We start from the raw sequence: 57,241 nt of genomic DNA, 5'->3' as shown, positions 1-57,241 counted from the left end.
GCCGGCCTGTCCGCCACCTACGGCTACAACGAGCTGTCCCAGCCGACGTCGATCGCCTACGCCGGCGGCAACACCCGGACCTTCGAGTACGACGAGTTCCGGCGGCCGTCACGCGACCAGCTGCACACGCGCACCGGCGCCGAGGTGGCCGCGATCGACTACCAGTACGACGTCAAGGGCAACCTGACCGACAAGACCACCACCGGCTTCGGCGGCACGACCGAGAACACCTACACGTACGACCTCGCCGACCAGCTCACCTCCTGGAACAACGGGGTCACCACGGTCGGCTACGAGTACGACCCGGCCGGCAACCGGACGAAGGTCGGGGCCAAGACCCTCACCTACGACGCCCGTGACCAGCTGATGTCGGCGAGCGACGGGACCCAGTACGCGTACACCGCCCGTGGCACCCTGGCCCAGGCGGTGGTCAACGGCACCACCACGCTGACCCGCAGCGACGCGTTCGGGCAGACGATCAGCCAGCAGGCGCCCAACGGCGGGGCGACGCAGACGTACGCGTACGACGGTCTCGGCCGTGTCCTGCGCGCCGGCTTCAGCTACACCGGGCTCGGCAACAACCTGGCCTCGGACGGCACCACCGGGTACGTCCGCGACATCGCCGACGACCTGTTCGGCACCCTGAACGGCAGCACCGGCCTCTACTCGTGGGCCGACGAGCACAGCGACCACGTCGGGCAGTTCACCGGCGCCGGGACCACACTGACCGGCTCGAACACCTTCGACCCGCTGGGCAAGCCGCTGCGCTCCGCCGGGATGGCCGGTTCGCTGGGCTTCCAGCAGGAGTGGACGGACACCGCCACCGGCCGGGTCAACATGCACGCCCGCTGGTACAACCCGGACACCGGCCAGTTCGACTCACGCGACTCGGTGTCCAACAACCCGGTCCCCGACCCGGTCAGCGCCAACCGCTTCGCCTACGCCGACAACTCGCCGCTGATGGGCACCGACACCACCGGGCACTTCCTGGACGGCATCCGGAAGAAGGCCTCGGGCGCCTTCCGGAGCACGGTCAACGCGGTCAAGCAGATCCCGGTCGTGAAGCTCACCATCCAGGCGAGCAAGCCGCTCGTCGAGCGCACCAAGAAGATCGACCTGGCCAAGACCTACCAGGACGCGAAGAACAACCTCAAGAAGAGCTACGAGGACGGCAAGAAATGGGTCGGCGAGAAGGCGGCCCAGTCCAAGAAGGCGTACGACCAGGGCGTCAACTACGTCAAACAGAAGGGCAAGGCCGTCGCCAAGGCCGCCACGAAGGCGGTGACCAATCCGGCCGGGGCGATCCGCGACGCCAAGGCGTTCATCAAGAAACACAAGGACGCCCTGATCGAGATCGCGGCCTTCGGCGGCGCGATCCTGGCCGGCCTGGCCTGCACGGCGGCGACCCTCGGGGCGGCCGCGGTGGCCTGCCTGGTCGGCACGGCGGCGATCATCAACCTGGCCAAGGACGCGGCCCAGGGCGACATCAAGAACTTCGGCGACGCGGCCCAATCCCTCGGCTCGGGCGCGCTGACCGGCCTGCTCGGCGGTCCGGTGGCCGGCAAGATCGTCGGCAAGCTGACCGCGCCCCTGGTCAGCCGGACCAGCTCGGCCTTCACCCGCACCGTATTCGACAAGGCCGGCGACGCCGTCTCCTCCGGCGTCGAGGACGCGGTCAACCAGTACCTGACCACCGGCGAGGTCAACTGGACCCAGACCTTGGTCTCCGCGGCCACCGACAGCCTGATCCCGATGCCCACCCGCATCGGCAAGGGCGGCAAGTCGAGCAAGGGCCCGACCCCCGACAAGACCTCGGCGGCCGGCCCCAGCAGCCCGGCGCCGCCCAAGGCCGCCGACGCCTCGGCGCCTCGGACGGCCCCGGACAAGGTGAGCAAGCCGTCCACCGGCAAGGGCGTTCCCGCCCCAAGGGCCCCGGCCGGCAAGAAACTCGAACCGGAGTCATCCGCCCCTGGCGCTGACGACACGCTCCTCAAGAAGGATCCGTCCGGCTCCGGCAAGAAGTTGCCGATGACGATGGAATGTGTGTGCAAGATCGCCGAGAAGTACGACATCGACCTCTCGGGCGTCAAGATCAAGATCGACAAATCCAGGGACGGATACGGCGGCTCGACGGCTCCCAACCAGCGAGTCACCCTGACGCGCGCCGCATTCCGGAACGAGGAACAGCTCGCCCGTACACTCAAGCACGAACGGTTCCACGTCGATCAGCTTCGATCGGGAATGGGTTATCCGGAAAAATACGATACCTACAATGCTTGGGAGACTGCGGCTCAAAGTCACGAGGACGAGTGGTGGGACACGACGGGGAGGCACATGCAGTGAGTGATCCACATACCGCGTACGAGGCGTGGATCAACCGCTACGAAGAAGCCTGGCATAGCCCGTCCTCAGTCCCGACAATGTCTTGCCCGTCCTGCGGAGAGAAATCGCTGCGCCTGATCTTCCGGATCGAGACAGCGGACGCGGAATGGGGCACCGCAATCTTCTGGTGTGAGTCATGCCTGCACGGTCTCCCGCCGCTCCGGGCGCCCCTGCCGGACGGGGGCGAACGGGTCCTCCGCGGATTCGAGGTCGTGCCCAATTACCGACTGGTCATCGATGACTCCGCCTCTTGACAGCCGCCAGCAAGCCGCCCCGGTCCGCTCCTGCGGCTGAAGCCGGCAGGACCGGTGGCCGGGTCCGGCTAAGATCACGTCGCCGATGGCCGATTACCTGGACCGTGGTGGCTGTGGTCGAGGTTGGCGTGAGTGATGCGCTGGACTACGCCCAGGAGCGGCTGGACTGGTTCGACACCACGGCCGCCCTGGCTGTGGCCGAGCGGATCGTGGCCGAGGCGCGGACGGGACGGCATCCCGAGGCGGTGCTGGCTCGCGCGCTCACCGTGGTGGCCGGCGCGCGCCGGGGGCAGGACGAATACCCGGAGAGTATGAAGGCCGCCCTGGAGGCGCTGGAGATCTGGCAGCGGATCGGTGACCTGGCCGGCGAGGCGTTCGTGCGGTGTGTCGCGGCGCGGGTGCTGGTGGCGGTGGGCCAGGGTGATGAGGCGATCGCGGAGGCCGACCGGGCCCTGGTGACCGCCGACCAGGCCGGCGACCGGGCCGCCCGGATCCGGGCGCGGACCACCCTGGGCGCGGTGTGTGTCGGGATCCAGCAGTTCGAGCTGAGCGTCGAACACTGCCTGCGCGGGCTCGACCTGGCCCGCGGCTTCTCCGACGACATCGCCGTCGGGGCGCTGCTGGACACCATGGCCTGCGGGCACATCGGGCTGGCCGAGCACGCTCGGGCGGCCAAGGACGAGGGGACGGCCCAGGCCGAGCTGCGGCGGGCCGGTGAGCTGTCGTCCGAGGCGATGCGGATGGCCCGGAAGAACGGGCATCGGCGCCACGAGGCCGTCGCGGTCGCCAACCTGGCCGAAGGCGTGGCCCTGGCCGGGCGGCCGGAGGAAGCGCTGGAGCTGCTGGAGGGGTTCTTCCTCGACCCCGGGCAGGACGCCCGCGCCGTGGTGACCCACCACCTGGACAGCCGGGGCTGGATCTACCTGACGCTGGGCCGCTACGACGAGGCCATCGCCCTGTTCGCCGAGGCGGTTGCCCTGGCCGAGGGCGACACGGCCGCCATGATCTCGCACGACCACCTCGCCCAGGCGTACGAGAAGGCGGGTGACCTGCGTAAGGCCCTGGACCACTTCAGGGAGTGGCGGGCGCTGTTCGAGCGGATCGCCTCGGACGCCGCCCAGCGCAACGCGAACGTGGCCGCCGTCCGCTTCGAGACCGCCCAGCTGCGCCGGGAGAGCCGGCACGACTCGCTGACCGGGCTGGCCAACCGCCGCTCGCTGGACGAGGTCCTCGCCGCGTGGACCACCGAGCGGGCCGTGCTGCTGGTCGACGTCGACCGGTTCAAGCAGGTCAACGACACGTTCTCGCACATGATGGGCGACGAGGTGCTGCGCCGCCTCGGGATGCTGCTGGGCATCGCCTGCCGGGCGTCGGACACCCCGGCGCGGTTCGGCGGCGAAGAGTTTGCGGTGGTGCTGGAGCAGATGGACCGGGAGGCGGCCCGGGACACGGCCGAGCGGTTGCGCTCGGCGGTGGAGACCTACGACTGGGGTACGGTCGCCGACGGGCTCGCGATCACGATCAGCGTCGGGGTCGCTCACGCCGGCGACGTGCCCGACGTACCCGCGCTGCTCACCCTGGCCGACCGCAACCTCTACTGCGCCAAGCACGGCGGCCGCAACCGGGTCTGCGCGTAGAAAGAGCAGGTTCGTCCTTGGGGATGGAAAGGACGAACCCGCCGTACTCAGCCCCCGCCCCCGCCCATATCCGACTGAAGGCTGAGCTGAAGCCGTTCAGCCGTTCAGCCGTTCAGCATCGTCAGGAGCTGCTTGACCTGATCGGTGCGCGACTCCCGGACCCGTTCGGCGAACGCCTTGGTCTCGTCGTTGGCGCCGCCGGCGCGTTCCATGTTCGCCATCTCGACCGCGTTGTGCTGGTGGGCGACGAACAGGTTGATGAACGTGCTTTCGAACGCGCTGCCCTTGGCCTCGCGCAGCGCCTTCATCTCCTCGGGACCGGTCGCCGGCAGGCCGCCGTGGTCGGCGTGCGCGCTGGGCGCGTGGTCGACGGTGACCGGCTTGGCCCAGCCGTCGAGCCAGCCCTTCATCAGGGTGACCTCGTCGGCCTGGGTGACGTCGACCGCCTTGACCAGGGTGACCAGCTCGGGCTTGGTGGCCTGGCCCTCGGCGATGCGGACCATCTCCAGGCCCTGCTCGTGATGGGCGACCATCATCTGCAGGTACATGACATCCGTGTCGTTGAACGTCGCCCCGGCCTGGACGGCGGCGGTCACCTTGGTGTCGTCGTCCGCACCGGCGTCGGTGCCGCAGCCGCCGAGGGCGAGCGCCGCCACCACGATCAGAACCCGGAACTTCACAGCGGCAGCCACAGCGCGAGGGTGAAGATCGACGGCTCCCAGCTGCTCAGCGAGGTGTGGCCCTGCCGGCACTCGTACGTCTTCCCCTTGAACTTGACCTTGTCACCGGTCTTGTAGGTGACGTCGGCGGCCCAGTCACCCTTGGCCGGCTTCGGCGGCTCGGCGGGCTCGGCCGGCTTCGTCGGCTCCTGGGCGGGCGGCGTCGCGGGCGGCTTGGTCGGGGTGTCCGTCGCAGGCGGCGGGGAGGACGGGGTGGAAGGAACCGTCCCCCCGCCGCCTCCGACGTTCAGGTCGACACAGCTGTAGAACGCCATAGGTGTGTCGCCGATGTTCCACACGGCCAGCAACTTCTGGCGCCCGGGGAAGGCGCTGACGTCGACCGTGTGGTTGACCACCGCGTCCGGCTGCGCATTCCCGCCGTCCACAGTGGCGATCTTCTTGCCCCCGATGAAGTATTCCCAGTTGCTGGTGCGGTGCCGCGCGGTCATCACCCAGGTGAAGGTGACCTGGCCGGCCACCGACTTGGCGGGCCAGGTGCGGCTGTCGTCGTTCAGCACCGAGAACTGGCCGAGCCCGCCGTTGCAGCTCTTCTGGCCCTTGGCGCCCTCGACGCTCTGCGGTTCGAACTGGATCGGTCCACAGTCCTTGACCTGGCCGGTGGCGCACAGGGACTGCCGGCTGGGCGGGGACGACACGTAGCCGTGCGCGAGAGCGGGCGACGCGACCACGATGGTCGAGGCGGCGGCGGCCCCGAGTGCCACCAACGGATAGGTGATCGCTCTGCGCATTGCTGGGTTCTCCTGACGTTCGTCCCGTGCTGACGAAACAGAACGTAGGGGACCTTCCCATAACGCAGCCTTAAAGGCTCATGAACTACCCAACAGCATCGCGACGCGGGCGCCGCCCAGGGGGCTGCGGCCGATCGCCAGCCGGCCGCCGGTCTGCTCGGCCACCCGCCGCACGATGTCCAGGCCCAGGCCGCTCGACCCGGCGCCGCTGACCCCACGTTGCGCGGACCGGCCCGGGTCGGCGATGCCCGGCCCGGCGTCGTCGAGGTAGACGCCGCCCGGTGACACGCTGAGCCGGAACGCGGTGCCCTCCGGCGTGTGCGCGAACACGTTGCCCAGCATGGCGTCCACGGCCAGGATGAGCTCGCTGCGGGCCACCGGCACCCACACCGGACGCTCGCCGCCGCGCACGTCGTACCGCCGGCCCTGGTCCTCGGCCAGCGCCGACCAGAACGCCAGCCGGTCGGCCAGCACCTCGACCAGGTCGGTGTGCTCGGCCCTGGTGGTCCGTGCCGCGGTCCCCGCCCGGGCCGTCGAGATGATCTGCTCCAGCTCGTCGTCGAGCATGTCGCAGGCCTGACGCATCCGGTCGGCCACCGGCCCCGGCGGCATCGAGTCGGCGTCCAGGCGCAGTGCGGTCAGCGGCGTACGCAACCGGTGTGACAGGTCGGCGGCCAGCTCGCGCTCGTTGTCGAGCAGGCGCTTCAGGTCGCCGGCCATCGAGTTGAAGGCCAGCGCCGCGTCCTGGAACTCCGGCGGCCCGGACGGCTCCACGCGCACCGACAGGTCACCGGCGCCCAGCTTGCGGCTCGACTCGGACAGCTCACGGGTGGCGCGCACCAGCCGCCCGCCCATCCGGTCGAACAGCAGCAGCGACCCGGCCACCAGCACGAGGGCGAGCCCGGTCAGCGCCAGCCAGGCCGGCCACACGCCGCGGGTCATCTCGCCGTCCGGCACGTACACCTCGATCACCACCGCGCTGCCGTCGCTGAGCACGCTGGGCTGCAGGTAGGCGACGCCGCCCAGGGCCGTGGCGGTGATCGGCCGGCGCGCGCGGTCGGCCAGCGAGACGTCGGCCGCGGCCACGTGGGTGGTCCCGATGGGTGACTGACCAGGCAGGTGTACGGCCAGCCGGCCGGCGCTGCCCGCGGGGGTGCTGGCGACGGCCACCGTGAGCAGACCCGGGTCGGACTGCACGGCCAGCGCGGCGACCATGGCCGAGGCCTGCTGGCGGGCCTCGCCGATGGCCCGGTCGTGGGCGATCTGCCGGGTCACCACGGTCAGCGGCACCAGGAAGGCCAGCGCCACCATCGCCGTGATGGCCAGGGCCAGCCAGTTCAGCGTGCGCCTCACCTCGGTGCCGCCCTCACCGCTTGGTTGTCCTCCGCCTGGCCGTCCTGGCCGGCCTCGTGGCCCGTACGCCTCACTTCGGGGCCTGCATCATCACGCCGACCCCGCGCACCGTGTGCAGGTAGCGCGGCGCCGCCGCCGTCTCGCCCAGCTTGCGCCTCAGCCAGGAGATGTGGACGTCGATCGTCTGCTCCTCGCCGACCCGGGCCTGGTCCCACACCTCGGCCAGCAGTTCCCGGCGGCTGACCACCACGCCGACCCGCTCGGCCAGATAGGTGAGCACGTCGAACTCGCGCCGGGTGAGATGGAGCGGGTTGCCGTCGAGGACGACCTGACGCTGCCGCGGGCTGATCTCCAGACCGCCGACCGAGATCACGTTCGGTGTCGACTCGGGCGCGGTGCGTGCTCGGCGGAGGACCGCGGAGATGCGGGCCAGGATGTGGCCGGCCGAGAACGGCTTGGTCACGTAGTCGTCGGCGCCGGCCTCCAGCAGGGTGATGATGTTCTGCTCGGAGCGCCGCGCGGTGGCGATGATGACGGGTACGGAGGACACCTGCCGCATCATCCGCAGCGCGTCGGCGCCGTCGATGTCCGGCAGCCCCAGGTCGAGGATGACCAGATCGGGCTGGTCCTCGGTGAGGATCTTCAACGCCGCGCCGGCCTGGGCGACCGGGCGCACGACATGGCCGGCGTCGCCCAGCGCCCGGACGAGCGCGGCCGTGATGTACCGGTCGTCCTCGACCAACAGGATCAGCGCCATGGCTACACACCCTAGATCGACGCCCGGCGGGAGTCGCCGGCCGTCGTGCGATCATTGCGCGGTGCGTAGTCCCCGGAGCTGGTTCCCGCTGCTCGGCTGGCTGGCCGCGACGCTGAGCAGCATCGTGCTGGCGTCGGTGGCCATGCTGCCGGTGCTGCGGACCGCGACCGGCGACGACGGCGGCCTGATCTCGGCCGACCAGTTGCGCCGCTCGGGCGACCGCGCCCCGCTGCCGCTCCCCTCCGTACCCTCAGCCTCGCCGTCTTCTCCCGCACCCGCCGCGACCACGCCCTCGCCGCGCGCGACGCCGGACGACCCGGCCGACGACGAGGAGGAGCCGGAGTCGCCGCCGACGACCACCCCGCCGGCCTCGAAACCGTCCTCGAAGCCGCCGGCCACCAAGCCCACCACTCCCTCGCGGGTGGTGGACGGCTGGACGGTGACCACCGACAGCGGTGGCGTCGACACGTACGTGCAGGCGTTCCGGGTCGACGGCGGGCAGGCCGTGGTCCGCATCCGCGGCGGCAGGGTCCAGCTGGTCAGCGCCACCCCGAACAACGGCTTCGAGGTGGCGGTCGTCCAGAACCGGCCGGAGGATCTGGCGGTCTACTTCAACGAGACCAACCACAGCTTCATCATTCACGCGGTCTGGAACGTCGACCGGCCGAACGTGCAGATCGACGAGATCGGCGGCTAAGACTTCAGCCCGAACTTCGCCCTCGCCGCCTCGGTGACGGGGGTGAAGAAGTTGACCAGGTTGCCGTCCGGGTCGCGGAACAGCAGCGAGCGGTTGCCCCACGGCATCGTGACGGGCTCCTCGGCCAGCCCCAGGTCGCGGTGGACGGCGTCGACGTCGTCGACCAGGAACTCGATGATCACGCTGCGGTTCGACGCCGGCTCGATGCCGGAATCCTGGAACAGCCCGAGCGTCCGGGTGCTGCCGATGGCCAGGGTGCCGTTCGGCGTACCCAGCTCGGCGAAGTCGTCGGTGAACCAAACGGCTGCCACCCCGGTGACCTTCTCGTAGAAGCCGACCAGCCGGGCGATGTCGTCGGTGATGACGCGGATCGAAACAAGATTCATACCCGCAGGCTAGAAGCAATACTGGACAGTTACGGTCCAGTATTCCGGGTAGGTTCGGAAGCATGTCGCGACCGACCGCACAGGTGCTCACGCTGCTGGAACTCCTCCAGTCCGGTGGCCTCCGGACGATGACCGAGCTGGCCGACCGCCTCGGCGTCGACCCGCGTACCGTGCGGCGCTACATCGACCACCTGATCGACCTCGACGTGCCGGTCGAGTCGGTGCGCGGCCGGCACGGGGGCTACCGGCTGGCCGGCGGTCACCGGCTGCCGCCGCTCATGCTCGGCGACGACGAGGCGGTCGCCGTGCTGCTCGGCCTGATCGCCGGGCGCGGTCTGTTCGCCGCTGGGGCCGCCGCCGAGACGGCCACCGCGAAGATCCGGCGCGTCCTGCCGCAACGGCTCGCCTCGCGGCTCGACGCCCTGCTCGAATCCCTCGCCTTCACCGCCGCCCCCGCCGAGATCCCGGCACCGTCGTCCGGGGTTCTGCTCACCATCTCCGACGCCGTCCGCCACCACCGCCCGGTGACGATCCGCTACCAGGGCCGCCACCGCACGGTGCACCCGTACGGCCTGGTCGCACACGCCGGCAAGTGGTACGTGATCGCCCTCGACACCGGCATCGGCGAGGAGCGCACGTTCCGCCTCGACCGCATGGCCGACGCCCGCACGCTGCCCGGCACCTTCGAGCCCCCGCCCGACCTGGATCCGGCCCAGCGCGTGCTCGACTCCCTGGCCTCGGCGCCGTACCGCCACGAGGTGACCCTGCACATCCGGGGCAGCGTCCCGGAGATCCGAACCCGCCTCCCGGCCAGCGTGGCCATCATCGCGGAGGGAGACCCGTGGCACCGCGTCGACATCCGGGCCGAGAGCCTCGACTGGATCCCGCGGGTGCTCGCCTCGCTCGACCTGCCGTTCACCATCGAGCGTCCCGCCGAGCTCCGCGACCTGGTTCGCGCCCTGGCCGACCGCCTCACCACCTCGGCCGACCGCCTCACCACCTCGGCCGCCGACCCGTTCTCCACCTCGGCCGCCGACCCCGCTCTTCGCCTCGGCTGACCGCGACCCGGCGGTTATCGACGATGCTGATCCGGCGATGGGTCGGCTGCCGTCATGATCCAAGGGGATGCGGCCGTCGGCAGTGATAGACCGTGGCCGGCGGCAGGTTCGCCCAGATCGCGCGCTCGCGCACCACCTCGTCGAAGCGGGCGTGCAGCGCGGCACGGAGGCGGCGGGCCGGCGGGCTCCACAACGCGTGCAGGTAGGCGAACGTCGTGAACACGCCGTTCGTGGTGAGCCCGGCGGCGACCGCGTCGAGGATGCGACCCTGACGATCCGGTGTGAACAGTGCCCACGGCAGCCCGCTGATGATCACGTCGGCCGCGGGCAGGTCACGTTCGCGGAGGATCTCACGAATGCCCGAGGCATCGCCGATGACCACGTCGACGGCGTGGTGGCGCTGCGCGATCTGTCGCGCGAACCGGTCGTTGAGCTCGACCGCAAGATGTCGGCCGCGGCCGTTCAGCCGGTGCTGGATGTGCGCGGTGAACGCGCCGGTGCCCGGACCGAGTTCGAGGACGGTGGGTTCACCGGTACGCGGAACCGGCGCGATGATGCTGCGGCTCAGCGCGTTCCCGCTGGGCGCGACCGCCCCGACCGTCTGCGGGTGACGGGCGAACTCGACGAGGAACCGGGTGCTGTCGTTGATCATGCCGTCGACGCTAGGGACGCGGAACAGCGCCGGGATCCTGCCATGGGCCGCGTCGGGCGGCCACAAGAAGGAGCCGCCCCGCGCGACCTCGCACTACGGTGTGGAAATGCCGCGCAGACATCTCTGGGACGCGGCCGCGGTGGTGGCGGCCGGCCTGTTCGCGTTCGCCGACACCGTCCTCGGCATCGACCTGCCCCGACCGGCCTGGTCCTGGATCCTCCTCGTCGCCGCCGTCCTGACGGTGGGCGTCGTCCGCCACGTTCCGTTGCCGGCGCTGGTCGTCGAGGCCACGATGTTCACGATCAGCTACGTCTGGGTGCCGACCGCGACCGCGTCGCCGGCGCTGTTCGGCCTGGTCGCGCTGACCCTGGTCGCGTATCGGCACCGATGGCAGGTGGCGGCCGGGGCGGCGGCGGCGGTCCTCGCGCTGCAGCTGGTCGTGTTGTCCCACTCCAGCAACGCGCTGCTCGACGGCCCCGGCGGCGGGCTGCGCACGATCGTCCTGGCGATGACCGCGGCCACGCCGGTGATCCTCGGCTGCTACCTGCGCGGGCTCCGGGAGGCGGCGCGCCTGGCCACCGAACGCGCCGACGACGCCGAACACCGCCGCCGCGCCGAGGCGGGCCACGCCCGCCTGGCCGAACGCGCCCGCATCGCCGGCGACCTGCACGACATCGTCGCCCACCACGTCTCGGCCATCGCGTTGCAGGCGGGCAGCGGACATTACGCGGCCACCCAGGCGGCCGATCGCGATCAGCGGCTCGACGAGGCGGTGCTGGCGCTGAGCACGATCCGCGACGATGCGATACAGACACTGAGCGAGCTTCGTGCGCTGCTGCGGGTCCTTCGCGACCCGCTCGACAATGATGCCGCCGACCCCGAGACCATGATCGTCGAGGCCGTCCGCCGCACCCGCTCGGCGGGCCTCCATGTCGAGGCCAAGATCGACGAGGGTACGGCCGGAACGACGCCGGTGGTCCGCATGGCCGCCGCGCGGGCGGTGCAGGAGGCGCTGACGAACGCCCTGAAACACGCGGGTCCCGGCGCCGACGTGCTCGCGGTGGTCCGGGTCGACGACGCCTGCGTTCGGGTGGACGTCACCGACTCGGGCGCGGTCGGCAACCGGCCGTCGTTGCCGTCTTCCGGGCACGGCCTGGCCGGCATGCGCGAGCGCGTGGACGAATTGGGCGGCACCCTGGCCGCGGGCCCGACCCCGTACGGCGGCTGGCGCCTGGCCGTCTCCCTCCCTTTGGGAGTTCCCACGTGACCCGCTTCCCTCTACCGGCGAACCCCCTCGTCACCCGCCCCTCTCCCCGCGCGGATCCCGGCCCGGCCCATCCCCGTACCGGTGCCCGCGCGAACCACCCCTCTCCCCCTCCGAGCCTTGGGTTCGCCGACAACCGTTCCGATGGGTGTCCCGGCGTGGCTGGCGCTGGTTCGGTCGGGAGCGTGGCGTGATCAGGGTGCTGGTGGTTGATGACCAGGTTCTGGTCCGGGCCGGGGTCGCGCAGTTGTTGCGGACCGCCGGTCACGAGGTCGTGGGTGAGGCCGCGGACGGCCGGGACGCGACGCGGCTGGCCCTGGAGGTGCGACCGGATGTGGTGCTGATGGACATCCGGATGCCCCGGATGGACGGCATCGAGGCGACGCGGCGGATCCTGCGTGACGTGCCGGCGACCCGGATCGTCATGCTGACCACGTTCGCGGACGACGCCGAGGTCTACGGCGCTCTGCAGGCCGGCGCGGTGGGATACCTGGTGAAGGACAGCGAGCCGGCGGCGCTGATCGACGCCGTGCGGCGGGCCGCCCGGGGCGAGCCGATGCTCGACCCGCGGATCCTGAGCCGGGTGGTCGCGGACGCGGTCGAGGCACGCACCTCGGCCGTCGAGCCGGCGGATCCGCCGGCGCCCGAGCTGACCGCCCGCGAGCGCGAGGTGCTGAGCCTGCTGGGCGCGGGCCTCCCCAACGCCGAGATCGCGGAACGCCTGCATCTCGGCATCACCACCGTGAAGACCCACGTCTCGGCGGTCATGGACAAGCTGAATCTCCGCAACCGGGTTCAGGCGGCGGTGGTCGCCCATCGGCTCGGACTGGTCGACGACGACTTCCGGCCGACGCCCGGTGCAGGGAATCCTTGACCAGGCGACCTGGCCGACCACTCAGGCGTGACGAGGCAGACCGTGAACGCAATCAAGGCTCCAAGGCCGGGGGCGGCCAGGATGGAGCCGCGCGCCCTTCATTTTGCGTGGGTGGTCGCTCTTCGGGCCCGTGCTCAGTTCACCCCGGTGTAGGGCGCACGAGGTCGCTTCTCCTGATCGCCCGCATTGTCGGCCTGCCGTGAGGAGATCTTCCCGTTCCCCGCGCTGCCCGTGGCCGCACGCATCAGGATGGACCGATGAACCTGGCACCGACACCGCCGATGGGCTGGAACAGCTGGGACTGCTACGGCACCTCGGTCACCGAGGCCGAGGTGCTGGCCAACGCCGACTTCATGGCCCGCCACCTGCTGCCGCACGGCTGGAACACCATCGTCGTCGACATCCAGTGGCACGACCCCACGGCCCGCGCCGGCGGCTACAACCCCGCCGCCCCTCTACACCTCGACGACCGCGGCCGCCCCTACCCCGCGGTGAACCGCTTCCCGTCCGCCGCCAACGGGGAGGGTTTCCGCCCCTTGGCCGACCGCATCCACGCCCTGGGCCTGAAATTCGGCCTGCACATCATGCGCGGCGTTCCTCGGCTGGCAGCAGACGCTCCCACCACGACCACCGGGGGGCGGCGATCGGGCGGCGGCTTGGCCGGGCTTGGTGACATCGCGGATCGGGACGCGGTGTGCCCGTGGAACACGGACAACTACGGCCTGGACCATGACCGTGCCGGGGCGCAGGAGTACTACGACTCGCTGGGCACGCTGTTCGCCGGCTGGGGTGTCGACTTCGTCAAGGCGGACGACATGCTGTGGCCGTACCACGAGCGTGAGACCGAGTCGTTCGCGACGGCGTTGCGCCGCTCAGGCCGGGACATCGCGCTCAGCCTCTCGCCCGGCAAGGCCATGTCGCTGGAACGTCTGGATCACTTGCGGGCCAACGCCTCCGTGTGGCGCATCTCCGACGATCTCTGGGATCGCTGGGAGGACGTCGAGGCGCAATTCGCCCGGCTCGCCACCTGGGCGCCGCACGCCCGCCCCGGCGCATGGCCGGACGCCGACATGCTGCCCCTGGGCCACATCGGCATCCGGGCCGAACGTGGCACCGACCGCATGTCCCTCCTCACCCCAGACGAGCAACGCACCCTGATGTCCCTGTGGTGCCTGGCGCGCTCCCCGCTGATGATGGGCGGCGACCTGCCGACCTCACCCGCCGACACGATCTCCCTTCTCACCAACGACCCCGTCCTGACCCTTCTCAGCAACAGCCACCGCAACCGCCAGGTGATCCGCGACGGCGCCCTGATCGCCTGGACCGCCGAGGCCACCGACCGCGACGCCCGCTACGCCGGCCTCTTCAACCTCGCCTCCCACCCCACGACCGTCCGGGTACGAACCGCCGACCTCGGCTTCCGCCAGGCCGAGTCGATCACCGACCTCTGGACCAACGAGTCACTGCCCCTCACCCCACCCGACCTCACCACCGACATCCCCGCCCACGGCTGCCGCCTCCTCCGCATCAACCAACCGGCGACCTAGCCTCCAGCAGCCAAACACCGCCGCTCGGAGACCGCCGCCACCATCACCACCGCCGAGGCCCGTCGCAGTGTTCGCGCACGTCGCAGGTCGCACGTCGCACGTCGCACGCCGGGCGTCGCAGGTCGCACGCCGCACCTCGCACGCCGCACCTCGCACGCCGCACCTCGCACGCCGCACCTCGCACGCCGCACCTCGCACGCCGCAGCTCGCACGCCGCAGCTCGCACGTCGGGCGTCAGCATGAATCGCGAAGCGGCGCTGAGGTTCCCGATATCCGCGCTCCATGGCCTAGCGAGCGTGGGGGCGGCTTCAAACCGGGTCGATCTGGGGCTATGGGACGAGGACGGTTCGGGTGCCGGGCTTTTCGGGAGTTGACCAGAGCTTCTCGATGTCGGCCAGCCGGCTCTCGGCTGCGGTGACCTCGATGGCGCCGGTGTTGATCTCTTGGATCAGGGCGGGGAGTTCCTCAAGGTAGGCGCGGGTTGAGACGGCGCCCTGGCCGTTGCCCTGGAGGCGGAAGTTGGCTGAGCGCAGGGCCACGGAGGGCAGGGTGATGGTGGGACCGGCCACGGAGCCGATCTGGATCCAGTTCATGGCTCGGCTGCGGTCGGGGCGGGCTCGCAGGACGGCCATGATCGCGTCGGTCGCCGGCTGGCCCCAGAGGTAGTCGAGGACGATGTCGACCTCGGCGGCGGCCTCGGCCAAGGCGTAGGGAGACCCGTCCAGCGGCACGGTGGTGTCGGCGCCCAAGGCGGGCAAGGTGGCCAGGCGGGCGCTGTTGCGGCCGGCGGCGACCACCCGGGCCGCACCCAGCCGCTTGGCGACCTGGATGGCCAGCTGGCCGGCATTGCCCGTCGCACCCAGGACCAGCACGGACTGGCCGGGCTCGAGGGGCACGCGGCGGCGCAGCGCGACCCAGGAGGACATGGCGGGGTTCAGGCCGGCGGCGATCTTGGCGAGATCGACGTCGGGCGGGATCGGGACCGTGCGGCGGGGATCGAGGACCGTGTGGCTGGCCAGCGAGCCGGGCAGGTGGTCGTCGGCCACGAAGTAGACAATGTGACCGTCGGCCAGGCGCGCGACGCCGTCGATGCCGGGGATCATGGGCAGGACACCCGTGCTCGTGTAGTGGTTTCCGGCGGCGGCGCTGCGCACTCGCGGATGGAGACCGGCCACCAGCACCTCGGCCGCGACCTGGTCGTCGCCGGCCGGATCGGGGATGTCGAACGCCTCGTAGCGGGGCGCCTCGCTGAACGAATGAACCACGGCCGCGTCGACTCGCATGGATCCTCCTCGGTTGGTTGGTGACACGTACTAATTTAGTTTGTGGCACGTACCACTGCAAGATGGTTTGCGTCACGTACTAAACTGGCCGCATGCCCCTGAACACCGTGGATGCCTTGGTTCAGCTGTCGTTCGTCGTGCAGCGTGCGCTGGCCACCGTGGGCGCCGAGCATGATCTGTCGGTCGTCCAGATCCGCATGCTCGGCGTCCTGCGCGACCGCGAGCCGGGCATGCTGGAGCTCGGGGCCTACCTGGGCCTCGACAAGTCGTCGATCACGGGGCTGGTGAGCCGGGCCGAGAGGCGCGGGCTGGTGCGGCGCTCGGCCTCGCCACACGACGGCCGCGTGGTGCTGGTGTCGCTCACGCCCGCCGGCCGCGAGCTGACCGCGGCCGGCGAGGTGGCGATCCGCGACCGCGTCCTGGCCCTGACCGAACACCTGACAAGCCGGCAGCGGGCCGAGCTCACCATGCTCGCCGGCACGATCGTCGGGGAGGATTAGGTGGTCCCTCGTGGATGAGCCAGGTGCGGGGCGCGGCCTATGCCGCGAAGACGCGCTCGAAGATCTGGTCGATGACGGTGTTCTTGGCGAGGTTGTAGTCGCCGGGGTTGTCGCGGGTCGATCGGGCCAGGTCGAGTTTGGTACGGGCGTAGAGCGCCCGGTCGTCCGGATGGGTGCGCAGCCAGTCGCGGAACAGGCGGTGCCGGATCGGCTCCGGGGCGTTGCGGGGCCAGACGTGCAGGTGCAGCTCCTCGACGTCGTCGATGAGCATGCGGTGTCCATGCCACCAGGGCTCGCGCAGGATCAGGCGATAGCCCAGCGCCTCGAGCGGCGGCAGGTAACGCGACTCGTCCTCGGTGTCGTCGAGGAGCACGTCGATGTCGATGATCGGCTTGGCCGGCAGGCCGGGCACCGATGTGGAGCCGACGTGCTCGATCCCGACGATCCGCGACCCCAGCGCCCCCGCGATCCGGGCGCGGAAGTCCTCGTATCGGCCGGGCCACGCCGGGTCGTACTCCTGGACGACGATCGGCCGGTCGCCGCGGGGCCACTCCCCCACCAGCCCGGCGGCCATCTGTTCGGGCGTGGCGTGCGAACGTTCCAGCACCTCACGCGGATACTCGGCCAAGGTCAACCTCCTAGAAGAAGCAAAGTCTTCCAGCGTACGAGAGCAGCCATCGACCGACATCCGATTTTTCCGGACGCCCGCCGGGCCGAAGGAGAGGCAGCTCCGGCCGGGCGGGCGGCAACCGAGGCCACGGCGGCGGCATGGGACGTCGGGGTGAGCAGCTCAGCCCAGCCGGGACGCCGCGGTCACCAGGTCGGTGGAGATCTGCCAGAGGCGGGCTGCCCGCTCCCGGTCGAGGGCGTATGCGGCCACTCCGCGACGGACGCCGGGCACGTAGGGCACAGCCTCCTGGCAGTCCTCGAAGTAGCGCCCGGTCACCCCCTCGACCAGCGGGGACGCCGCCAGCAGGACGGATGTGGCAGCGCCCTGCTCGATGTCCTTGACCGACACGCCGGTCGTGCCGGACGGGTCGAACGACGCCGGGGGCGCGGCCAGGTGGCGGCCCAGTGCGGTGGAGGCGATCCGGCCGGGGTTGAGCGCGTTCACCGCGATGTGGTCGGGGGCCCAGCGCTTGGCCGCCTCGACGGCGAAGAGCACGTTGGCCGTCTTCGACTGGCTGTAGGCGGCCCACGGGTCGTACGCACGGTGGTTGAACATCAGGTCGTCGAAGGTGACGTCGCCGTTGATGTGGCCGACGGAGCTGACCGAGACCACGCGGGCGTTTCCGGCGGCGGCCAGGGCGTCGTGCAGGCCGAGCGCCAGCGTGAAGTGGCCGAGGTGGTTGGTGGCGAACTGCAGTTCCCAGCCCTGTGGCGTGCGGGTCTCGGGGGTGGCCATCACGCCGGCGTTGTTGACCAGGATGTGCAGCGGGCCGGTCCAATCCGTGGCGAAACGGCGCACCGACGCCTGGTCGGCGAGGTCGAGGGGCGCCACCACGACGCCGTGGCCGATCTCGGTGGCGACCCGATGGCCCGCCGTGAGATCGCGGACGGCCAGGGTGACCGACGCGCCGGCGAGGGCCAGGGTGCGGGCCGTGGCGACCCCGATGCCCGAGGCGCCCCCGGTGACGACGGCTCGACGGCCGCGCAGGTCGACACCGTTGATCACCTGGGCGGCGGTTGACGTGGCGCCGAAGGAAACGGGGCCGAAGGAAACGGGGCCGAAGGAAACGGGCATGACGCCCTCCTTGCTAGAGTCGAATAAGCGGACCACGGTCCGCTTAAGCCGACACTAAACGGACCGTGGTCCGGTTAGCAACGAATCGCGGAGGTGAGGTGAGCGACATGCGGGCCGACGCGCGCGACAACCACGACCGGGTGCTCGAGGTCGCGGCGCGAGCCTTCGCCCGCGAGGGCACCGGCGCCTCGATGAAGGCGATCGCCCGCGAGGCCGGCGTGGGCATCGGCACCGTCTACCGCCGCTTCCCGACCCGGGAGGCGCTGGTCGAGGCGGTCTACCGCCAGGAGGTCGAGCGCCTCTGCGCCGCCGCCGACGACCTGGCCCGTGACCAGCCGGGGGCCGAAGGGCTGCGCACCTGGATGGAGATGTTCGTCGACTTCATGGCGGCCAAGCGGGGGCTCGGCGAGACGCTCCGGGCCGTCCTGACCTCGGAGGCGGACATCCAGCAGACCCGCGACCGCCTCCGCGCTGCGATCGCGACGCTGCAGGAGGCCGGCGGGGTGAGGGCCGGCGTCGACCCGAACGACCTGCTGATGTCGCTGGGCGGGATCACCCTGATCGCCGCCGAGGAGCACCAGCGTGACCTGGCCTCCCGCCTGCTCGACCTCCTGATGACGGGCGTCCGCAGATAACGAACTGCACAGTGGACATGCGTACGGCGCTTCATGCGTGTTATATCTCTGCAACCGGCTGTTCGCCGGGGGTCGGGGAGGCACTCGTGGGTGTGGCGGTGGCGGTCGAGGGACTATCCAAGCGGTTCGGTCGCCAGGTGATCTGGGAGGACGTCACCCTCACCCTGCCCGCCGGGGAGATCTCGGTCCTGCTCGGACCGTCCGGGACCGGGAAGTCGGTGTTCCTCAAGACGCTGGTCGGGCTGCTCCGGCCGGACAGCGGGTCGATCTGGATCGACGGGCAGGACCTGCCCCGGTTGAAGGAGCGGCAGCTGTACGCCGTACGCAAGCTGTTCGGGGTGCTCTTCCAGGACGGCGCGCTCTTCGGCTCGATGAACATCTACGACAACGTGGCGTTCCCGCTGCGTGAGCACACCCGGAAGTCGGAGTCCGAGGTGCGGGCGATCGTCGGCGAGAAGCTGGACATGGTCGGGCTCAACGGCGCCGAGCGGAAGCTGCCGGGTGAGATCTCCGGTGGCATGCGGAAGCGGGCCGGGCTGGCCCGGGCGCTGGTGCTCGACCCCGAGATCATTCTGTTCGACGAGCCGGATTCGGGGCTCGATCCGGTGCGTACGGCGTACCTCAATCAGTTGATCATTGATTTGAACCAGCAGACCGGGGCGACCTTCCTGATCGTCACGCATGACATCAACACCGCGCGGACCGTGCCCGACAACATCGGCCTGCTGCACAAGGGGCATCTGGCCATGTTCGGGCCGCGGGAGATGCTGCTGTCGAGCACCGAGCCGGTGGTGCGCCAGTTCCTGAACGCCCAGCGGGTCGGGCCGATCGGGATGTCCGAGGAGAAGGACGAGGCCGATCTGGCCGCCGAGGCCGAGTCGGGCGAGGAGCTGGGCCAGTTGCCTCCGATCCCCATCCAGCTGCAGCCGTCGGACAAGAAGCCGCGGGAGGCCGAGCGCCCGCCCGGCCAGTGGTGCAACGAGAACAACGTCACGCCGCCCAGCGGGTCGTTCGCGGCATGAACGTCCTGGAGAGCACCGGCCAGTTCGTGGCGTTCAGCCTGGACACGGCGCGGAAGACGGTGAGACGGCCGTTCCAGGTGCGGGAGCTGATCCAGCAGGCGTGGTTCATCAGCTCGGTGTCGATCCTGCCGGCGGCGCTGGTGTCGATCCCGTTCGGGGCGGTGATCGCGCTGCAGCTCGGGTCGCTGGTCCGCCAGCTCGGCGCGCAGTCGTTCACCGGCGCGGCGTCGGTGCTGGCCGTGGTGCGGGAGTCGGGGCCGATCGTGACCGCGCTGATCATCGCCGGGGCGGGCGGCTCGGCGATCTGCGCCGACCTGGGCGCGCGCAAGATCCGCGAGGAGATCGACGCGATGCGGGTGCTGGGCATCGACCCGGTGCAGCGGCTCGTGGTGCCCCGGGTGATCGCCTCGATGCTGGTCGCGGTGCTGCTGAACGGGCTGGTCAGCGTGGTCGGGGTGGCCGGCGGCTACGTGTTCAACGTGCTGGTGCAAGGGGGTACGACGGGGGCGTACATCGCCAGCTTCCAGGCCCTGGGGCAGCTGCCCGACCTGGTCGCGGGCGAGTTCAAGGCGCTGGTGTTCGGTGCGGCGGCGGCGCTCGTGGCGTCGTACAAGGGGCTGAACGCGGGTGGCGGGCCGAAGGGCGTGGGCGACGCGGTGAACCAGAGCGTGGTGATCACCTTCATGCTGCTGTTCGCCCTGAATTTCCTGATCACGGCGATCTACTTCCAGGTCGTACCCCAGAAGGGCACCTGAGGTGATTCTCGACGACCTCGGCGCCCAGCTGGCCTTCCACGCCCGCACGTTCGCGGCCGTGCCCCGGGTCCTGAAGAACTACAAGAAGGAGGTCCTGCGACTGCTGGCCGAGGTCAGCTTCGGGTCGGGCGCCCTGGCCGTGGTCGGCGGCACGGTCGGCGTGATCGCGTTCATGACCTTCTTCACCGGCACCGAGGTGGGACTGCAGGGCTACCAGGCGCTCAACCAGCTCGGCAGCAGCGCGTTCACCGGCTTCGTCTCGGCGTACTTCAACACCCGTGAGATCTCCCCGCTGGTCGCCGCCATCGCGCTCTCGGCGACCGTCGGGTGTGGGTTCACCGCGCAGCTCGGCGCGATGCGGATCAGCGACGAGGTGGACGCGCTCGAGGTGATGGCCGTGCCGTCGCTGCCGTTCCTGGTCACCACCCGGATGATCGCCGGCTTTGTCGCGGTCATCCCGCTGTACGTGATCGGGCTGCTCTCCAGCTATCTCGCCACCCGGACGATGGCCACCGCCTACTTCGGGCAGTCCCCGGGCACGTACGACTACTACTTCCACCTGTTCCTGCCGCCGTCCGACGTGCTCTGGTCGTTCGGCAAGACGCTCGTCTTCAGCGTGGTCGTGGTGCTGGTGCACTGCTACTACGGCTACACGGCCAGCGGTGGACCGGCCGGCGTGGGTGTGGCGGTGGGCCGGGCCGTACGGACGGCGATCGTCGCGGTGAACATCATCGACTTCTTCCTCTCGCTGGCGATCTGGGGCGCCACCACCACGGTGAGGATCGCGGGATGAGGCTCAAACTCATCGGCGCGAGCTTCGTCGTCCTGCTGCTGGCGGCGGTCTCGCTGAGCGTGCTCGTCTACCGGAAGGCGTTCACGCCGGTCGTCACCGTGACCCTGCTGGCCGACCACACCGGGCTCCAGCTGAACTCGGGCGCCGACGTGAAGGTGCGGGACGTGATCGTCGGCGAGGTGCGGTCGATCACCGCCGACGGGACGGCCGCGCGGATGAAGCTCGCGCTCCGGCCCGGGGACAGCGCCTGGATCCCGGCCGACGTCACCGCGCGGCTGCTGCCCAAGACCCTCTTCGGGGAGCGGTACGTGTCCCTCGAGATCCCCGCCGCGCCGCACGACACGATCAAGGACGGCGCCGTGATCGGCCAGGACCGCAGCAGCAGCGCCCTGGAACTGGAACGGGTGCTCGACGACGTGCTGCCGCTGCTGCGCACGATCGCCCCGGAGCAGCTCGCGACCACGCTCGGCGTGCTGGCCGGGGCGTTGCGGGGCCGCGGCGACCAGCTCGGCGGCAACCTGGAACAGCTCGACGACTACCTGGTCCGGCTCAACCCGCACGTGCCCAACCTGCGCACCGACATCAAACGGCTGGCGGACACCCTGGAGGCGTACCACGGCGCCGCCGACGACCTGCTCACCCTGCTGCGCAACGCCACGGTCACCATGACCACGATCGCCGACCAACGGCAGCAGCTGGCCGCGCTGCTGACCGACACGACCGACGCCGCCGAGTACGCGACCGGCTTCCTCGACCGGCACGGCGACCGGATCATCCAGGTCGGCAAGGTCAGCGAGCCGTTGCTCGGCCTGCTGGCCACGTACGCGCCGGAATACCCCTGTGTCCTCGACGGCCTGGTCACCCTCCAGCCCCGCATCGAGCAGGTGTTCCGCGACGGCCGGATGCACATCACCCTGGAGGCCACCCGTGACCAGGGCAAATACGTCAAGGGCAGAGACGATCCGCGGTACGACGCGAGCGGCGGCCCGAAATGCTACGGGCTGCCCGACCCGCCGGTGCCCCTGAAACCGCCCGGCCTGGACGACGGCACCGAGGGCGATCAGGGCGGGCCGATCCCGATCACCACGACCGCGGCCATGGGCTACTCGGGGACGGCCGAGGAGCGCGGCGTGATCGACGTGCTGGCCGGCCAGGCCACCGGCACGCCGCCCGAGCAGGTCCCGGACGCGGCCGCGCTGCTGTGGGGCCCGGTGCTGCGTGGAACGGTGGTGTCCGGGGGATGAACCGCAACGTCGCGCCGCCGCTGATCAAGCTGATTGTCTTCGCCGCGATCACGCTCGTGCTGACCGGCCTGCTCGCCGGGTCGCTGGGCGCGTTCGCGCCGGACGGCACCGAGTACCGCGCCCGATTCACCGACGTCACCTCGGTGCTGCCCGGCGACGACGTCCGCATCGCCGGGGTCAAGGTCGGGCAGGTCAGCGAGGTACGCCTGATCGACGGCGCCACCGCCGAGCTCGCACTCACGGTCGACCAGGCGATCCCGATCCCGGCCAACGTGCACGCCGCCGTCCGCTACCGCAACCTGGTCGGCCAGCGCTACGTGGCCCTGACCAACCAGCCGGGCGCGTCGGAGAATCTGCGTCAAGGTGGGCTGATCCCGCTGGCCCAGACCTCGCCCGCCCTCGATCTCACGGTGCTGTTCAACGGCTTCGGCCCGCTGTTCACGGCGCTGAGCCCCGACGACGTCAACACCCTGGCGTACGAGATCATCCAGGTCTTCCAGGGCGAGGCCGGCACCGTCTCCGGGCTGCTGGAGCACACCGCCTCGCTGACCTCCACGCTGGCCGACCGCGACGCCGTGATCACTCGGGTCATCGACAATCTGAACACCGTGCTGGCCACCCTGGACGAGCACCGCGACCAGCTCTCCGGCAGCGTGGCCGCGTTACAGCAGTTCGTCTCCGGGCTGGCCGCCGACCGCGAGGCCATCGGCGACGCGGTCACCAACATCTCCGGCGTCACCAGCGCCACCGCCGGACTGCTCCGCGACGCCCGCCCCGACCTGCGCGCCGACATCGACCAGCTCGGCCGGCTCAGCGACACGCTGGCCGACAACGGCGGCGTGCTCGACCAGACGCTGTCCCGGCTGCCCGGCCAGTACCGCGACCTGACCACCACCGCGTCCGACGGCTCGTGGTTCAACTTCTTCATGTGCGACTTCGACGGGCACATCGCGCTGCCGGTCGCCGGTCGGACGCCGGTGGGGCCGTTCAGCTCGGACCAGGCCCGCTGCCGGACCGGCGGTGACCGATGAGGAAGCTCGGCGCCCTCGCCATCGTGGTCGCGGCCCTGCTCATGTACGGCGCGTTCCACCTGGAAGACCTCGGCCGGCTGTTCGGCGGGGCGACCTATCACGCCGCCTTCCGCGACGCGAGCGGCCTGGCCGAGGGCAACGAGGTACGCATCGCCGGCGTCAAGGTGGGCAAGGTGACCGGCGTCGAGCTGGCCTCGTCGGCGAGCCAGACGTACGTCAAGGTGTCCTTCGGGATCGACGACGACGAGGTACGGCTGGGCGACACGACCAGCGCCACCATCCGGATCAAGACCGTGCTCGGGCAGAAGTACCTGGCGCTGGGCCCGGCCGGCGACGGCCGGCTGGCCGAGGACGGCGAGATCCCGCTGTCCCGCACGGCGTCGCCGTTCGACGTGGTGCAGGCGGTCACCGGGCTGGCCGACCGGTTCCAGCAGATCGACACCAAGCAGCTCGCCACCGCGTTCGACGCGCTGTCGGCGGCCTTCGCGGACACCCCGGACAGCGTCCGCACCTCGCTGGACGGGCTGTCCCGGCTCACCCGCACGCTGTCGTCCCGGGACGCGCAGCTCCGGGAGCTGCTCGAACACGCGCACGGGGTGAGCAGCGTGCTGGCCGAACGGGACGAGGAGTTCCGGAAGCTGATCGCCGACGGCGACCTGCTGCTGGCCGAGGTGATCAAGCGCCGGGACGCGATCCACCAGCTGCTGGTCACCACGACCGCGCTCGCCGGTCAGCTGTCCGGGCTGGTCAAGGACAACCGGGCCCGGCTGGCGCCGGCGCTGACCGACCTGCGGAGGGCGCTGGCCGTGCTGCAACGCAACCGGGACAATTTGAGCGACACCATCGCGACGTTCGCGCCGTTCCTGGACGCGTTCACCAACGTGCTGGGCAACGGGCGCTGGTTCGACTCGTACCTCGACGGCCTGATCCAGCCGTTCCAGCCGGGGCCGGTCCGATGAGGGCCCGGCTCTTCACCATCGCGGCCGGCGCGCTGGTCGTCGTCCTGGCCGGGGTGGCCGCGTTCGTCGTGTTCGGCGGCGGCTCGGACGACCGGCGGCTGGTGGCCCACTTCACCAGCGCCGTCGGGATCACGCCCGGGTCGAGCGTGCGGGTGCTGGGCGTCGCGGTCGGCACGGTCACCGAGGTGGTCCCGCAGGGTGACACGGTGCGGGTCGTCATGGAGTACGACGCTGAGCAGCCCGTTCCGGCGGACGCGATGGCCGTGATCATCCCACCCAGTGTGGTCAGCGATCGGTACGTGCAGCTCTCCCCCGCGTACACCAAGGGCCCGGTCCTGAACGACAACGCCGAACTGCCCACCTCGCGCACGGCGGTGCCCCTCGAACTCGACGAGGTCTATCGCGCGCTCGACGAGTTCAACCGGGCGCTCGGCCCCACCGGCGCCAACCGGGACGGCTCGCTGAGCGACCTCGTCGACACCGGCGCGGCCAACCTCGACGGCAACGGCGAGAACCTGCACGACACCATCGACGGCGCGAGCACAACGCTGAAGACGCTCTCCGACGGCCGCAACGACCTCTTCGGAACGGTCGCCGACCTGCAGGAGTTCACCACCATGCTGGCCAAGAGCGAACGGCTGGTCCGCCAGTTCAACGGCCGGCTGGCCACCGCGAGCGAGCAACTCGCCGGCGAGGGCCCCGAACTGGAGGCCACGCTGCGGAGCCTGTCGGTGGCGCTGGCCCAGGTGGCGACGTTCGTGCGGGACAACCGCGAGCTGCTGAGCCAGGACGTCGCCGCGCTCACCGACGTCACCACCGTGCTGGTCCGGCAGCAGCAGGCGCTGATCGAGGTGCTCGACGTGGCGCCGCTGGCGCTGGCCAACCTGAACCTGGTCTACAACCCGCGCTCCGGCACCCTGGACACCCGCGACAACCTGCTCGGCCCGTACGGCCCGGCCACCTACGTCTGCTCGCTGCTGGTCAACCTGGTGCCGGCCGCGCAGGTGCCGGACGTGTGCATGGCGCTCGCGCGGGACCTGGTGGAGCGCGGCCTCCCCCTGCCGGACCCGCTGCGCAAGCTGCTCGGCCTGCCGCCTTCGTCGCCCGCGGTCAAGAAGCCGGTCATGGTCGCGCCCCCTTCGGTCGGTAGCGATCCCACCCTCGCCGGCATTCTGCCGCTGCCTGGGAGGCGATGATGAAGCGCCTCCTGTCGCTCCTGCTCGTCGTCGTGGCCGCCGGCGCCGGCTGCTCCCGGTCCGACTCGACCTACGTGGTCACCGCCGCGTTCGCCGACGTGCTCGACCTGGTGCCGCGCTCGGCCGTCCGGGTCAACGACGTGACCGTGGGCAGCGTCGACAAGGTCTGGCTGGACGGCTGGCAGGCCCGGGTGCGGATGACCATCGACGACGGGGTACGCCTGCCGGCCAACGCCACGGCCGAGCTGCGGCAGAGCAGCCTGCTCGGGGAGAAGTTCGTGTCGCTGTCGCCGCCGGTCGGCGAACCGGGCACCGGCACGCTCACCGACGGCGCCCTGATCCCGCTGGAGCGCACCGGCCGCACCGCCGAGGTCGAGGAGGTGCTCGCGGCGCTCGGCCTGCTGCTCAACGGAGGCGGGCTGGCCCAGCTGCGCACGATCAACGCCGAACTGGGCAAGGCCCTGAAGGGCCGCTCCCCCGCGGTCAACGACCTGCTCGGGCAGCTCGAGACGCTGATCGGCGGGCTGGACGCGCAGAAGGCCGACATCACCCGGGCCATCGACGCCCTCGACGCGCTCTCCGGCAAGCTCGCCGACGAGAAGGAGACCATCGGGACGGCGCTGGACGCGCTCGACCCCGGGCTGAAGGTGCTCGCCGACCAGCGGGTGCAGCTCACCTCGGCGCTGACCTCGCTCAGCGACCTGTCGACGGTCGGCACGCGGGTGATCAACGAGAGCCGGGACGCGACGCTGGCCACCCTGGCCGACCTGCGTCCGATCCTGTCCCAGCTGGTCAAGGCCGGCGACGACCTGCCGCACGCGCTCAACTTCATGCTGACCTACCCGTTCCCGCCGAACGTGCGCGGGGCGATCAAGGCCAGGTTCGTCAACCTGTACGCCACCCTGGATCTGGACGCGGCCGTCGTCCTGTCGAACCTGCTCGTCAACCCGGACACCGCGGCGATGGAGCCATCCACACCGGCGCCCCCCTCTTCTGCCCCTTCTCCTTCTTCGCCGCGGCGCACACCCAAGCCGTCGAAGACTCCCGTCGTCCCCGGCGCGCCGGAGCTCCCGGACGTGCCCCTGCCCAGCATCTCGGTCAGCGTCCCCGGCCTCCCGCTGCCCACGCTGCCCCAGCTGCCCCAGCTCCCGCTGCCGTTGCCCACCCGCGACTGCGGGCCGCTCGGCCTGCTCACCGGATGTGACCAGCCATGATCCTGACCCGGATGGCCAAGCTCCAGGTCCTGGTGTTCCTGGTGATCAGCGCGCTCGGCGTCAGCTACGTCGGGCTCGAGTACGTGGGCATCGCGAGGCGGGACTACGTGGTGCACCTGGACCTCGCCCGCGGCGGCGGGATCTTCGTGAACGCGCCGGTCACGTACCGCGGGGTGCCGGTCGGGCGGGTGTCGTCCCTGCGGCTCACACCGTCCGGGGCCCGGGCCGACCTGTCCCTCGAGCGGGACGTGAAGGTGCCCGCCGACCTGCGCGCGGTCATCGGGCTGCGGTCGGCCGTCGGCGAGCAGTACGTCGACCTGCGCCCCGAGCGCGCCGGAGGGCCGTACCTCGGCAACGGGTCGGTGATTCCCTCATCCCGCACAGGCACCCCCCTGCCGGTGGAGATGCTCCTGACCAACCTCGACGAGCTGGTCCGATCGGTCGACGGCGACAAGCTCACCGTGGTCATCACCGAACTGGGCACCGCGTTCGAAGGCAACGCCGCCGCACTCCAGCTGCTGCTCGACTCGTCGGACACCCTGCTGGACACCGGCGGCGCCTACCTTCCGCAGACCGAACGGCTGATCGACGACGCCACCGTCGTGCTCACCACACAGGCGTCCCAGTCGGCGGCGCTGCGGCGGTGGGCGGCCGGGCTGGCCTCGCTGAGCGGCACCCTCCGCAAGGCCGACCCCGACCTGCGCCGGCTGCTGGCCAACGGGCCGCCCGCGGCCACCGAACTGACCCTGCTGCTGCGCGGCCTCGACCCGGCCATCGGCACCCTGCTCGGCAACCTGATCACGGTCAACGGCATCGCGGTACGCCGGCTCCCCGGCATCGAACAGATCCTGGTCACGTACCCCCTGGTCATCGCCGGCGGCTACACGGTCGCACCCGGCGACGGCACCGCCCACTTCGGCCTCGTGGTCAACGCCAACGACCCGCCGCCCTGCCAGTACACCGACACCGGGGCGCAGACCTGCACCGACGCCGAGCTCGCGGCCGGATCCGGGGTCCGCAGCGAACGCAACGCGCCCCGGCCGGACGGGCGAGGCACGGTCGCGCCCGCCCCGGATGGTGGAGCGGCGCCGGCCGCGGCGTCGCCTCCGGTGGCCGGGTACGACCCCGCGAGCGGGCTGGTGGTCGGGCCGGACGGGCTGCCGATGTGGTTCGGCGGGACCGGCGGGCAGGAAGCCGTGGCCGGAGCGCAGTCCTGGAAGCAGCTTCTTCTGTCGGGAGTGACGCCGTGAACGAGCCTTCGCGCAGCGTGCGGCGCCGCCAGGTGTCCCGGGCACAGAGGGTGCGGCCGGTGACGCCGCGCGTCCCTGACCCGCCGATTGACCCTTCGCTCGCGTCTGGCTCGGAGTTGTCCACAATCTCCGACCCTGTGGATGACGTCGCAGAATCGTCACAGCCCGCTGCTACATTCCCGCCCACCCATAGGGGTGGGGGCGGTGGCGGTGCGCGCGAAGCTTCAAGATCGACTTCTTCGCGCGCGGGTGTCGGCTCGGGCGGCAACGCGGGCTCGGGCTCGGGCGCAGTTGCGGACGCGGGTGCGGGTACGGATACGGCCTTGGACGGCACGGACGCAGGCGCGGGCTCGGATGCGGATCCGGAAGCACTGGCGCGCCGGTGGCGCTACGTCGTGGTTGGGCTCTGTGTGTTGCTGGCGGCCGTGCTGGTCGGCGGCGGGCTGGTGGGGCGAGACGTTTATGACCAGCGCCGGACTGAGGAGGCGCATCAGCAGGCGACCGCGGCGGCTCGGCAGGCGGCGGTTGACTTCATGTCGATCAGTGCCACCACTGTGGACGCCGATATCGAGCGGATCAGCGGCCGGGCCACCGGCGACTTCCGGGAGGAGTTCACCCGGGGCTCGGCGCAGGTGCGGAAGGCGGTGCTCGAGAACAAGGTCGACTCCAAGGGCACGGTTCTGCGTACCGGATGGGTGTCGGGCGATCTTCGCAGCGCCGTCGTGCTGGTGGCGGCGGATGCGACCGTGAAGAACAAAGGGGCGCCGGACGGGCGGCTCTCGCACTACCGGGTTCGGGTGGGACTGGCCAAGGACGGAGCCAGCGGCCGCTGGCTCGTCTCCCAGCTCCAGTTCGTCGGGTGAAACCGGATGCAGGCGGGTGCGGCAGGTGAAGGCCGGTGAAGGCGAGTGCGGCAGGTGAAGCGATGACGCGGCGGAAGAGGGTGGCGCTGGTTCTGGCCGTTGTGACTGCGGTCGCCGGCGGGGCGGGGGGCTGGCTGTGGTGGCAGCGCGACGCGGGAGCCGCGCGGGCCACGGCGGCCAAGGCCTCGGTGGCCGACGCGAGCACGGCGGCGCAGGCGATCTTCTCGTACGACTACCGGAGCTGGGACGCGAGCGTGGCCAACGGCAGCCGCTACACGACCGGCGGCTTCTCCGGCGAGTACGTGAAGATGACCGCCGGACTCAAGCCCCTGGCCACCACCGAGAAGGCGATCGTGCAGGCCCAGGTGTCGGCGATCGGGGTCGAGGAGGTCGGCGGTGACACCGTGACCGTGCTGGTCTACCTCAACCAGTACCGGCGCAACGCCAAGATCAGCGGGGAGAAGGTCGACCAGAACCGGGTCGTGCTCACCATGCGCCGCGCCGACGGCACCTGGAAGGTCGCGGCGGCGGCCGCGGTCTAGGGCTCGGTCGATCGGCAGGACGAACGCTGGGCGGTCAAGGCTAGGACGAAACGCTAGGCGGTCAAGGCTAGGACCAACGCTAGGCGGTCAAGGCTAGGACCATGCGGCGGGCGGCGGCCAGGACGTCGGCGGGGTTGACGTCGGCGGCGCCGTAGGTGGCGGCCAGCACCGAGCCGACCGTGTTGAAGACGGCGCGGATGTAGAGGACGTCGGCGGCGGGGGCGCCGGGGCCGGCGAAGTGGGCGACCACCCGTTCGAAGGCGGCCGGCACGCTCAGCTCGGGGCCGCCCAGCCGCCGCTGGATGGCCTGGTTGGCCAGGGCGAAGCGTTGGGCGTACACGTGCTCCTCGCCGGTGTTGTCGAGCCAGCGCAACGCCGCCTCGCGCAGCAGGCCGGGCGTCCGCGGCCGCGTCTCGAGCCACTCCAGGAACGTGTCGACGTCGCGCCGGCGCTGCTCCAGCAGGCTGCGGAGGATCTCTTCCTTGCCCGCGAAGTGGTAGTAGAGCGACGACTGGTTCATGCCCAGGGCGGCGGCGATGTCGCGGGTCGTGGTGGCGTCGAAGCCCTTCTCGGTGAACAGCTCCAGGGCGACCCGGTGGATCTCGGCGCGGGTGTCGGCGGCGCTGCGGCGGGCTCTGGGCGGCATGGGCCACATCCTACTTGATTACCAATCGCTTGATTGGCTATGGTCCGTACTACCGATCAATCGATTGATTGGTAACGAGGGAGGAACCTCCATGACCATGACCATCGCCATCGTCGGCGCCGGGCCCGGCGGCCTGCTCTGCGCCCTGGTGCTGCAACAGCACGGCATCGCCGCCACCGTCTACGACACCGACGCCTCGGCCGACGCCCGTGACGCGGGCGGCTCGCTCGACCTGCACGCCGACACCGGCCAGATCGCGCTGGCCGACGCGGGGCTGCTCGACGAGTTCATGACCGTGGCCCGGGCCGAGGACCAGTCCAAGCGCATGATCGACATGCACGGCGCCGAGCGGGGCTCGTTCCAGCACGACGAGGACGACACCGCGGCGCCCGAGATCGACCGCGGTCAGCTGCGCGCGCTCATCGCCGGGCATGTGCGCCCGGAGAACGTCCGCTGGGGCCACCGGCTGACCGGCGCCACGGCCCTCGGCGACGGGCGGCACCGCCTGGCCTTCGCGAACGGCACGACCACCGACGCCGACCTGGTGATCGGGGCGGACGGCGTGTGGTCCCGGGTGCGGCCGCTGGTCAGCGACGTGGTTCCGGAATACTCGGGCGTCACCTTCCTCGACGTCCGGTACGACGACGCGGACCGCCGCCACCCGGCGCTCGCGGCCGTGATGGGCGGCAAGGGCCACATGTTCGCCCGCGGCGACGACGGCAACGCGATCATCGCCCAGCGCAACAGCAACGGCGTGATCCGCGGGTACCTCGCCATGCGCACCGAGGCCGACTGGGCGCAGCGGGCCGGCGTACACGTGGATGATCGTCCCGGCCTGCACGCCTACCTGCGTGAGCGGTACGCGGCCTGGTCGCCCGGCCTGCAACCGTTCCTCACCGACAGCGACGACTACGTCGAGCGTGGCATCTGGTTCCTGCCCACGCCGATGACCTGGCCGCACCGGCCCGGCGTGACCCTGCTCGGCGACGCCGCCCACGCGATGGGACCGTTCGGTGGCTACGGCGTCAATCTGGCCCTGCTCGACGCGGCCGAACTGGCCCGGGCCCTCGCCAAGGAGCAGACCCTCGACGACGCGGTACGCCGTTACGAGCACGCCATGCAGATCCGCGCGGCCGGGTACGCCGCCTCGTCCAACCTGGCCACCCGGCGCTTCTTCGGCATCGTCGCCGGCGCCGAGGCATCAGCCGCCGCCGAGGCATCAGCCGGCCCCGCGGCATCAGCCACCGACGAGCAGCCGGAGCCCGACCACGCCGAGTCGCACCGCGCCTATCGGGCGGGCGCCGACCGCTACCGGCTGGCCCGCGAGGCGACCGGCGACTGGCGGCTCAGGTTCGACACCCCGGGCGGCACGCGTACCGCCGAGCTGATCCTCCAGGCCGTCGACCAGGAGCTGACCGGCTCGCTGGACGGCCGCCCGTTCGACCGCGCCCGTGTCGACGGCGGCCGGCTCCGGTTCCGCGCCCGGATCAGCTCGCCCTTCCCGGCCACGCTCGACTGTGAGGCCACCGTGGACGGCGACACGATCACCGGCGTGGCCCGGCACACGATGATGACCCTGGCGTTCAGCGGCGATCGCATCAGCGAAGTCACCGGTCCGGCCGCGCCGCCAGCCTGATCAGCTCGGCCCGGGACGCCACGTCCAGCTTGGTGAAGATCTTGCGCAGGTGGTAGTCGACGGTACGGGGACTGAGGAAGAGCTGCGCCGCCACCTCACGGTTGGTCGCGCCCTCCCCCACGATCCGGACGATCTGCGTCTCCTGCGGCGTGAGCTCGCCGGTGGTGCTCGGGTCGCGCTTGCGGGCGGTCTCGCCGGTGGCCCGCAGCTCGTTCGCGGCCAGCTCGGCCCACCCGGCCAGCCCGAGCCGCTCGAACGATTCGTGTGCGGCCCGCAGGTGGGTGCGGGCCTCGGTCCGCTTCCGGCGCCGGCGCAGGGCTTCGCCGAAGAGCAGCCGGGTACGCGCGGAGTCGAACGGCCGCCCGCCGGTCGCGTGCCGATCGAGTGCCTCGGCGAAGTCCCGGTCGTCGTCGGACAGCAGCCCCCGGCTGCGGGCCACCAGCGCCGCGCCCCACGCCGACCCGGTGTCCGCGGTCCAGGTGGACAGCCGGGTCAGCGCGGCCTCGGCCGTGGCCCGGTCGCCGGTGCGGACGGCGGCCTCGACCAGGTCGGCGGCCGAGAAGACGCCGACCATCGGGTGGGACTCCCCCGGCCCGGCCACGGCCAGCGCCACCAGCCGGTCGCGGGCCTGACCGGGACGGCCGGCGGTGAGATCGAGCAGGCCCAGGGCCCACGACGCGATGCCCGCGGCGGGACCGAGCCGATGTCCGATCGCGTGCGTCAGGGCGGCCGCCGCGTGGTCCCGGCACTCCCGATCCCGGCCGTGCGCCGCGTCGATCCAGGCCAGCACCGCGCGCAGGTGCGCGGCCGGGTTGTCCTGGCCGGTCTCGGTCGCGATACGCAGGCCCTCGGTGGCGTCGGCCGTGCCCGCGGCGAACCGGCCGGTCCAGCCTTCCAGCGAGGACAGCGGCGCGAGCAGCGCGGGCAACATCGACGCGGCGCCGGCCGACCGCGCCCGGGCCACCGCGGAGGTGAACAACCCGACCGCCACCGCGTCATCCCCGAGGAACATCGCCCCGGCCGCGGTGATCATCATCGCCCGCAGATCCGCGCCGCCGGCCGCGAGCTGAGGAGCCGCGCGCTGAGGAGCCGCGGGTGAAGGAGCCGCGGTGACAATGCCCGGCAGCGCGGGTGCGGAAAAGCCGGAGAAGGTGGCCGCGGCGGCGCGCAGGTGCCGGGCGGCGGCCGCCGTGTCCCCGCTGAGCAGGCCGTCCAAGCCCTGCACGAGCTGGGCGCTGAGCGGGATCGCGGCGTCCGGCATCGGCAGGGCGGCCAGCCGGCGACCGGCCTCGCGCAGTCCGGCGGCGTCACCGGCCAGCCACGCCGCCTGCCCGGCCTCGGTGAGCATCTGCGCGGCGGCCACCGGGCCGGCATCGGCGGCGGCGCCGGTCAGGATCGCGTACGCCGCGGTCAGCTCGCCGCAGACCGACTCGATCGACCCGCGCAGGTGGTCGGCCCGGCACCGCAGGGCCGGCGAGGCGGCGACCACGCGGTCGAGCAGCCCGGTCGCGCGTTCCGGGGCGCCCGCCTGCCAGGCCGACGCGGCCGCGAGGACCAGCCGTTCGCCCCGCAGCGCCGCGTCGGCGGTCAACGTCGCCGCCCGTTCGAGAGCCGTCGCCGCGGCGGCGTGCCCGCCCCGGGAGCGGGCCCGGTCGGCGGTGCGGTGCAGTTCGGCGGCGACCTCGTCGTCCGGGCCGAGCGCGGCCGCGGCCAGGTGCCAGGCCCGGCGGTCGGCGTTCTCGTCGCCGTCCAGCGCCGAGGCCAGGGCCAGCCGCGCGTCGCGGCGCTGCCAGAAGGTCGCGCCCCGGTAGACGGCCGAACGGACCAGCGGGTGGCCGAACACGACCGTCCCGGCGTCGACCCGGACCAGGCCCGCCTTCTCGGCGGCGTCCAGCGCGCCGGACGGGACGCCGAGCCGGTCGGCGGCGCGCAGGACCGGCGCCAGCTCGCCGCTGTCCTCGGCCGCCGCGACCAGGAGCAGCGTCTGCGTGGACGGGTGCTCACGGCGTACCCGATCGAGAAAGACCTGCTCCACCCCCGCGCCCACCGGCAGACGCTCGGGCAGCGACTCGCGGCCGGAGAGCTGGTCGGCCGACAGCGAGCCGGGCAGCTCGAGCAGGGCCAGGGGGTTCCCGGCGGTGCTGGCCACCAGGCGGTCGCGGACCGCGGCGGAGAGCCCGGCGCCGAGCAACGCGCCGGCCGCCGGCTCGTCGAGGCCGGTGAGCGTGTGTGAGGGCAGCCCGGCGGCGTCGAAGTGGTCACGGGCCGCGAACAGGATCACCACGCCCTCCGAGCCGAGCCGCCGGGCGGCGAAGGTCAGCGCGCCGGCCGAGGCGCCGTCGAGCCAGTGCGCGTCGTCGACCAGGCAGAGCAGCGGGCGTTCCTCGGCCGCCTCGGCCAGCACGCTGAGCACCGCGAGCGAGACCAGGAAGCGGTCCGGGCCGGTCACCGGGCCGAGGCCGAACGCGCCGCGGAGGGCCGCGCCGAGCCGTTCCGGTATCACCTCGATCAGCTCGGCGACCGGCCGCAACACCTGGTGGACGGCGGCGAACGGGAACTCCGACTCGGACTCGATGCCGGTGCCGCGCAGGACGCGCATGCCGGTGGCCTGCTCTTCGGCGTACCGGAGAAGGGCCGACTTGCCGATGCCCGCCTCACCGCGCAGGACGAGCGAACCGCTCTGCCCATCGGCGGCCGCGGCGAGCAGGCCATCGATGAGCGTGCACTCGTCGCGCCGCCCGTGCAGCATGCCGCCGATGCTACGGGACCGGTGACATCACCGATTCGATCGACGTACGCCGACCCGCAGGCTGGGTCCATCCGAACAACGAGAAGAGGAACCGCCATGAACTCGGCCGATGTGATCGTCGTCGGGGCCGGACCCACCGGACTCGCCCTGGCCGGGGAGCTCGCGCTCGCCGGTGTCCACGTGCGCCTGCTGGAGAGGCGGCGCGAGGACCCCAACATCACCCGGGCGTTCGCGCTGCACGCCCGTACGCTCGAACTGCTCGACGCCCGCGGCCTGGCCGACGAGGTGCTCCAGCACGGCGTACCCGTCACCCGCATCGCGCCCCTGCCCGGCGCGGCCCTCGACCTGAACATCCTCGACACCCGCTACCCGATGATCTTCATCGCGCCGCAGAGCGGCACCGAGAAGGCGCTGCGGGCCCGGGCCGAGCGGCTCGGCGTGGAGATCGTCACCGGCGCCGAGGTGCTCGGCCTGCGCCAGGACGACGACGGCGTGATCCTGGAGGTGGGCGGCGAGAACCCGCACACCGAGCGGGCCCGCTTCGTGGCCGGCTGCGACGGCGCGCACAGCGCCGTGCGGCGGATGGCCGGCATCGACTTCGCCGGGAAGCAGTACGAGACCCACATCCTGCTCGCCGACGTGCACCTCTCCGAGCCGCCGGCCGAGGCGATGTTCGCCCGGACCGGCGAGGACGGCGCGGTGATCATCGTGCCGTTCGGCGACGGCTGGTTCCGGGCCATCGCCTGGGACCGCCGGCGCGACCGGACGCCGCTGAGCGAGCCGGTCACCTACGACGAGATGCGCGACGCCTTCCGGCGCATCGCCGGCAGCGACCTGGGCATGAGCGAGCCGCGCTGGACCAGCCGGTTCCTCAGCGAGCGCCGCCAGGCGTCCCACTACCGCTCGGGCCGGGTCTTCCTGGCCGGCGACGCCGCGCACGTCCACTCCCCGCTGGGCGGCCAGGGCATGAACACCGGCATCCAGGACGCGATGAACCTGGGCTGGAAACTGGCCGCGGCGGTGCACGGAACGGCGGCCCCGTGGCTGCTGGACAGCTACGAGTCCGAACGGCACCCGGTCGGCGAGCAGGTCCTGCGGCTCACCGACGCCTTCAACGGCATGGTCCTCGGCCGCAAGCACCCGCGCACCATCGCCCAGGCGCTGGTGATGCGCGCGATCTTCCGGTTCCACCGCACCCGCCGCATGATCGCCGGCCGGATCAGCGGCGTCGGCATCGCGTACCCGGCCCGCACGTCCGGCGCCCACCGGTGGACCGGCCGCCGGATGCCCGACGTCGACCGGCTCTACACCGAGCTTCGCGACGGCCGGTTCGTGCTGGTCACCCGCTCGCCGCTGGCCCTGGGCGAGGTGCCGGGGGTCAAGGTGGTCCGGCGCGAGGCGCTGCCGGGTCCGGCGATGGTTCTGGTACGCCCGGACGGCTACGTCGCCTGGGCCTCCGACCGCATGCTCCCGGCCGACGAGACCCTCGCCGCCGTCCGGGAGTGGTGCGGGCAGCCGCTACCTCTCAGCCGGTGAGCTGGTACCGGCGGATCACCGACCCCGCCTCCAGCTCGAGGCCGAACCGCTGATAGGCCCAGACCAGGAAGCCGGCGCATTCGCGGGCCACCCAGAAGGTGTGATCCTGACGAAGGTCATTCTCACGGATGGCGAGAGCCTGCCTCAGCAGCGTCACACCCTGCCGATCGCGGGTCGCGGCCAACGACCAGCCGTGGCGCATCAGGGCGATCGCCCGGGAGGCGGGCAACGCGCCGGCCCGAAGCTCTAGGACGGCCGCGGTCTCACCGGCCGCGCGCCGGTACAGGTCAGCGGCCACCTCCTCGTCACCCCGCTTCTCGGCCGACAGGCCCTGCTGCTGCCACACGCGGGCCCGGATGAGCCGAGCCATGCACGACCTGCCGGTGGTCATCCCGTACACCCTCGACCAGGTGGCGAGCACCGCCTCCGCGTGCTCCTCCGCCTCGGCCAGGTGCTGGTCATCCCCCAGCCGGGCCAGGACACTCGCGAGGTTGTGCTGGGCCAGGGCGGCGGGCATCCGGCCGGTCACCGGGATGGTGTCGATACGTCGGCTCAGGACCGCCCGGCGTACGCGGACGGCCTCGTCGAGGTCGTTGCACCGGACCGCCTGGAACGCCGTCTGCTCCATCGAGTCGAGCGTCCACCGGTTGTGGGTGCCCAGGTGCTCCTCGCAGAACGCCACCAGCTCCCCGGCCCGCCGGCGGGCGTCCTCGTGGGCGCCTTCGAGGCTGAACACGTTGCGCTGCGCCGCCCAGAGGCTACGGACCAGCAACGGCGACGGTTCCTGCGGCAGGTTGGCCTCGATCTCGTGCAGCAGATCGATGGCCCGCTGGAACACCTCCGGGTCATCCCGGCGGAGCCAGGCCCGGAAGACGGCGAGCTGGGCGTGCAGGCGGACCTCGTCGTGCGGCCCGAGGCCGGCGGTGGCGATCTCCCGGGCCCTGAGGGCGGCGGGCTCGCTCCTGGCCCGGCTCAGCTCGAGCACCTGGTTCTCGGCCAGCGCGGTGTAGAAGCCGGCCAGCATCGACGGCTCGACGTCGTCGCCCTTCTCCAGCCATTCGATGGCGCGGTCCAGGTAGCGGATGGCTTCCGCACGGCGGTGCTGTTCCCGGGCGATGTCGGCCAGTTCGCCGGCGCTCTGCGCGGCCCGCACCAGATCGGGCTCGGCGCCGTCCTGGGCCAGGCCGACGTGCAGGGCGAGCAGCGTCTGCCGGTACTCCTTGTCCGAGCTGTCCAGCAGGCGGCGTACGGTCCGCAACGCCGCGTGCAGCATCAGCTCGCGGACCTTGGGCGAGAGCACGTTGACGACGGCGTCGCGGGCGAGCTCGTAGCGGATGCGCTCGATGAACTCGATGACCCGGACAGGTTCACCGGCGGGCCGGATCCAGGCGCTGGCGAGCGCCTCGGCCAGTCCGCTGCCGGACTCCGTGTCGAGCGCTTCGAGGGCCGACAGCAGGACGTCGTCGACGAACGACTGCCCCAGCATGGCCGCCGTGGCCAGGGTCTGCTGCACGCCGGCCGTCAGCCGGGCCCAGTGCTCGCGCAGCAGGCTGTCGAGACCACCGTTGATCGATTCGATCTCGTCGGCGTCCAGCACGATGCGGCCGTTGCCGGTCGCCGACCGGACCCGCGGCGTGTCGAGGAGCAGCCGCAGGGCGTAGGGGTTGCCGTCGGCCCGCTGGGCGAGCCGGAACGCGACCCCGGGGTCGGTCTCCGGGAATTGGGCCCGGACGTAGTCCACCAGATCGTCGGGGTCGAGCCGGGCGAGCACCTCGCGATGCACCCGTTCGGCGTCGGCCGCCTCGGCGAGGTACGCGGTGAAGGGCGACGGCATGGCGTCACCGCCCGGTGGGTCCGGCCAGGTCGTCGCGACGAAGAGCACCGGCACGCTGCCGCTGAGGATCTCGGTGACGAAGTCGACGGTGGCCCGGTCGAGATCGTGGGCGTCGTCCAGCACGACGACGACGCCGAGCCGGTCGCCACCGAGCCCGTCCGCGGCGGCCCGGAGCAGGGCGGCGAAGGCGTTACCCAGACCGGCGGTCAGCTCGGCGGTGCCGGGGACGATGCGGTCGACCGACAGCCGGAGGAGGCGCTGGGACAGCTCGGGAGTGATCGGGCTCAGGTTGACCAGATGTCTCAGGGGCACGGCCGCGGCCACCGCCGCCAGGATCGAGTCGTCGAGCGCACCGCGCGCGGCGATCGCCTGCAGCACCGGCCCGAGATGCGGCGCCAACTGGTCGGCCATCGACTCCAGAGCCGGGCCGCACGAGCCGTCGCCGAGCCGGCTGCTGGCCGGGGCGAGCCACAACCAGGGCGGGACCGTGTCGGCCGGCACGGTCAGCCGCCGGTGCCGGACGACCTTGCGGCTGGTGGTGACGTCCACAAAGGTGGCCGAGGCGGCGTCGGGGCTGTCCACCAGGGAGGGCGACCAGTAGCCGGGCGCCGGCTGCACGGCGGCGAGCCGGGCGTAGAACTCCTGGACGATCCGGGTCTTGCCCCAGCCGGGTGAGGCGACGAGGGCGATCATCCGCGGCGTGCAGGCGTGGCGAACCTCGTCGAACGTGGTGACGAGCCGGTCCACCACGGACAGTCGTTCCGAACCGACAAACACCGCGGATTCCTCCAGGCTATCGACTTGGCGTGAGCTGTCCGTCAGCTCAACACGAAGCGAGCAGCAGGCAAATCCGATGATCGGCCGGTTTGTCCGGCTCGGCGTCGACCGATACGGTCCGATCACGTCACACCTCAGGGAGGACGACCTGATCACGCCACTGTCCGACAACCCGGTCCCGGCGGTCGACGGCGACCTGTTCGGTTTCCGGACGTACGTCGAGGAACTGCACGACGTCGTCGTCCGGGCGGACTCCCTCCCGCTGACGGTCGGGGTCTTCGGCTCCTGGGGTTCCGGCAAGTCCAGCTTCATGCGCATGTGGCAGGACCTGCTGACCGGTGCGCCGACCGACCGGGCCGTGTGGTTCAACCCATGGAAGTACGACCAGAAGGTCGAGGTCTGGGCCGCGCTGCTCCAGTCCCTGCTGGCCGAGGTGGCCTTCGAGGAGGAGCGCGGCGGCGAGCGGGTCACCCGGATGGCCCGGGCCGTGTCCTGGCTGGGGTTGCGGGCCGGTGCCGGGATCGCGGCCAACCTGGCCAGCGGCGGGCTCGTGCCCGCCGCCGACGTGACGTCGGTGATCGACGCCGTGACGGCCGAGAACCGGCAGCACTACGCCGAGATCAACCGTTTCGAGGCCGACTTCGCGGCCGCCGTCGACGCCGTGCTCCCGCCCGGGGGAAAACTGTTCGTCTTCGTCGACGACCTGGACCGCTGTACGCCGGAGTCCGCCCTGAGCGTGCTGGAGGCGATGAAGCTCTTCATCGGCGACGCCCGCTGCGTCTTCGTGCTGGCGATGGACATCGACCTCCTCGGCTCGATCGCCTCGACGAAGTTCGGCTCCGAGGTGGCGGCGGACGGCGGCGCCTACCTCGAGAAGATCATCCAGCTTCCGTTCCACCTGCCGCGGATCCAGTTCGCCGCCGTGCGACGTGCCTTCGGCCCGGCCCTGGGCGACCTCGGGGCGGATCCGGTCCTCTGGAAACTGATCGAGACCGGTCTCGGGCACAATCCGCGGCGGGTCAAGCGGTTCGTCAACGTGCTCAACCTGGCCCTCGCCATCCGCCGGCGGGACACCTCGGTGTCGCCCCGGCCGAGCCGCGCCCAGGAGATCCAGCTGGCCGCCCTTCTGATCATCCAGAGCGAGTTCCGGCCGACCTTCCACGCCCTGGCCCGTGATGCCTCCCTGTGGTCGGCCGACCGGCCGGAACAGGTCCCCGACGAGCGGGCTCGCGCGGTGCTGTTCCATCCCGGCCTGGCCCGGCCGAGCCCGGCCGAGGTCATCCGCATGCTGGATGTGGCCCGGCTCTCGGGCCCCGGCCTGGAACGCTGATCACCCCCGGGTCGTCGCGGCCGCGTTCCGCCGGTGCGGGGCCCGGGACGGGCAGGCCGGCCAGTGCGGGGCCGGGCGGCGGCGGGACCGGCCCGGGGCGGCGGCGAGGACGCGGCGGTGGGCGGCCTGGGCCTCCGGGCCCGGTTCGATGCCCAGCTCGTCGGCCAGGAGGCGGTAGAGGCGCTGGTAGGCGGCCAGGGCGTCGGCTCGGCGGCCGGTTCGGTGCAGGGTCGTGATCAGGTGGGCCCAGAAGGTCTCGCGCAGGGGGTGGCGCGCGGTCAGGGCACGCAGCTCGGCGCTCAGGCCGTCGTGGTGGTGCCCGGCCAGGTCCAGGGTGATGCGGCGGTCCAGGGCGGACAGCCGCAGGTCGGTCAGCCGGGTCGCCTCGACGTCGGCCAGCCAGGCGGAAGGCATGTCGGCCAGGGCCGGGCCGCGCCACAGATCCAGGGCTAGGCCGAGGATCTTTCGTTCGGTACGGGCGTCGCCCGCCCCGGCGGCCTCGTCGAGGAGCCGGGTGAAGCGCAGCGCGTCCACCCGGTCCGGGTCGGCCACCAGCGTGTAGCCGGCCGGTCCGGTGTGGATCGACGCCGCGCCGAGCAGCCGCCGCAGCCGGGTCAGGTAGACGGTCAGCGTGCGGCGGGTGCTGGCCGGCAGGTCCTCGTCCCAGACGGCGGCGGCCAGGCGGCCGGCCGACACGGGGGTGCCGGCCGACAATGCCAGGACGGCCAGGACGGTCCGCAGCCGGGCGGCGCTCGGTGTGACGTCCCGCCCGTCCACGGTCACGGTCAGCGGACCCAGAATGCCGACGGAAACCATGACCACAGCACACCGCAGGACCGGGCCGCGTGTCCGAGCCATTCGATCCAGGTCGAACAACGCGTGGCGAGGCTAGGACGAGCGGCGGATGATCGCCACGCCGAGGCCGGCCGTGAGGAGGAGGAGGGCCGCCGCGGGCCACCAGAGGCGGGACCTGCTCTCGTCGCCGGCCGGTGACGCGGCCGAGGCGCCGGCGTCCGCGGCGGCGCGGTCGGCCTGGGCGCGGTCGCCGAGCGGGGCCGAGCCGGAGGCGCCGGGGGTGCCGAGCCGGGCGTGCCCGGGCGCCGGCGAGGTGTCGAGCGGGTTGCCCTCCACCGCCGGGACCTCCGCGGTCAGCGCGCCGGTCGGGTCGACCAGGCCGAAGCCGTACTTCTCGTCGCGGCCCTCGGGACCCCGGTCGCGGGCGGTCCGGAGGATCCGGTTGACCACCTCGCCGGCCGGCATCGACGGCCAGCGGGACCGGACCAGCGCCACGGTGCCGGCGACGATCGGCGCGGCGAAGCTGGTGCCGCTGGCCTTGTTGTAGCCGTCGGGATAGATGCCGACGATGTGGGCCGCGGGGGCGGTGACCGCCGTCTCGCGACCGTAGTTCGAGCCGGACCAGAGCGCGTCGCCGGAACGGTCCACCCCGGACACGGCGATCACGCCGGGCTCCCGGGCCGGGTACCACACCGCGTTCGTGGTCGACGCGCTCACGTTGCCGGTGCAGGCGACCACCACGACGTCCTTGGCGAAGGCGTAGTCGATGGCCGCGGCCAGGGCCGCGCTGCCGGCGCCGCCGCCGAGCGACAGGTTGATCACCTTGGCGCCGTGGTCGACCGCCCACCGGACGCCCTCGGCCACCACCAGCGCGTCGTTGTACCGGTTGGTCTGGTCGAGCACGCGTACCGGAAGGATTCTGGCCTTGGGGGCGATGCCGGCCACACCCGCGGCGTCGTCCTTGCCCGCGATGATCGCCGCCACCGTGGTGCCGTGCCCGACCAGGTCGGTGTCGCCGTCGCCCTCGGTGTCGACCAGGTCGAGGCCGGGCAGCACCTGGCCGCGCAGATCGACCTGGCGGGCGTCCACCCCGGAGTCGATCACCGCGACCGTGACACCGGCGCCCTGCGACCAGGTCCAGGCCCCGGCCACGTTCAGCGTACGGAGATGCCACTGCTCGGACCGGACGGTGTCGCCGGCCCGCGCCGCTGTGGCGGGCACCCCGAGGACGGCGACCACGCCGGCGGACAACCCGGCCACCACACGCCGGCAGAGCCTCTTCCATCCGCTCACGGGTCGACGATGCCCATCTGCCGGGACCGGACGGGGACGCCGATCGATGCGGGCAGATTACCCCTTTGACGAGGACCCTGGGAAAGGCCTCAGCCCGGGAAGTTCGCGCAGATGCCGGGCCAGGCCGCCTTGCCCTCGTTCTTCCACGGCGAGGCGGTGGTCAGGTCGAGCGTGGGCGAGCCGGTCAGGTCGACGTAGCCCAGGGACGGGGTGCCGCCGCAGGCCCTCGCGCCGGTCTCGGCCAGGTACTTGGCCTGCAGGGCGCTCAGCCTCGGCGCCGCGAACGAGCTGCCGAAGCTGCCGGGCAGCAGGGCCGCGGGACCGGTGGCGTCGAGCTTGACCTCGCCCGAGTTGAAGCGGGCGGCGATCGACGGTTCGGCGTCCACACTGGCGCTGACCACGAAGTCCCACAGCGCGGGCGCGAACGGGAACGGCAGGCCGATGCGGTTGCCCTTGGCGTCCTTCACGCCGTTGCCGGCGGCGCCGACCGGTACGACGGTCAGCGGGCCGTCGGGCTCGATCAGGTCGTGGCGGAAGCTGGTCCAGGCCTGGTCGTGGATGATGCCGGCCAGCGGGCGCTTGCCGGGGTTGAACTCGCGGACGTCGACGGTGCGGTAGAACGCGCCGGTCAGCGGCGAGCGCAGCACGGCCAGGCGGTCGTCGCGCAGCACCCGGGTGGTGAAGGCGCCGCCGCGGACCAGCGCGGGGTCGAGCCGGCCGGAACCGTCCAGGTAGTCCCGCAGCGCGTCCTTCAGGTCGCCGGTCGCGTCGTTGCTCACCATCTCGTCGTAGGCGGCCAGCAGCTCGTTCAGGGACTTCTCGTCGAGCCAGCCGACCACGTCGCACGGGACGACCACGAAGCTGAGGTTGAGCACGATGCGGTCGAAGCCGTCCTTGCGCAGCGCCTCGATCTGGGTGCGCAGGCCGGCCAGCAGCTCGTCGACCCGGTAACGGTCGGCGTGCACCGGCACCTCACGCAGCGCGTACTTCTCACCGCCGATGACGTACGTCCACTGTGTCATCGCCGCCGTGTCGACGTCCGGCGCCGTCCCCGCCACCACGGAAAGATCGTCCTTGAGTACGCGGTACACGAGATCGCCGTGCGAATAGCCGGACGGCGGGAGGTCGTCCCCGGCGCCGGTGGAGCCGACCTCGTTGGCGCCGACCGTGCAGTTGTCGGTCCGCGTACCCGTGCGGGCCTTGGGGTTCCTGCCCAGACCGAAGTCGTCGACCACGACCACGGCGACGTTCCCGGGTACCGGCCGGACGGGCACCTTCGCGACGGCCGGTGAGGCCGGAGCGGTCACGATCAGCAGGGCCAGCGCGGCCCCCAGGAGACGTCTCATGGAACAGCAATCTGGCCGGACGGACCGGCGAGCACAACGGAAGTGACGGAAAGCGGATCCGCGGCGTACGCGCGGAGTCCGTTGTCGTCCGGATTGCCGGCCTGGAGGCGATCCAGCGCGGTGATCACGTCGCGGGTGCGGCCCAGGGCGCGACCGGCGGCGACCAGCGCGCGGCAGGCCCGGTCGCGCAGCCGGACCAGCCGGTCCACGTGCTCGGTGACGAACGGCTTCTCCGGCAGGCCGAGCAGCGGCGGCTCGGTCCACATGGCCAGGGCCGCGATCAGCAGGTCGACGGCGATCTCGTCCGGCGCTACGGCGGCCCGGAACACCAGGTCGGCGAAGACGTAGAGGTCCACCTCGTCGCCGTCGAGCAGCAGGCGGTAGCCGGTGCGGGCCGCGCGTTCGGTGACCAGCAGGCCGGGCGGGAGGCAGCGGCGAAGCTCGCCGATGCGCTTGTGGACGCCGACGCGCTGCTCGCGCCGGATCTGCCCGGCCGGGTCGGGCCAGGCGTCGCGGTGCAGGTCGTCGGCGTAGACCAGGGCGCCGCGGGCCAGGACCAGGCGGGCCAGGACGGTACGGGTGATGGGCGGCAGGTCGGCGGGCAGTCCGTCCACTTCGGCGGAGAAGATCCCGAACCCCGCGATCCGTAAGCGTGATTGCATGTGGGCCAGCGTGCGCGGACCCGGTACAACCGGAACAGGGTTGCTGCGGAACTGCTGACGTTCTGCTGACGGACGGGAGGCGCCGGTGGCCGGGTTCAGCAAGCACCGGTGGCCGACCGGCGGACCGGAACGCGACCTGCTGGAATATCTGGACGCCCTGCACCGGGCGCACGGACAGCCGTCGATGGCCCGGATCGGCAAGGCGGTCGGGCTGGTCGCGGCCACCGTGTCGGCGTTCTTCACCGGCGCCCGCCCGATCGGCCCGGAACGGCTGCGCGAGATCGTGACCTATCTGGACGGCGACCCGGCGCGGGCCGAATCGTTGCGGCGCGCGGCTGCGACCGTACGCAACGATCGCCGGTCTTCGAACCCGGAACCGCGGTGGGCCGCCGACACGTCGCGGCTGGACGTGCTCCTGTTCGACCGCGCGGCCAACCGGCTGCACCGGCCCGAGCTGATGGTCGGCCGTCAGCGGGTGATCGAGACGGTGAGCGCCCGGCTCGACGAGGGCGGACGGGTGCTGCTGCACGGGCTGGGCGGCGCCGGGAAGACCGCGATCGCGGCCACCGTCGCCGACCGGTCGGTGGACGCGCGCAAGGGGCCGTACCTGTGGCTGCGCACCGGGGACGCGGACTCCGACGTGCTGCTCGACGGGCTGGCCCGGTGCCTGGCCACGGCGCTCGGCCTCGGCGGCGGCGGGCCCGAGGGCGACGCGCGGCTTCTCATGATCGGCCACCAGCTCGAGGAGCTCGGCGTACGGCTGTGCGTGCTCGACGACGTCTGGAACGCGTCCGCCCTGCACACCGTGCTGCGGGCGATCCCGGCCGGCATCGCGGTCCTGGTCACGTCGCGGCTCAAGCTGGGCGTGGAGCATCAGGTCGAGGTGGACGGGCTCGACCCGGCCGAGGCGGCCAGGCTGCTGGCCCATCACGCGCACGACGACACGTACGCCTCGCATCCCGACGCCGCCGCCCTGTGCCGCGACCTGCGGCACCACCCGTACCTGATCGAGATCGCCGGGCACCGCCTGCGCCAGTACGCGCTCACCCCGGCCGACCTGCGCAAGGAGGTCGACGGCGCGCCGCACGACCTGGCCATGCCGGCCGGGTTCGCCGCGCCCGGCCGGGAGAACGCGCGGCGGCTGCTCGACACCACGATCGACGCCCTCCCCCAGGCCGACGCCCGTGCCGCCCTCGGCGCGATCGGGTCGCTGGCCAGCGGAACGGTCACGCCGGAGCTGCTGTCGTGCTGCCTCGGCATCAGCCTCAACCGGTCCCGGGCGGCGCTCAACGCGCTGGTCGACGTGAGTTTCGCGAAGCGCTCGGCGGGCGTCTACGTGCTGCACGACCTGACGGTCGCCTACGCGCGGTCGGTGCTGCCGCCGGCGCCGGCCCGGGTGCGGGACTTCGTCCTGGCGTACGCGTCGGATCATGATCTTCTGGCCCGCGAGCTGGACAACATCGTGGCCGAGGCGGCGCTCGACCCGACCATCGTCGAGCAGCTGGCCTCCTGCGGCTACCTGGACACGCACGGTCACACCCTCCCGCTGCTGCGGCTGCTCGACCGGGCCGTCGAGTCCGGCCTCGGCGACCGGCATCTGTTGCTGAGCAAGCGCGGCAACGCCAGCTTCCACGAGGAGGACTTCGCGGCCGCGGTGACCCATTACCGGGCCGCGCTGGAACTCGCGCCGACACCGCAGCGCCGGGTGATCCTGCTGAGCGTGATCGCCAAGGCCCTGGCCGAGGATGGCCGGCACGACGAGGCGGAGCAGACCTTCGCTTCGGCGTACGCGCTGGCCCGGGTCAACTCCGACGAGGTCGGCACGATGCGCACCCTGGAGGCGCACAGTGTGGCGGCGTTCCGGCAGCGCGACTTCGACCGCGTCCTCGCGCTGACCCAGCAGGGCGTCGAGCTGAGCCGGAAGCTGGGCGACCGGGCCCGCGAGGCGATCTTCCTCAACAACCTCGGATCGGCCCACTTCGAGATCGGCGTCTCCACCGCCCTGCGCTACCACCGGTCGGCGATGGAGATCGCGGAGGGTAACGAGCACATCCTCGCGCTCACCCACCGTTGCGTCGGCGCCGACTACCACGCGCAGGAGGAGTTCGAGCCGGCGCACGAGCACTTCGGCACGGCCCTGCGGCTCTACGAGCGGCTCGGCCAGTCCGGATCGGAGGCGAAACTGCGCCGGCTCATGCGACGTTTCGGGTATCCGACATAGCCTCTACAGCACTTCTGGCGTTGTTTCGGAAGCAGCCGAAGCCGTCTCCTTTGCACGACCATTTCGTGGCTTGTGTTGGGGGAGGAACGGCCATGAGGAAAGTTCTGGGCACGCTGTGTGCCCTCATCGTCGTGTTAGCCGGCGCCACTGCGGCTCACGCGGCTCCAACTCCGGGCATCGGGGACTGGCAGAATTCGGTCTCCAAGGTGGCCCGGCCGGCGTCCAAGGGGTGCTTCACCACCGAGTACCCGAGCACCAACTGGCGGCCGGCCGCGTGTGCCGCGCCACCGGCCATCCCGATGCCGCCCAAGGCCGGCGCCCGGCCGCTCGTGATCGGCAACGGCACCGACCTGTCGGCGCGGGTGCCGGCCGGGAACTTCATCCAGACCTCGATCGGCACGTTCGAGGACGTCAACGTCACCGGCGGCCGGGGACCGATCGGCAACGCGGGCGCGCTGATCGAGGACGCGTACACGCTGCAGATGAACACGAACTTCTTCGCCAGCACGGCCTGCGCCGGGTCGCCGAACCCGGGCTGCCGGGGGTGGGAGCAGTTCGTCCACGCCAACGACGGGTCGAACGGCTTCGTCTTCATCCAGTACTGGCTGCTCAACTTCAACACCACCTGCCCCGGCGGCTGGAACCAGTTCCAGTTCGGCGGCGTCGGTGACATCTACTGCTTCCGCAACAACAGCGGGGGCGCCACCCTGGTGCCGAACCAGCCGATCGACAACCTGGCCAACCTGAGCCTGGCCGGCCAGGTCAGCGCGACGGCGGACAGCGCGACGCTGTTCGTCGGGACGACCGCTTTCACCCGGACCGGCGACAACTCGGTCAACGCGGCGGCCGGCTGGGACACCTCCGAGTTCAACGTCTTCGGCCTCGGTGGCAACGAGGACGGCGGCGGCATGTTCAGCTTCGACCCCGGCAACTCGATGACCGTGCGGAACCGGGTCCTCTACGGCGGCCGGGACAAGCCGACCTGCGTGGCGACCGGGTTCACCGGCGAGACCAACAACCTCAACTTCGGCCCCGACGCGCCGGCCGAGAGCGGAGCCGGACCGGCCCTGATCTTCAAGCAGCACGACGGCGCCAACGTTCCGGGCTGCGCGGCCGGCGTCACCATCGGCGACGTGCACGCGCACACCCTCGCCGGCCTGTACTACGACTTCCAGGGCGTGGGCGACTACACGCTCGCCGAGGTCGGCACCGGCTTCGAGGTGCAGGCACGGCACATCTCCGGCGCCCCGACCTGGCCGAACGCGTCGGTCAACCAGGCCATCGGCACCCGGATGGGCAAGTCCGAGGTTGCGGTCTGCGGCGGCAGGTCGCTGATCGTCGACGGCGAGAAGGTCGAACTCAAGGACGAGCCCCTGGTCCTGAAGTCCGGCGTGAACGTCACTCTTACGTCGGGCGGCGCGTACGTGGTGACCGACGAAAGTGGCAACAGCGTCGTCGTCACGCCGCGCGGCGCGTACCTCGACGTGGAGGTCGGCCTGGGCACCTGGCCGGCGAAGGTCCGTGGCCTGCTCGGCAACCCCGACAACAACATCAAGCTGCTCGAGGCGCGCGACGGGACGATCTTCCAGGTGCCGCTGTCGTTCGGCGACCTGTACCACAAGTTCGGCGACAGCTGGCGGGTGAAGCCGTCCGAGTCGCTGCTCTCGGTCTGCGGTGAGAAGACCGAGGAGAGCAACCCGGACAAGCCGTTCTTCGCCCGCGACCTGGACCCGAAGATCCGTGACCGGGCCCTGTCGATCTGCCGGCAGAAGGAGATCGCCGCCGGGTGGCTCGAGGCGTGCACGCTCGACGTCGCGGTCCTCGGCAAGGAGGCCGCCGGGGTCTACGTCGGCAAGAAGCCGCCGCTCCTGGACGGCAACTGACCCACATCCGACAGCCGGCCCGGTGGCGGTCACCCGCCGCCGGGCCGGCGTCCGTAATCGAGTGTCGCCGTCGCTCGACGAGGGCTATAACCACGGCATGACCGAAGAGGCCTTGGCCGGCGGGAACACCGTCGGCGCCGCGCGGATCGGCGACGTCGTCCACAAGCAGACCTTCCCGTGGACACCCACGGTGCACGCGTTGCTGCGACATCTGGAGGACGCCGGCTTCGACGGTGCTCCCCGGGTGCTCGGCTTCGACGACCAGGGCCGCGAGATGCTCACCTTCCTGCCCGGCGAGACGGCCGCCGGCCAGGTCCCCTGGCCGGTCTGGTCGTTCACCGACGTGCTGCTCACCCAGGTCGGCCGATGGATGCGACGCCTCCACGACGTGACGGCCGGCTTCGTGCCACCGGCGGACGCTCAGTGGTTCACCGGGCGGACGATGGAACCGGGTCTGGTCATCGGTCATCAGGACGTGGCCCCGTACAACGCGGCGGTCCTCGACGGTGACCGGCTGGTCGGCTTCTTCGACTGGGACTCGGCGTTCCCGTCGACGCGGGAGTTCGACCTGGCGCTCGCCGCGCTCTGGTGGGTGCCGCTGTGCCCGCCGGAGATCGCGGAGGGGATCGGCTTCCACCACAGCGCGGACCGGTCGCGCCGTCTTCATCTCCTGCTCGACGCGTACGGCTACGACGGTGACCGGCACGCCTTCGGCGCCACCGTGGTGGGGCGCGCCCGGCGGCAGGCCGCGACCATGCGTGAGATGGCCGAGGCCGGCGATCCGGCCGCGACCGCGCTGGCGTCGGTCGCGGGCTACATGGAACAGTCCGCCGACCACATCGAGGCGCTGCCAACGGACTTCTGGGTCAGGTGAGCAGCGCGTTCAGCTCCGGGTAGTCGAGGTTCGGGGTCAGCGCGGCAAAGGTGCCGGTGGTCAGCAGCTCACGGGCGGCGCGGTCGGCCACGGCGTAGGCGGCCTGCGCCACCGCGGTGCCCACGCTGATCCGGCGTACGCCGGCGGCGGTCAGCTCGGCCACGGTCGGCCCGCCCGGGCCGGTCATCGCGTTGACCGGCAGCGGCGACGCCTCGGTGAGCCGGCCCAACGTTCCCAGGTCGAGCAGGCCCGGGACGAACAGGCAGTCGGCGCCGGCCTTGGCATAACCGCCGGCCCGGGCCAGGACGTCGTCCAGGCGCCCAGCCGGGTCGCCGACCTGGCGGAGGTAGACGTCCGTGCGCACGTTGATCACGAACTCCGGGATGGCGGCCTCCCGGGCGGCCCGGACGCGTCGCGACTGCTCGGCGACGGAACGCAGGGTGCCGTCCGACGAGCGGGCGTCCTCGAGGTTGACGCCGGCGGCACCGGCGGCCAGCACCGCGCGGACCGTCTCGGCCACGTCCTCCGGGGTGTCGCCGTAGCCGCCCTCGACGTCGGCCGTCACCGGCACCTCGACCGCGGCGACGATCCGGGCCACCGCGGCCACCATCTCGTCCCTGGTCAGGCCCTCACCGTCGCCCCGGCCCAGCGCCCAGGCCACCCCGCCGCTGGTGGTCGCGACCGCCGCCGCGCCGGCCCGCGCCACCAGGGCCGCGCTGGCCGCGTCCCAGGCGTTCGGCAGCACCAGCACCGACCGCTCGTGCAGCTCCCGCAGAACCCGCGCCCGCTGGATCGTTCTCTCGTCAGTCATTTCGAGGAGTCTGGTCGGCGGGGCGCACCGACGCTGGCCGGATTCGGACATCAACGTCAGGCGAAGGTCCGGCCTGCCTTCGACGCGCTGGACAAGTGCTCCTGCCCGAAGTAGACGATCGCGACCGGATCAGGCGAGCTGGCCGATCGCGTCGATGAGCAGCCAGACGCCGAAGATCGCGAAGAGGGCGGCGGCGCCGTACTTGATGGCCCTCTCGGGGAGGCGCTTGCCGAGGAAGCGGCCGAGCAGGATGGCCAGGGCGTCGGCGGCGACCATGCCGAGCGTGGAGCCGAGCCAGGTGCCGAACCAGCCGTGCTGGGTGGCCAGGGTGATCGTGGCGAGCATGGTCTTGTCGCCCAGCTCGGCCAGGAAGAAGGCGACGCTCACGGCGACGATGGCCGAGCGTCTGGTCTGCTCGGCCTTGCCCTTCTCGTCCTCGGTGAGCGAGTCGCCGCGCAGCGTCCAGGCGCCGAAGGCCAGGAAGGCGAGGCCGGCCACGAGCGCGATCCAGCCGGTCGGCAAGGACGCGCCCAGCCCGTACCCGATGCCCACCGAGACGGCGTGGACGACGGCGGTGGCCACGGTGATGCCGATGAGGACCGGCAGCGGTTTGAAGCGGGTGGCGAACGTCATCGCCATGAGCTGCGATTTATCGCCCAGCTCGGCGACGAAGATGACACCGAAACTGAGCGCCAGGGCGGCCAGGAACCCGTCCATGAAAAAAGCCTCTCCACGTCAGACCGGGGCGGGCACGAACGACCTCGACCCGGCAATGTCTCAGCCAGATCGAAGGTCTCGCCCGCCTCACCCGTGGATGAGGCCGTGTGGCCGGGCGCAGACCGCACGCCAGCATGTCGACCACAGCATTGGGAGCTACTCCCCTTCGCGTGACCAACCTATCGGCCGGTTTGCCGACCCGGCAAAGAACCTGGCCTGTGATCTCGGCGTCAGTAAGCCTAGGGATCATGGACGCCGAGTACTGGGACGAGCGATATCAGAGCCGGCAGCGGCTGTTCAGCGGTAACCCGAACGGCGTACTCGTCGACGAGGTGAGCGGGCTGACACCCGGGCGGGCGCTGGACATCGGGTGTGGCGAGGGTGGTGACGCGCTGTGGCTGGCGAGGCGTGGGTGGCGGGTGACCGCGGTCGACATCTCGCGGATCGCGCTCGACCGGGCCGCGGCCGCGGGCGCCGATGTCGCCGGGCGGGTCGACTGGATCCTGGGCGACCTGACCAGCGGGCCGCCGCCGGCCGGCCCCTTCGACCTGGTGTCGGCCCAGTACTTCCCGCTGCCGCGCCGCGAGGGTCATGCCGGCCTGCGGGGCCTGCTGGACGCCGTGGCGCCGGGCGGAACCCTGCTGTTCGTCGGCCATGACCTGGCCGGCCTGCCCGCGGACATGGACCCCGACCCGCGGAGCTTCCACCAGCCGTCCGAGGTCGCGTCCCTCCTCGACGACTCGTGGAGCGTCGAGGTCGGCGAGACCCGCCCTCGCCCGCCCGGCGGCCACCACACCCACGACACCGTTCTGCGGGCGCGGCTGACTACGAGGCGCGCTCCAGGCGGACGATGACCGACTTCGAGGTCGGGGTGCCGCTCTCGACCGCCTGGGAATCGAGCGGCACCAGCGGGTTCGTCTCGGGGTAGTAGGCGGCCACGCAGCCCTTGGGCGTCGAGTATTCGACCAGCCGGAACCGGGCCGCGCGACGGGCGACGCCGTCGGTGAAGACCGAGACGATGTCGACGTGGTCGCCGTCGGCGAAGCCCAGCTCGGAGAGGTCTTCGGCGCTGATGAAGAGCACGCGACGGCCCGCCTTGATGCCGCGGTAGCGGTCGTCCAGCCCGTACACCGTGGTGTTGAACTGGTCGTGGCTGCGCAGGGTCTGCAGGATGAGGTGGCCGGGCGGGACCTGGAGCACCTCGATCGGGCTGACCGTGAAGACGGCCTTGCCCTCGGGGGTCGGGAACGTGCGCGAGTCGCGCGGCGGGTGGGGCATGGTGAAGCCGCCGTTGCTGATCCGTTCGGTGTATCCGGCGCAGCCGGGCACGACCCCGCCGATGCGGTCACGGATCCGGTCGTAGTCGGTGGTGAACCCGGCCCAGTCGATGCCGTGCCGGTCGCCGAGCGTGGCCGCCGCGATGCCGCAGATGATGTCGATCTCGGAGCGCAGCAGCGGCCCGGCCGGCTTCGAGCGGCCGCGGGAGGCGTGCACCTCGGACATCGAGTCTTCCACGGTGATCCGCTGGACCCGGCCACCGGTCAGGTCCTGCTCGGTGCGGCCCAGGGTGGGCAGGATCAGCGCGGTACGCCCGGCCTCGAGGTGGCTGCGGTTGAGCTTGGTCGAGATCTGCACGGTCAGCTCGGCGCCACGCATCGCCTCCGCCACCACCGAGGTGTCGGACATGGCGGCCACGAAGTTGCCGCCCAGCGCCACGAACACCTTCGCCTTGCGGTCGCGGAAGGCGCGCACCGCGTCGGCGGCGTCGTAGCCGGGGTGGCGGGGCGGCTCGAAGCCGAACTCGGTGCCCAGCGCGTCGAGGAAGAACTGTGGCGGCTTCTCCCAGATGCCCATCGACCGGTCGCCCTGGACGTTGGAGTGGCCGCGGACCGGGCAGAGGCCGGCGCCGGGCCGGCCGATCATGCCCTGGGCCAGGGCGACGTTGACGAACTCCTTGATCGTGGCGACCGAGTTGTGGTGCTGGGTGATGCCCATGGCCCAGCAGTGCACGATCCGCTTCGCGCCGGCCAGCATCGCCGCCGCGGCCTCGATCTCGGCCCAGGTGAGGCCGGTCGCGGCGAGGATGGCGTCGCGGTCGATGTCGCGTACGTGCTCGGCCCAGGCCTCGAAGCCGGTGGTGCTCGACGCGATGAACTCGTGGTCGAGCGCGTCGGCCTTCAGGAGCAGGTGGCCGATCGCCTGCCACAGCGCGAGGTCGCCGTTGGAGCGGATCTGCAGCAGCTGGTCGGCCAGGGCGGTGCCGCGGCCGGCCAGCCCGCTCGCCTTCTGCGGGTTGTCGAAGCGCAGCAGCCCGGCCTCGGGCAGCGGGTTGATGGCCAGGATCTTCGCGCCGTCCCGCTTGGCGATCTCGAGCGCGGTGAGCATGCGGGGGTGGTTGGTGCCCGGGTTCTGGCCGGAGACCACGATCAGGTCGGCCCGGTGCAGGTCGTCGAGGGAGACCGAGCCCTTGCCGATGCCGATCGTGCGGGCCAGGGCCGCGCTGGTGGACTCGTGGCACATGTTGGAGCAGTCCGGGAGGTTGTTCGTCCCGTACGCCCGGGCCAGCAGCTGGTAGAGGAAGGCGGCCTCGTTGCTCGCCCGGCCCGAGGTGTAGAAGACCGCCTCGTCGGGGCCGGCCAGGGCGTTCAGGTGCTCGCCGATCAGGGCGAACGCGTCCTTCCAGGAGATCGGCTCGTAATGGGTGCCGCCGTCGCGGCGCACCATCGGGTGGATCAGCCGGCCCTGCTTCTCGAGCCAGTGGTCGGTCTGCCCGGCCAGCTCGGCGATCGGGTGGTCGGCGAAGAACAGCGGGCCGACCGTGTCGCGCTGACCCTCCCACGAGACGGCCTTGGCGCCGTTCTCACAGAACTCGGCGGTGTGCCGATGGCCCTTCGGATCGGGCCAGGCGCAGCTCATGCAGTCGAAGCCGTCGACCTGGTTGAGGTGGAGCAGGTTGCGGGCGGTCTTGACCACGCCCATCTGCTTGACCGCCTTGCCCATGCTGACCTGGACCGCCTTGAGCCCCGCGGCGTGGTCGGCGGGCGGTCCGACGGTCAGGCGGGAGTCTTCATCGGGCGTGGTCGACATCGGCGCTCCAGACATTGATCAACGCTGTACTGCCCCACGGTGCCCGGAGGAAACACCGATCGGCCAGCGCCTGTCTGTGATGTCACAGGTGGTAGACCCGAGTGGCGGTCCGGCCGAAAATGTCCGGGTCGGTCCCGCCGACCAGGTCGACCGTCGTGGTGTAGACCTGCTCGTAGGTGGCCGCCACCTCGAGGACCGGCCAGTCCGAGCCGAACATCAGCCGCTCCGGCCCGAACAGGTCGAGCGCGGCGGTCACGAAGGGCGCCAGGTCGGCCGGCGTCCACGTCTCCCAGTTCGCCTCGGAGACCAGGCCGGACAGCTTGGCCACCACGTTGGGCCGGGCCGCCACCGGGGCGATCAGGTCACGCCACTCCCCCAGCGCGCCGGCCGCGATCCCCGGCTTGCCCAGGTGGTCGAGCACGAAGGTGGCGCCGGGCATCGCGGCCGCCGCCCGGGCCACCGACGGGAGCTGCGTCGCGCGGACCACCAGCTCGTTGACCAGCCCCGCCTCGGCCACCGCGGCCAGCCCGGCGCGGACCGGCGCCCGGTCGAGGAAGTCGTCCGGCTGGGCCTGGACCTGGTCGCGGATGCCGGCCAGCAGCTCGCCGCCGGGACCGGCGCGATGCGCGGCGATCGTGCCGGCCAGCGCGGGATCGGCGATCGAGGCCCACCCGACCACGGCCGCGATCTCGGGCGTCGCCGCGGCGGTCCGCAGGAACAGGTCGGTCTCGGCCGACGTGCAGCTGCCGGCCTCGACCAGCACCGTGCGCTCGACGCCGGTCGTGGCGATCGCGGCCCGCAGGTCGGCCACCGTGTAGTCGCGCCGGATCCGGGACAGCGAAGGATCCTGGAGCCACTCGTACGCAGCGGTCCACAGGTGTTGGTGCGTGTCGATGATCATGGTGCCGTCCCCGCGTCGATCAGCCGGATGACCTTGCTCATCGGAGCCTAGTTCGCCGGGGCCGGCCGTCGGGCCGATCCGCCCCCGCCCGGCTTGAGCGGGCGGGGGCGGCCGGGCAGCGGCCTAGCTGAGCTTCTTCCAGGGGCCCCACGGTGAGCCGGGCGCCTGGTTACGCGTCCACCACTGGGCCTGGAACCGGTGGCCCTGGTAGGTGACGATGTCGCCGGTGGTGAAGACGCGCGACGGGGTCCACAGGATCGAGCCGTCGGCGGCCGTGGCGATCTGCTCCCACGGGCCGTACGGGTCGCCCGGCGGCTGGGCCAGCGTCCACCACAGCGCCCGCCAGACCTGGCCCTGGTAGGCCACCGTGTCACCGCTGTCGTAGATCTTCTTGGCCGACCACTCCGGCAGCGCCGGCAGGGTCAGGCCGACGATCTCCGGGTTGTGGTCCGACGCGGCGAACGGGTCGTCCGGGTTGAACAGCAGCGTGACGTTGTAGTTGTAGCGGCTGTAGTTGTACGCCACCGACTCCTGGGCGTTGATCGGCCAGATGTCGGCGCCGGTGACCATCTTCAGCGCCGCCGGGTTGGCCAGGACGTGGTCGAGCGAGCCGGCCTTCCCGTCGAACGAGTAGGTGTGCTCGGACGGGCTGAACCGGCTCCCGAGGTCGGTGTAGCCGAACCCGTAGAGCTCCTGCATCGGATCCTCGTGGGTGTACGCGTTCAGGTCACCCAGCAGGAAGATCCGGTCGGTGCCGAGGGCGGCCGCCCGCTGGGTGGCGAAGGCATGCGTCTCCCGCGCCTCACGGACCCGGGTCGCGTTGAACGAGCCCTGGTCGTACGCGGGCCGGGTGTCCTGCTCGTCGCCCGGGTAGAGCGCCGCGCCGGCGCCCTTCGACTTCCAGTGGTTGGCCACGACCAGGAACGCGTCGGCCTCGGTGGCGCCCTTCTTCTTGAAGCCCTGCGTCAGCGGCTCGCGGGCGATCGAGAACGGCTCGCCGGGGTCGGACGCGGTGGTCAGCACGCTCGGCGGGCCGACCAGCGAGACGTCGGCCCGCTTGTAGATGAAGGCGGTGCGGATCACGTCCTGCTGGGCCAGCGGCGGCAGGCCGTCGGCGGCCGGGGACGGCGCGTACGCCCAGGTGCCCGCGCCCGCCTTGGCGTTGAGCGCGTCGACCAGCCCGGCCAGGGCGGTGTCCCGCGCCTCGCCGAACCACACCGAGTTCTCGACCTCCTCCAACGAGACGATCGAGGCGCCGAGCCGGTTGATGCCGGTGACGATCTTGCCCTGCTGCCGCTGGAAGCTCTCCTCGGTGGCGGCGCCGCGCGGTCCCGAGCCGGTGCACTCGTCCACCCCGATCGGGGTGCCGGCCCGGTCATTGAAGTACTTGCAGGTGCCGAGGCCCTTGGCGACGTACTCCTGGCCGGTGGTCGGGAAGTAGTTCTCCACGTTGAACGTGGCCAGCTTGGCCCCCTTGAGCGTGGCCGGCTGCTGGTTGGCGGCCCGGGTGTCGGTGAACGTCGCGACCGCCGCGCCGTCGTCGGTGACCTGCTGCCGGGGCTGCAGGTTCCAGCCCCCGTTGCGGAAGTCGAGGATCAACGGCTGATGGAAGGACACCTTCGCTCCGGTACGCACGGAGCGCGCGGCCGTCAGCCAGGGCAGCGGCTTGCCGCTGTTGGCGGCCGAGCTGTAGTTCAGGCTCGACCCGTCGTCCAGGACGATCGCGCGGGCGGCGTTGTCGGCCGCGGCGGCCTGCGCCTCGGCACTGCCGGCCCGGCCCACGTCGGTCGGCTGGCGCAGCGGCTCGTCGCCCGCGGCCAGGGTGAACACGCCGAACCAGTTGGCGTCGAAGGTGTCGCTGACCGTGAAGTCGCCCCCCGGCGCGATCAGCTCGCCCTCGTGCGCCTCCTTCTCGGCCGCGGTGTCCAGCTCGGACCACGGCAGCGCGGCCGGTGTGACCGCCGGGAGCGGCGTGGCCAGCCGGGTGACGGTCGGGGCGCTGAGCTCGGTCAGGCCCTGGAACTCGGTGACCTTGGCCGCGACCCGGACGCTGTCGCCGACGGCCACCTGTGCGGCCGAGATCGAGCCGAAGACGAAGACCGCGTCGGAGGCGCCCGGTGTGGTGTCCGGACCGCCGGTCTGCAGGGAGAAACCATTGAAACCGCCGACCGGGTACGCCGCGGTGACGACGCCCTCGGTGATCACGTTCTGCCCGTTGAGCGGGGACGTGTCGGTGTCCGTGCCCTGGATCTCGGCGATCGTTCTCGCCGTGGGCTCGGGCTCGGGATCCGGGTCGGGCGGGACCGAGCCGGCGTTCTGTGGCGCCGGGGTGGCCACCGGGAAGTCGGCGGCGTTGTTGTCGGTGTCGGCGCCGGCGCCGGAGCGCTGGTAGCTCAGGATCACCGAGTTGCCGCTCGCGGCCGTGCCTTCCGGCGAGTTGCTCGTACCCCAGCCGATCTTGTCGATGACCGACGCGTCGGTCGGCAGCACGCCGGACGGGCCGTCGACGATGTAGAGGGTGCCACCGCCCGCGCCCGGGTTGACCGACGTGCCGGTGGTGAGGTCCGCGGTGGGCAGCGGGGCGCCGTTGGCGCCGTTGCTGGGCAGCTGGACCAGGAAGTGGCCGCGGGCCGGAACCGTGCCGGACAGCGCGAAGACCTGCGACCCGCTCGGCACGACCGTGCTGGTGGGGGCGCGGTACTGCAGTGAGTCGCCGCCCAGCGGGATCGGGTTCGTGGTGGGGTTGTAGAACTCGACGAACTTGTTGGTGAAGGTCGCGCCGG

The 57,241-nt window shown here is 71.8% G+C and carries 48 protein-coding genes (2 of these 48 only partly in view); 27 read left to right on the top strand and 21 right to left on the bottom strand.

What is annotated here, in order from left to right; translation table 11 throughout:
- A protein-coding gene (locus AB0M54_RS13435; RefSeq protein WP_364470958.1) for a LamG-like jellyroll fold domain-containing protein crosses the window boundary here: on the top strand, positions 1-2,343 show its 3' end. Its footprint begins 6,627 nt before the window's first position; 2,343 of the gene's 8,970 nt are visible here — the last part of the coding sequence; the start codon falls outside the window, past its left edge; the stop codon is at positions 2,341-2,343.
- 421 nt (positions 2,344-2,764) lie between these two features.
- Positions 2,765-4,273, top strand: coding sequence for a GGDEF domain-containing protein (locus tag AB0M54_RS13430; RefSeq protein ID WP_364470956.1), 1,509 nt, complete (start codon positions 2,765-2,767; stop codon positions 4,271-4,273).
- Between the two features lie 104 nt (positions 4,274-4,377).
- Here the strand turns inward: AB0M54_RS13430 and AB0M54_RS13425 are convergent, their stop codons facing one another.
- The 4 genes from AB0M54_RS13425 to AB0M54_RS13410 form a co-directional block, all read right to left on the bottom strand.
- Positions 4,378-4,869, bottom strand: a complete 492-nt coding sequence (locus AB0M54_RS13425) for a DUF305 domain-containing protein (protein ID WP_364318122.1) — start codon at positions 4,867-4,869, stop codon at positions 4,378-4,380.
- Between the two features lie 80 nt (positions 4,870-4,949).
- Positions 4,950-5,741, bottom strand: a complete 792-nt coding sequence (locus AB0M54_RS13420) for a lytic polysaccharide monooxygenase (RefSeq protein WP_364317497.1) — start codon at positions 5,739-5,741, stop codon at positions 4,950-4,952.
- Between the two features lie 78 nt (positions 5,742-5,819).
- Positions 5,820-7,094 (bottom strand): HAMP domain-containing sensor histidine kinase, encoded by a 1,275-nt coding sequence (locus tag AB0M54_RS13415; protein ID WP_364470954.1) that lies wholly within the window; start codon positions 7,092-7,094, stop codon positions 5,820-5,822.
- A 70-nt stretch (positions 7,095-7,164) separates the two neighbouring features.
- Positions 7,165-7,851: a response regulator transcription factor gene (locus AB0M54_RS13410; protein ID WP_364470952.1), complete on the bottom strand. Its 687-nt coding sequence runs from the start codon at positions 7,849-7,851 to the stop codon at positions 7,165-7,167.
- A gap of 61 nt (positions 7,852-7,912) precedes the next feature.
- On the opposite strand from AB0M54_RS13410, the gene AB0M54_RS13405 reads away from it, so the two are divergent.
- Entirely contained in the window at positions 7,913-8,548 is a 636-nt protein-coding gene (locus AB0M54_RS13405) for a DNA mismatch repair protein MutL (RefSeq protein ID WP_364317502.1), read from the top strand.
- Here AB0M54_RS13405 and AB0M54_RS13400 read toward each other — a convergent pair.
- A complete protein-coding gene (locus tag AB0M54_RS13400; RefSeq protein WP_364317504.1) occupies positions 8,545-8,934 on the bottom strand; it encodes a VOC family protein in 390 nt (129 codons plus the stop codon). The two genes, AB0M54_RS13405 and AB0M54_RS13400, sit on opposite strands and share 4 nt — an antisense overlap.
- A gap of 62 nt (positions 8,935-8,996) precedes the next feature.
- On the opposite strand from AB0M54_RS13400, the gene AB0M54_RS13395 reads away from it, so the two are divergent.
- Complete coding sequence (locus AB0M54_RS13395) at positions 8,997-9,992, top strand: WYL domain-containing protein (protein ID WP_364470950.1); 996 nt, start codon at positions 8,997-8,999, stop codon at positions 9,990-9,992.
- Positions 9,993-10,044: 52 nt separating this feature from the next.
- Here the strand turns inward: AB0M54_RS13395 and AB0M54_RS13390 are convergent, their stop codons facing one another.
- Entirely contained in the window at positions 10,045-10,644 is a 600-nt protein-coding gene (locus tag AB0M54_RS13390; RefSeq protein WP_364470948.1) for an SAM-dependent methyltransferase, read from the bottom strand.
- Positions 10,645-10,750: 106 nt separating this feature from the next.
- Here AB0M54_RS13390 and AB0M54_RS13385 point away from each other — a divergent pair, with 106 nt between their 5' ends.
- The 3 genes from AB0M54_RS13385 (at position 10,751) to AB0M54_RS13375 (ending at position 14,329) form a co-directional block, all read left to right on the top strand.
- Positions 10,751-11,911, top strand: coding sequence for a histidine kinase (locus AB0M54_RS13385; RefSeq protein WP_364317508.1), 1,161 nt, complete (start codon positions 10,751-10,753; stop codon positions 11,909-11,911).
- A gap of 187 nt (positions 11,912-12,098) precedes the next feature.
- Positions 12,099-12,782 carry a response regulator transcription factor gene (locus AB0M54_RS13380; protein WP_364317509.1) on the top strand — a complete coding sequence of 228 codons (684 nt, stop codon included), beginning with the start codon at positions 12,099-12,101 and terminating at the stop codon, positions 12,780-12,782.
- Between the two features lie 257 nt (positions 12,783-13,039).
- A complete protein-coding gene (locus AB0M54_RS13375; RefSeq protein ID WP_364470947.1) occupies positions 13,040-14,329 on the top strand; it encodes a glycoside hydrolase family 27 protein in 1,290 nt (429 codons plus the stop codon).
- A gap of 329 nt (positions 14,330-14,658) precedes the next feature.
- Here the strand turns inward: AB0M54_RS13375 and AB0M54_RS13370 are convergent, their stop codons facing one another.
- A complete protein-coding gene (locus tag AB0M54_RS13370) occupies positions 14,659-15,612 on the bottom strand; it encodes a zinc-binding alcohol dehydrogenase family protein (protein WP_364317513.1) in 954 nt (317 codons plus the stop codon).
- Positions 15,613-15,704: 92 nt separating this feature from the next.
- Here AB0M54_RS13370 and AB0M54_RS13365 point away from each other — a divergent pair, with 92 nt between their 5' ends.
- The gene (locus AB0M54_RS13365; protein WP_364470945.1) at positions 15,705-16,112 is read left to right on the top strand and encodes a MarR family winged helix-turn-helix transcriptional regulator; all 408 of its coding nucleotides are present in this window, start codon (positions 15,705-15,707) and stop codon (positions 16,110-16,112) included.
- Between the two features lie 37 nt (positions 16,113-16,149).
- Here the strand turns inward: AB0M54_RS13365 and AB0M54_RS13360 are convergent, their stop codons facing one another.
- Together AB0M54_RS13360 and AB0M54_RS13355 are read right to left on the bottom strand one after the other, a co-directional pair.
- Positions 16,150-16,740: a GrpB family protein gene (locus tag AB0M54_RS13360; protein ID WP_364470943.1), complete on the bottom strand. Its 591-nt coding sequence runs from the start codon at positions 16,738-16,740 to the stop codon at positions 16,150-16,152.
- Between the two features lie 162 nt (positions 16,741-16,902).
- Positions 16,903-17,856, bottom strand: a complete 954-nt coding sequence (locus AB0M54_RS13355) for an SDR family NAD(P)-dependent oxidoreductase (protein WP_364470941.1) — start codon at positions 17,854-17,856, stop codon at positions 16,903-16,905.
- 107 nt (positions 17,857-17,963) lie between these two features.
- On the opposite strand from AB0M54_RS13355, the gene AB0M54_RS13350 reads away from it, so the two are divergent.
- The 12 genes from AB0M54_RS13350 to AB0M54_RS13295 all read left to right on the top strand — a co-directional run bounded on the left by AB0M54_RS13350 (position 17,964) and on the right by AB0M54_RS13295 (position 29,360).
- The gene (locus AB0M54_RS13350) at positions 17,964-18,491 is read left to right on the top strand and encodes a helix-turn-helix domain-containing protein (protein WP_364470939.1); all 528 of its coding nucleotides are present in this window, start codon (positions 17,964-17,966) and stop codon (positions 18,489-18,491) included.
- A gap of 86 nt (positions 18,492-18,577) precedes the next feature.
- Positions 18,578-19,513, top strand: a complete 936-nt coding sequence (locus AB0M54_RS13345; RefSeq protein WP_364470937.1) for an ABC transporter ATP-binding protein — start codon at positions 18,578-18,580, stop codon at positions 19,511-19,513.
- Positions 19,510-20,268, top strand: a complete 759-nt coding sequence (locus AB0M54_RS13340) for an ABC transporter permease (RefSeq protein WP_364317523.1) — start codon at positions 19,510-19,512, stop codon at positions 20,266-20,268. The genes AB0M54_RS13345 and AB0M54_RS13340 overlap by 4 nt, the downstream gene beginning before the upstream one ends.
- Position 20,269: 1 nt before the next feature.
- Positions 20,270-21,061 carry an ABC transporter permease gene (locus AB0M54_RS13335; RefSeq protein WP_364317525.1) on the top strand — a complete coding sequence of 264 codons (792 nt, stop codon included), beginning with the start codon at positions 20,270-20,272 and terminating at the stop codon, positions 21,059-21,061.
- The gene (locus AB0M54_RS13330; RefSeq protein ID WP_364470935.1) at positions 21,058-22,305 is read left to right on the top strand and encodes an MCE family protein; all 1,248 of its coding nucleotides are present in this window, start codon (positions 21,058-21,060) and stop codon (positions 22,303-22,305) included. Before AB0M54_RS13335 ends, AB0M54_RS13330 begins: the two co-directional genes overlap by 4 nt.
- Positions 22,302-23,336, top strand: coding sequence for an MCE family protein (locus tag AB0M54_RS13325; protein WP_364317529.1), 1,035 nt, complete (start codon positions 22,302-22,304; stop codon positions 23,334-23,336). The genes AB0M54_RS13330 and AB0M54_RS13325 overlap by 4 nt, the downstream gene beginning before the upstream one ends.
- The gene (locus AB0M54_RS13320) at positions 23,333-24,295 is read left to right on the top strand and encodes an MCE family protein (RefSeq protein WP_364317531.1); all 963 of its coding nucleotides are present in this window, start codon (positions 23,333-23,335) and stop codon (positions 24,293-24,295) included. The genes AB0M54_RS13325 and AB0M54_RS13320 overlap by 4 nt, the downstream gene beginning before the upstream one ends.
- The gene (locus tag AB0M54_RS13315) at positions 24,292-25,491 is read left to right on the top strand and encodes an MCE family protein (protein ID WP_364470933.1); all 1,200 of its coding nucleotides are present in this window, start codon (positions 24,292-24,294) and stop codon (positions 25,489-25,491) included. Before AB0M54_RS13320 ends, AB0M54_RS13315 begins: the two co-directional genes overlap by 4 nt.
- Positions 25,491-26,705: an MCE family protein gene (locus AB0M54_RS13310; RefSeq protein ID WP_364470931.1), complete on the top strand. Its 1,215-nt coding sequence runs from the start codon at positions 25,491-25,493 to the stop codon at positions 26,703-26,705. Before AB0M54_RS13315 ends, AB0M54_RS13310 begins: the two co-directional genes overlap by 1 nt.
- Positions 26,702-27,955 (top strand): MlaD family protein, encoded by a 1,254-nt coding sequence (locus AB0M54_RS13305; protein WP_364470930.1) that lies wholly within the window; start codon positions 26,702-26,704, stop codon positions 27,953-27,955. Before AB0M54_RS13310 ends, AB0M54_RS13305 begins: the two co-directional genes overlap by 4 nt.
- Positions 27,956-28,278: 323 nt before the next feature.
- The gene (locus AB0M54_RS13300) at positions 28,279-28,818 is read left to right on the top strand and encodes a hypothetical protein (RefSeq protein WP_364470928.1); all 540 of its coding nucleotides are present in this window, start codon (positions 28,279-28,281) and stop codon (positions 28,816-28,818) included.
- Between the two features lie 62 nt (positions 28,819-28,880).
- Positions 28,881-29,360, top strand: a complete 480-nt coding sequence (locus AB0M54_RS13295; protein ID WP_364317538.1) for a hypothetical protein — start codon at positions 28,881-28,883, stop codon at positions 29,358-29,360.
- A 79-nt stretch (positions 29,361-29,439) separates the two neighbouring features.
- Here the strand turns inward: AB0M54_RS13295 and AB0M54_RS13290 are convergent, their stop codons facing one another.
- A complete protein-coding gene (locus AB0M54_RS13290; protein WP_364317539.1) occupies positions 29,440-30,006 on the bottom strand; it encodes a helix-turn-helix domain-containing protein in 567 nt (188 codons plus the stop codon).
- Positions 30,007-30,097: 91 nt separating this feature from the next.
- Here AB0M54_RS13290 and AB0M54_RS13285 point away from each other — a divergent pair, with 91 nt between their 5' ends.
- On the top strand, positions 30,098-31,642 hold the full coding sequence (locus AB0M54_RS13285; RefSeq protein WP_364470926.1) for an NAD(P)/FAD-dependent oxidoreductase: 1,545 nt from the start codon (positions 30,098-30,100) through the stop codon (positions 31,640-31,642).
- Here AB0M54_RS13285 and AB0M54_RS13280 read toward each other — a convergent pair.
- Positions 31,614-34,391 (bottom strand): AAA family ATPase, encoded by a 2,778-nt coding sequence (locus tag AB0M54_RS13280; protein WP_364470924.1) that lies wholly within the window; start codon positions 34,389-34,391, stop codon positions 31,614-31,616. The genes AB0M54_RS13285 and AB0M54_RS13280 overlap by 29 nt on opposite strands.
- 96 nt (positions 34,392-34,487) lie before the next feature.
- On the opposite strand from AB0M54_RS13280, the gene AB0M54_RS13275 reads away from it, so the two are divergent.
- Positions 34,488-35,927: an FAD-dependent oxidoreductase gene (locus AB0M54_RS13275; protein WP_364470922.1), complete on the top strand. Its 1,440-nt coding sequence runs from the start codon at positions 34,488-34,490 to the stop codon at positions 35,925-35,927.
- Here AB0M54_RS13275 and AB0M54_RS13270 read toward each other — a convergent pair.
- The gene (locus AB0M54_RS13270; RefSeq protein WP_364470920.1) at positions 35,917-38,538 is read right to left on the bottom strand and encodes an AAA family ATPase; all 2,622 of its coding nucleotides are present in this window, start codon (positions 38,536-38,538) and stop codon (positions 35,917-35,919) included. The genes AB0M54_RS13275 and AB0M54_RS13270 overlap by 11 nt on opposite strands.
- A gap of 76 nt (positions 38,539-38,614) precedes the next feature.
- Here AB0M54_RS13270 and AB0M54_RS13265 point away from each other — a divergent pair, with 76 nt between their 5' ends.
- Complete coding sequence (locus AB0M54_RS13265; protein ID WP_364470918.1) at positions 38,615-39,868, top strand: P-loop NTPase fold protein; 1,254 nt, start codon at positions 38,615-38,617, stop codon at positions 39,866-39,868.
- Here the strand turns inward: AB0M54_RS13265 and AB0M54_RS13260 are convergent, their stop codons facing one another.
- The 4 genes from AB0M54_RS13260 to AB0M54_RS13245 form a co-directional block, all read right to left on the bottom strand.
- Complete coding sequence (locus AB0M54_RS13260; protein ID WP_364470916.1) at positions 39,869-40,684, bottom strand: AfsR/SARP family transcriptional regulator; 816 nt, start codon at positions 40,682-40,684, stop codon at positions 39,869-39,871. It abuts the gene before it with no gap.
- A gap of 72 nt (positions 40,685-40,756) precedes the next feature.
- Positions 40,757-41,914, bottom strand: coding sequence for a type VII secretion-associated serine protease mycosin (gene mycP, locus AB0M54_RS13255; RefSeq protein WP_364318124.1), 1,158 nt, complete (start codon positions 41,912-41,914; stop codon positions 40,757-40,759).
- A 131-nt stretch (positions 41,915-42,045) separates the two neighbouring features.
- Positions 42,046-43,302: a hypothetical protein gene (locus AB0M54_RS13250; RefSeq protein ID WP_364317548.1), complete on the bottom strand. Its 1,257-nt coding sequence runs from the start codon at positions 43,300-43,302 to the stop codon at positions 42,046-42,048.
- Positions 43,299-43,964 (bottom strand): BTAD domain-containing putative transcriptional regulator, encoded by a 666-nt coding sequence (locus AB0M54_RS13245; protein WP_364317550.1) that lies wholly within the window; start codon positions 43,962-43,964, stop codon positions 43,299-43,301. The genes AB0M54_RS13250 and AB0M54_RS13245 overlap by 4 nt, the downstream gene beginning before the upstream one ends.
- A gap of 85 nt (positions 43,965-44,049) precedes the next feature.
- Between AB0M54_RS13245 and AB0M54_RS13240 the strand changes: the two genes are divergently transcribed.
- From AB0M54_RS13240 to AB0M54_RS13230, 3 genes are all read left to right on the top strand, one after another.
- Entirely contained in the window at positions 44,050-46,185 is a 2,136-nt protein-coding gene (locus AB0M54_RS13240; RefSeq protein ID WP_364470914.1) for an NB-ARC domain-containing protein, read from the top strand.
- 92 nt (positions 46,186-46,277) lie between these two features.
- Complete coding sequence (locus AB0M54_RS13235) at positions 46,278-48,068, top strand: VWD domain-containing protein (protein WP_364470912.1); 1,791 nt, start codon at positions 46,278-46,280, stop codon at positions 48,066-48,068.
- 22 nt (positions 48,069-48,090) lie between these two features.
- Positions 48,091-48,942 carry a phosphotransferase gene (locus AB0M54_RS13230; RefSeq protein WP_364470910.1) on the top strand — a complete coding sequence of 284 codons (852 nt, stop codon included), beginning with the start codon at positions 48,091-48,093 and terminating at the stop codon, positions 48,940-48,942.
- Here AB0M54_RS13230 and AB0M54_RS13225 read toward each other — a convergent pair.
- Positions 48,935-49,753 carry an isocitrate lyase/phosphoenolpyruvate mutase family protein gene (locus AB0M54_RS13225; RefSeq protein ID WP_364470908.1) on the bottom strand — a complete coding sequence of 273 codons (819 nt, stop codon included), beginning with the start codon at positions 49,751-49,753 and terminating at the stop codon, positions 48,935-48,937. The genes AB0M54_RS13230 and AB0M54_RS13225 overlap by 8 nt on opposite strands.
- 129 nt (positions 49,754-49,882) lie before the next feature.
- Positions 49,883-50,470, bottom strand: a complete 588-nt coding sequence (locus AB0M54_RS13220) for a TMEM165/GDT1 family protein (protein WP_364317558.1) — start codon at positions 50,468-50,470, stop codon at positions 49,883-49,885.
- Positions 50,471-50,718: 248 nt separating this feature from the next.
- On the opposite strand from AB0M54_RS13220, the gene AB0M54_RS13215 reads away from it, so the two are divergent.
- Complete coding sequence (locus tag AB0M54_RS13215) at positions 50,719-51,324, top strand: methyltransferase domain-containing protein (RefSeq protein ID WP_364470906.1); 606 nt, start codon at positions 50,719-50,721, stop codon at positions 51,322-51,324.
- Here the strand turns inward: AB0M54_RS13215 and AB0M54_RS13210 are convergent.
- The 3 genes from AB0M54_RS13210 to AB0M54_RS13200 form a co-directional block, all read right to left on the bottom strand.
- The gene (locus tag AB0M54_RS13210) at positions 51,296-53,557 is read right to left on the bottom strand and encodes an FdhF/YdeP family oxidoreductase (RefSeq protein ID WP_364470904.1); all 2,262 of its coding nucleotides are present in this window, start codon (positions 53,555-53,557) and stop codon (positions 51,296-51,298) included. The genes AB0M54_RS13215 and AB0M54_RS13210 overlap by 29 nt on opposite strands.
- Positions 53,558-53,639: 82 nt before the next feature.
- On the bottom strand, positions 53,640-54,458 hold the full coding sequence (locus AB0M54_RS13205) for an amidohydrolase family protein (RefSeq protein WP_364470902.1): 819 nt from the start codon (positions 54,456-54,458) through the stop codon (positions 53,640-53,642).
- Between the two features lie 123 nt (positions 54,459-54,581).
- On the bottom strand, positions 54,582-57,241 hold the 3' portion of the coding sequence (locus tag AB0M54_RS13200) for an ExeM/NucH family extracellular endonuclease (protein ID WP_364470900.1). It continues 136 nt past the right edge of the window; the window shows 2,660 of its 2,796 coding nt (coding positions 137-2,796); its start codon lies beyond the right edge, outside the window — the gene reads right to left on this strand; it ends in the stop codon at positions 54,582-54,584.

Origin of the sequence: Actinoplanes sp. NPDC051470 (assembly GCF_040682035.1) — a bacterium.
GTDB lineage: Bacteria > Actinomycetota > Actinomycetes > Mycobacteriales > Micromonosporaceae > Actinoplanes.
This window is presented reverse-complemented; position numbering and strand designations above follow the sequence as displayed.

Bases quoted from the DNA above. Each gene is read 5' to 3' on its own strand.
- AB0M54_RS13420 (WP_364317497.1), bottom strand. From the start codon at position 5,741: ATGCGCAGAGCGATCACCTATCCGTTGGTGGCACTCGGGGCCGCCGCC.
- AB0M54_RS13410 (WP_364470952.1), bottom strand. From the start codon at position 7,851: ATGGCGCTGATCCTGTTGGTCGAGGACGACCGGTACATCACGGCCGCG.
- AB0M54_RS13400 (WP_364317504.1), bottom strand. From the start codon at position 8,934: ATGAATCTTGTTTCGATCCGCGTCATCACCGACGACATCGCCCGGCTG.
- AB0M54_RS13395 (WP_364470950.1), top strand. From the start codon at position 8,997: ATGTCGCGACCGACCGCACAGGTGCTCACGCTGCTGGAACTCCTCCAG.
- AB0M54_RS13390 (WP_364470948.1), bottom strand. From the start codon at position 10,644: ATGATCAACGACAGCACCCGGTTCCTCGTCGAGTTCGCCCGTCACCCG.
- AB0M54_RS13385 (WP_364317508.1), top strand. From the start codon at position 10,751: ATGCCGCGCAGACATCTCTGGGACGCGGCCGCGGTGGTGGCGGCCGGC.
- AB0M54_RS13375 (WP_364470947.1), top strand. From the start codon at position 13,040: ATGAACCTGGCACCGACACCGCCGATGGGCTGGAACAGCTGGGACTGC.
- AB0M54_RS13370 (WP_364317513.1), bottom strand. From the start codon at position 15,612: ATGCGAGTCGACGCGGCCGTGGTTCATTCGTTCAGCGAGGCGCCCCGC.
- AB0M54_RS13365 (WP_364470945.1), top strand. From the start codon at position 15,705: ATGCCCCTGAACACCGTGGATGCCTTGGTTCAGCTGTCGTTCGTCGTG.
- AB0M54_RS13355 (WP_364470941.1), bottom strand. From the start codon at position 17,856: ATGCCCGTTTCCTTCGGCCCCGTTTCCTTCGGCCCCGTTTCCTTCGGC.
- AB0M54_RS13350 (WP_364470939.1), top strand. From the start codon at position 17,964: ATGCGGGCCGACGCGCGCGACAACCACGACCGGGTGCTCGAGGTCGCG.
- AB0M54_RS13340 (WP_364317523.1), top strand. From the start codon at position 19,510: ATGAACGTCCTGGAGAGCACCGGCCAGTTCGTGGCGTTCAGCCTGGAC.
- AB0M54_RS13330 (WP_364470935.1), top strand. From the start codon at position 21,058: ATGAGGCTCAAACTCATCGGCGCGAGCTTCGTCGTCCTGCTGCTGGCG.
- AB0M54_RS13325 (WP_364317529.1), top strand. From the start codon at position 22,302: ATGAACCGCAACGTCGCGCCGCCGCTGATCAAGCTGATTGTCTTCGCC.
- AB0M54_RS13320 (WP_364317531.1), top strand. From the start codon at position 23,333: ATGAGGAAGCTCGGCGCCCTCGCCATCGTGGTCGCGGCCCTGCTCATG.
- AB0M54_RS13315 (WP_364470933.1), top strand. From the start codon at position 24,292: ATGAGGGCCCGGCTCTTCACCATCGCGGCCGGCGCGCTGGTCGTCGTC.
- AB0M54_RS13310 (WP_364470931.1), top strand. From the start codon at position 25,491: ATGAAGCGCCTCCTGTCGCTCCTGCTCGTCGTCGTGGCCGCCGGCGCC.
- AB0M54_RS13305 (WP_364470930.1), top strand. From the start codon at position 26,702: ATGATCCTGACCCGGATGGCCAAGCTCCAGGTCCTGGTGTTCCTGGTG.
- AB0M54_RS13295 (WP_364317538.1), top strand. From the start codon at position 28,881: ATGACGCGGCGGAAGAGGGTGGCGCTGGTTCTGGCCGTTGTGACTGCG.
- AB0M54_RS13290 (WP_364317539.1), bottom strand. From the start codon at position 30,006: ATGCCGCCCAGAGCCCGCCGCAGCGCCGCCGACACCCGCGCCGAGATC.
- AB0M54_RS13285 (WP_364470926.1), top strand. From the start codon at position 30,098: ATGACCATGACCATCGCCATCGTCGGCGCCGGGCCCGGCGGCCTGCTC.
- AB0M54_RS13280 (WP_364470924.1), bottom strand. From the start codon at position 34,391: ATGCTGCACGGGCGGCGCGACGAGTGCACGCTCATCGATGGCCTGCTC.
- AB0M54_RS13275 (WP_364470922.1), top strand. From the start codon at position 34,488: ATGAACTCGGCCGATGTGATCGTCGTCGGGGCCGGACCCACCGGACTC.
- AB0M54_RS13265 (WP_364470918.1), top strand. From the start codon at position 38,615: ATGATCGGCCGGTTTGTCCGGCTCGGCGTCGACCGATACGGTCCGATC.
- AB0M54_RS13260 (WP_364470916.1), bottom strand. From the start codon at position 40,684: ATGGTTTCCGTCGGCATTCTGGGTCCGCTGACCGTGACCGTGGACGGG.
- AB0M54_RS13250 (WP_364317548.1), bottom strand. From the start codon at position 43,302: ATGAGACGTCTCCTGGGGGCCGCGCTGGCCCTGCTGATCGTGACCGCT.
- AB0M54_RS13245 (WP_364317550.1), bottom strand. From the start codon at position 43,964: ATGCAATCACGCTTACGGATCGCGGGGTTCGGGATCTTCTCCGCCGAA.
- AB0M54_RS13235 (WP_364470912.1), top strand. From the start codon at position 46,278: ATGAGGAAAGTTCTGGGCACGCTGTGTGCCCTCATCGTCGTGTTAGCC.
- AB0M54_RS13225 (WP_364470908.1), bottom strand. From the start codon at position 49,753: ATGACTGACGAGAGAACGATCCAGCGGGCGCGGGTTCTGCGGGAGCTG.
- AB0M54_RS13220 (WP_364317558.1), bottom strand. From the start codon at position 50,470: ATGGACGGGTTCCTGGCCGCCCTGGCGCTCAGTTTCGGTGTCATCTTC.
- AB0M54_RS13215 (WP_364470906.1), top strand. From the start codon at position 50,719: ATGGACGCCGAGTACTGGGACGAGCGATATCAGAGCCGGCAGCGGCTG.
- AB0M54_RS13210 (WP_364470904.1), bottom strand. From the start codon at position 53,557: ATGTCGACCACGCCCGATGAAGACTCCCGCCTGACCGTCGGACCGCCC.
- AB0M54_RS13205 (WP_364470902.1), bottom strand. From the start codon at position 54,458: ATGATCATCGACACGCACCAACACCTGTGGACCGCTGCGTACGAGTGG.